Consider the following 40,423-nt stretch of genomic DNA (forward strand, 5'->3'; position numbering starts at 1 on the left):
TCTACAGCCGACCGCCCAGCTCAGCCCCGCGCCCCTCGCCTGACCAGCGACCCCGGCCCCGCGCGGGTTTCTGCACCCGACCAACAACCCCTATCCCGCGCGGGGTTGGTGCAGATACCCAGCGACCCCAGCCCGTGCGGGTTTTCCGCACCAGAGCACCCACCTCAGCCCCGAGCCCCGCACCCAACCAATAACCCCAGCCCGCGCGGGTTTGTGCACTGGCCCAACCACCCCAGCTCACACGGGGTTTCTCCACGTGCCCAACAAGCCCAGCCCGTTATGCGCGGCATAGCGCGACCTGAGGTGAGAACCACGCCTGCCGGTGTCGCGCCCGGCTCGCTGCGCGAGCCGGGCGCGACACCGGCAGGCGGTAGGTGGGCGGCAGATGGTAGGCGGTGGCGAGTGATAGGCGGCGGGCGGCGGCAGTGGGCAGCACCAGCAGGCAGCAAGTCGTCCCTAAATCCAGCCCATCTCCTGCGCCGTCCGCACCACCGCCACCCGGTTCGACTCCCCCAGCTTCGCCATCGCCGACGACAAGTAGTTCCGCACCGTGCCCTCCGACAGATGCAGCAACGACGCAATGCGCGCCGTCTCCGTCCCCGCCCCCAGCAGCCGCAGAATCTCCCGTTCCCGCTCAGTCAGCGGGTTGTCCCCTGCCGCCATAGCGCTGGCCGCCAGCTCAGCGTCCAAATACCTACCGCCCGCGTGCACTTTCCGAATCGCCGCCGCCAGCTCCTCCGTCGGCGCGTCCTTCGCGATGAACCCCCGCACCCCCGCCGCCATCGCACGACGCAGATAGCCCGGCCGCCCCAAGCTCGTCAGCATGCACACCGCGCAGCGCGCCCCCGCCTCGTTCAGCCGCTCAGCCACGGTCAGCCCATCAGCGCCCGGCATATCGATATCCAGCACAGCCACGTCCGGATCATGCTCGGCCACCGCCGCCGCCACCTCGTCGCCCCGGCCGACTTCGACGACCACCTCCAGATCCGGCTCCAGGCCAAGCAGCGCCGCCACCGCGCCACGGATCAGGTGCTCGTCATCGGCCAGCAAGATACGGATCACGTCGTGACCCCACTCGCCCCGCTCGCCTTGCTCGTCCCATCCGGATCGACGGTCTCGGCAGCCCCTGCGGTCCCAGCGGCCTCGGCAGCCCCAGCTACATCACCACGCGGCATCGGAACCACCGCACGCAGCAGGAACCCATCCCGCCCCTGCGGACCAGCCGCGAAGGTGCCCCCCACCACCTCGATCCGCTCGCTCAGCCCCGCCAACCCCGACCCAGGCCCGTCCGCCGCCGCCGACGCCGCCAGCCCCAACCCGTCCGCCTCCACCGACGCCACCCGCGCCCCGTCATTGCTCATCTCCAGCACCACGGACCCACCGTAGAGCGACAGCGTGATCTCGCAGCGCCGGGCCTCGCTGTGCTTGATGATGTTGGTCGCGCCCTCGCGGATCACCCACGCCAGCACCGCCCGCACGTCGGCGGGCAGGTCCGCCGGCGGCACCGTCGCCTCGCAGCGCACCCCCGCCGCCTCCAGCACCGCCCGCACCCCCGCCAGCTCCGCGTCCAGCTCCACCGCCCGGTACCCCCGCACCGCCGCCCGCACCTCGCGCAGCGAGTCGCGGGCCGCGCGCCGTACGTCGGCCATCTCCGCCTTCGCCCGCTCCGGGTCGGCGTCCGCCATCCGGATCGCCAGCTCGCTCTTCACCGCGATCAGCGACAGGCTGTGCCCCAGCAGGTCGTGCAGGTCCCGCGAGAACCGCATCCGCTCCTCGGTCACCGCGACGCGTGCCAGCGCCTCGCGCGCCGAGTGGGCCTGCTGGTGCAGCTCCCACATCCGCCGCTGGTAGCGGTTGACGAACACCACCGCCCCGGCGACGGCCGTCAGCACGACGATGAGCAGCACCCCCAGGTACCAGCGGAACGGCCTGTCCCCGTCGTACAGGTACCGCGCGGCCAAGGTCGCGAGGACGCCGGTGACGACACCGGTGCCCACGCTCAGCACCACCAGCCCGCGCCGCGTCATCGGCGACAGCGCCACCGCCGACGCCATCCCGATCGGCACCGCCGCCCAGACCGGATGCACGAACATCATCAGCGCGGCCGGCACGGTCGCCGCGCCCGCGAGCGCCAGCTCGCGGCGGGACGCCCCGCCGCCCAGCCCCGCCCGTACCAGCCGCACGTAGAACCAGAAGGCCAGCAGCGCCGCGCCGACCGCCGCCGGGACCGTCCACACCGCGTTGTTCTTGCCGTCGAAGTGCTCCACGATGGTGATGACCATCGCGGGCAGCAATATCCCAGCCCCCGCGAACACGAAGGAACGATCGGTGATCCGCTGGTAGTTCTCCAGCCGTCGGCTGTCGAGTTCTTCCAGCCCGGCGGTGGTGGCGACGTCCATGGGCAACAGGTCCCTCCTTCCGGTCAGCGTAGCGATCAGCCGCGCCGGGGCTCCCAGCGGAACCAGCGCCTGGCCAGCATGCGGCCGGCCACGAGCCACACCGCCAGCACCAGGAACGAGCGGGCGACCGTGCCCCACCCCTCGAAGAACCCGACACCAGGGTGCGCGCCGTGCGAGAAGTAGTCCTGCCCGAAGTACGCCGTACGGGTGATCTCCACGACGGGGCTGAGCGGCAACCAGCGCGTCGCCTCCTGCACGGCCGGGGGCAGCGCCTCCAGCGGGAACATCACGCCCGCCGCCGCCATGCACGCGAACAGGATCGGCAGCACGGTGAGCTGGGCCATGTCGGCGTTGGGCGTGACGCCCGAGACCGCGAACGCCAGCAGCGCGAACACCGCGCCGCCGCCCACCAGCCCGGCCAGCAACATCAGCGGGTCGGCCGGAAAGCGGCCGCCGAACGCCACGCCCAGCGCCACCAGCAGCGCGACCGCCTGCACCAGGTACATCCCGGCGGCGGTGACGGTGCTGCCCGCCAGGATCTGCGCGTCCGACAGGGCGGTGCCGCGCAGCCGCTTGAGGGTGAGGTCCTCGCGGCGGGCCGTGAACACGTTCACCAGGTTCATGAACACCGCGAAGATCAGGAAGAAGCCGAGATGGCCGGTGCCCTGGTAGAGAGCCAGGTTGACGCCGTCGTCCATCGTCTGGCCCCGCATCGGGACCAGCAGGCCGACGAACAACAACGGCAGCCCGGCGACGGTGAACAGCGCGGTCCGGTTGCGCCACAACAACGTCAGGTCGAGACGGGCGACGCGCAGCACCCCCGTGACGGCGGAGGGCGCACCCGCGACCTCGGCGGTCTCAGCAGGGGCAGTGGCAGTCCGCAAGCTCATCGGCCAACTCCTTCAGCAGTCCGCAGGAAAACGTCTTCGAGGGAAGCGCTGCGCGCCTGCAACCCCTCCAGCGCCAAACCGTGCTCGTCCGCCCACCGCAACAACGCGTACAAGCCCGCCTGAAGCCCGGTGTCCGGGACGGTGTAGGTCGCCACGGCCCGGCCGCCCTCCACCGCGATGTCGGCGACGTTCCCCGCCAGCGCGGGCAGCTCGGCAACCGGCACGCGGTCGGGCACCCGGAAGCTGATCCGGTCGCCGTGCCCCGCCAGCACCTCCGCGACCGTCCCCGTGACCTGGATGCGGCCCCGGTGCATGATGGCCAGCCGGTCCGCGAGGTGCTCGGCCTCCTCCAGGTAGTGCGTGGTCAGCAGCACGGTGGTGCCGTCCGCGACCAGGTCGCGCACCACCTTCCAGGTGGCGTGGCGCGCCTCGGGGTCCATGCCGGTGGTGGGCTCGTCCAGGAACAACACGGCGGGACGGCCCAGCAGCGCGAGCGCCAGGTCGAGCCGCCGCTTCTGGCCGCCCGACAGCTGCCGCGTGCGCACCCCCGCCTGCTCGGCCAGCCCGACCAGGTCGAGGACCTGCGCGGCCGGGCGCGGCGCGGGCGTGAAGCCGCGCCAGTGCGTCACGGTCTCGGCGACGGTGAGGTCACCGAAGAAGCCGCCCTCCTGCAACATGATCCCCATGCGCGGCCGGACGGCGGCGCGCTGCTGGTAAGGGTCGTGGCCCAGCACGCGGACGGTGCCCGAGTGGGCGCGGCGGTGGCCTTCGAGGGTCTCCAGCGTGGTGGTCTTGCCCGCGCCGTTGGTGCCGAGCAGGGCGTACAGCTCGCCCGCGCGGACCTCGAAGGAGATCCCGGCGACCGCCTCGTGGTCCCCGTAGCGCTGGCGCAGGTCCGTCACCTGGATATCGGGTGCGTCGATCATGGCTACAGCCTCGCCCGGCACGCCCCCGGGCCGGTAGAAGCGGCCGTCACCGCTTCCGGCGACGCCTGTCAGCCCCGCGACATGACAGACGTCATGCCGCGCCTCCCCGCGCCTCCCCCTGTGCCTCCCCATGTCTCCTCTTGCGTCTCCCCGTGTCTCCTCTTGCGTCTCCCCTTCTCTCCCCCACGCCTCCCGGAACCTCCCCAGGCACGTCCACCAAGGTCACGCCCAGTACCGCCTAGAGCGCATGGCGTGGCCCGTCTACGCCAGCGACGGGAGGCCCGGCGACGCCCCGCGGCCTAGCGTTGGGCCACCGTTCCCGCAGGACAGGGCGAGGAGGCCACACATGCCCGCACCGATCCCCAACAAGGTCAACGCCTGGCAGGAGCACTGGCGGTTCTGCCGGAACTGCTTCAGCCTCTTCTGGAACAACGAGCCCAACGGCAACAAGGGCTTCTGCGCCTCGCCGAACGCCCCCGCCAGCAAGGGCCACGTGGCCGCGGGCTGGGACTTCTACGTCGCCGCCGACACCACCAACCCGCCCGGCGGCGGCTGATCGTCTCGGGGTCGTCGCCGCGCGGGGCATCGGGCAGACTGGGCGCCATGCGCGTAGCCCTGTGCCAGATCGAGGTCGGCGACGACCCCAAGGAGAACCTGCGGCGGATCACCGACGCGATCGCCGAGGCCGCCGCGACGCCCGGCGGCGTCGATCTCGCGGTGCTCCCCGAGGCCGCGCAGCTCCGGTTCGGCAACGACCTGGCCGCCGTCGCCGAGCCGCTGGACGGCCCCTTCGTCACCGCGCTGCGCGACGCCGCCCGCGCGCACGGCACCGCCGTCGTCGCGGGCATGTTCGAGCCCGCCGACGAGGGCCGCGTCTTCAACACCGTCGTGGGCGTCGGCGCGGACGGCGAACTCGCCGGGTCCTACCGCAAGCTGCACCTCTACGACGCGTTCGGCGACCGGGAGTCGGCGATGGTCGCGCCCGGCGACCGCCCGGTCGTGCTCGACCTGGCCGGTACCCGGATCGGCATCGTGACCTGCTACGACGTCCGGTTCCCGGAGCTGGCGCGGGCGCTGGTGGACGGCGGCGCGCAGGTCCTGGTGATCCCGGCCGCCTGGGGCCAGGGCGTGTTCAAGGAGGAGCACTGGACGACCCTGGTCCGGGCCCGCGCGATCGAGAACACCACCTGGGTGGTGGCCGTGGACAAGGCCCCCGACCGCACCGCGCCGCCCAAGGGCCTGCCCGGCGGGGTCGGCCGCAGCCAGCTCATCGACCCGATGGGCGTGGTGCTGGCCGACCTCGGGCCGTTCCCCGGCGTCCGGGTGGTCGAGCTGGACCCCGACGCCGCCGCGCGGGTGCGCAAGGTGCTGCCGTCGCTGGAGCACCGCCGCCGCGACGTGCTCTGATCCCCAGGCCCGACGGGGCTCAGTCGGCCACCGATCAGTCGGCCACCGAGACGACGTGCCCGACCGAGGCGTCCTCGGCGAGCAGGTCCAGCAGCGCGGTGGCCAGGTCGGCGCGGGTGATGCGGAGGCCGCCGCGTACGTTGAGGTCGGTCGCGCGCCGGTAGGTCCCCTTGGCGGGCTTGTCGATGAGCTGCGGCGGCCGCACGATCGTCCAGTCCAGGCCGCCCGCGCGCACCCGCCGCTCGGCCTCGGTCATGTCGGCGAACGCGTGCTTCAGCAGCTTCTGCACGATCAGCGGCTTGACCACGTACCGGGTGAGCGGGCCGTCCCCGGCGTCGGTGGCGAGGCCGCTGGCGCTGACCATCAGCAACCGCCGCGTCCCGGCCGCCTCCATCGCCGCCATGATCGACCGCACGCTGTCGGCGCAGACGGTGGTGGGCCGGTTGCCCTCGCGGCTGCCCATCGCGGTGATGACGGCGTCGCGTCCCTTGACGGCGGGCTCGATCGCGGCGGGGTCCATGACGTCGGCCCGGACCACCTCGGCCAGTCCGCGCAGGTCGGCCGGGAGCCGGGCGGGGTCGCGCACCACGGCGGTGACGGTGTGCCCGGCCGCGAGCGCCTGCCGCAGGACGTGCAGTCCGGTGCCGCCCGTGGCGCCGAAGACGGTGAGTCGCATGAGTGCCTCCCGAGGGGGTGAGTAAATGTTCACTCACCCCTAGAATGCGGAGAGGCACCCGCACTGTCAAGGGAGACGGCGACCGCACCGATGACCGCACCCACGACCGGCAACGCCCGCGAACGCATCCTCGACGCGGCGGCCGAGACCATGCGCACCAGGGGCGTGGCGCACGCGACCACCAAGGAGATCGCCCGCGCCGCCGGCTGCTCCGAAGCCCTCCTCTACAAACACTTCCGCGACAAGGAGGAGCTGCTCAAGCACGTCATGCGCGAGCGGCTGCCCTCCTTCGAGGAGGGCATGGCCCCGGGCACCGGCACCGTGGCGGGCAACCTGACCACGATCGCGCATGGCGCGCTGCGCTTCTACCAGCGGTCGTTCCCCATGATGGCGTCGATGGTCGCGCAGCCCAGCCTGATGGAGGCGGCGCGCGACCGGATGAGCCGGTACGACGCCGGGCCGAAGCACCCGGTCCGCTTCCTCGCCGCCTACCTCAGCGGCGAGCGCGAGCTGGGCCGGATCGGGGCCGCCGCCGATCCGGAGGCGCTGGCGGCGCTGCTGATGGGGGCCTGCTTCCAGCAGGGCTTCCTGCACTACTTCACGGCCGGTCCCGACGGGCCGGACGTGCCCGAGTCGGTGGCCGCCGACCTGGTGGACGCGCTGCTGCCCGCGCTGCACCTGCCGTCGACGGGCTAGACGGCGGGGCGGCGCACCCGCTGGACCAGCAGGAACACCACGCCGAGCACCAGCCACACCAGCCCGACGACCTTGGCCAGCGGACTCGCCAGCACGATGATCCAGATCGCCACGGCCGCGCCCAGCACCGGCACGGCCAGGTGCCGCGACCACGCCCGGCTGCCCTTGCGCCGCACGAAGTAGCCGACCACCGAGGCGTGCAGCATGGTGAAGGCCGCCAGCGCGCCGATGTCCACGATCGACACCAGCACGTCCAGGCCGTCGTCGCGGCGCGCCGCCCACACCGACACCACCAGGGTGAGCGCGGCGGTGGTGAGCAGCGCGGTGCGCGGCACGCGCGAGCGTTCGTCCACCTTCGACAACGCGCCGGGCAGGCCCCGGTCGCGCGCCATGCCGTACAGCAGGCGGGAGGCGGCGGCCACGGCCGTCATCGCCGAGAACGCCGGGCCGATCCCCTTGACGACCGCGAACGCCTTGGAGAGCCACGGCCCGATCGCCGCGTCCGTCATCGTGTAGAACGCGGTGCCCTGGTTGGCGGGCCGGGCGGCCAGCTCCTGCGGCGTCATCGGCATGAGCAGCCCGGCCAGGTAGGTCTGCACCACGAACAGCAGGCCCGCCAGCACCAGGCAGAACAGGATCGCGCGCCCGACCTGCCGGGAGTCGCCCGCGTTCTCCTCGGCGAACGAGGCGATCGCGTCGAAGCCCAGGTAGGACAGCACCGCCACCGACACCGCGCCCATCACCAGCGTGAGCGAGGAGCCGCCCGTGCCGAGGAACGGCGCGTCCCACGGCCGCGCCGGGCCCTCCACCGCCAGCGCGACGAGCGAGGCGACCACGAACACCACCAGCAGCACGACCTCCACCACGATCACCACGAAGCCGACGCGCGCGGCGATCCGCACCCCGGCCAGGTTGACCGCCGTGGTGATCGCGAACGCGACCACGGTGAACACCCACGCCGGGACCGACGGCACCACCGAGTGCAGCGCGATCCCGCAGAACAGGTAGGCCACCGACGGGATCAGCAGGTAGTCCAGCATCGCCAGCCAGCCCGCCAGGAACCCGGCGGGACGGCCGAGCCCGGCGCTGGCGTAGGCGAACACCGACCCGGCGTGCGGGATCTCCCGCGACATCGCGGCGTAGGAGTAGGCGGTGAAGCCCATCGCGATGGTGGCAATGACGTAGACGGCCGCGACCGCGCCGACGCTCTTGGCGTCCAGCACGCCGTACACGCCGACCGGGGCCAGCGGCCCGATGAACAACAACCCGTAGACGATGAGGTCGCGCAGCGAGAGGCTGCGGCTCAACTCCCCGGTGCGTCCGTCGCCCCCGGACGGCCCGGCACCCGGCCGCCCGCCGCCCCCGGACGGCCCGCCGTCCGCTCCTCGCCCGGTGTTCCCGCTCCGCATGGCGTCCCCCAAGACCTGTCCGCGAGCACCTGACCCGCCCGCGGCGGAGCGGGCGGCGTCAAATAAGATCGTTACATACGGTGGCGCGACCGATACCGCACGGGTCCGATCATGGGCCGGTGAACGCCGTCCCCCGCGCGCCCGCGTTTCAGAACAGCGACGTTTGCCGTGGTAAGGACGTCATTTACCGGGAGTGGACATGTCCATTCTCCGGACCCGCCGATTCCCGCGCCATGACGGGCGTGCGCTTTAATGTCGGGGTTCCCTCACGGAAGGTTGACCATGGTTTCTGAGCTGTTCGACGCGGCGGCGTGGAAGGAAGTCGAGGGCTTCGACTTCACCGACATCACCTACCACCGGGCCATCGAGCACGGCACGGTGCGCATCGCCTTCAACCGGCCCGAGGTCCGCAACGCCTTCCGCCCCCACACCGTGGACGAGCTCTACCGCGCCCTCGACCACGCCCGCCTCACCGGCGACGTCGGCTGCGTCATCCTCACCGGCAACGGCCCCTCCCCCCGCGACGGCGGCTGGGCCTTCTGCTCCGGCGGCGACCAGCGCATCCGCGGCAAGGACGGCTACAAGTACGCCGAGGGCGAGACGGCCGAGACCATCGACCCCGCCCGCGCCGGACGCCTGCACATCCTGGAGGTGCAGCGCCTGATCCGCTTCATGGGCAAGGTCGTCATCTGCGTGGTGCCCGGCTGGGCCGCCGGTGGCGGGCACAGCCTGCACGTGGTCGCCGACCTCACGCTCGCCAGCCGCGAGCACGCCCGCTTCAAGCAGACCGACGCCGACGTGGCCAGCTTCGACGGCGGTTTCGGCTCGGCGTACCTGGCCCGCCAGGTGGGCCAGAAGTTCGCCCGCGAGATCTTCTTCCTCGGCGACACCTACAGCGCCGACGACGCCCACCGCATGGGCATGGTCAACGCCGTCGTCCCGCACGCCGAGCTGGAGGCCACCGCACTGGAGTGGGCCCGCAAGATCAACGGCAAGAGCCCCACCGCCCAGCGCATGCTCAAGTTCGCCTTCAACATGATCGACGACGGGCTGGTCGGCCAGCAGGTGTTCGCCGGGGAGACCACCCGCCTGGCCTACGGCACCGACGAGGCCGCCGAAGGGCGCGACTCCTTCCTGGAGAAGCGCGACCCGGACTGGTCGCCCTACCCCTGGTACTAGCGGTAAGGGAAAAGGGCGAAGGAATGGAAACGGCCGAACTCTCCGGCCATTTCCCCTAAGCTTTCCGGCCATGGCCGCTCTGCCCGTTCCGTCGTTCGGTGACTACCTCCGGCATCTGCGCGCGCACTCCCCCGCGAGTGAGGCGAAAGGCGGCCGCCTCAGCCGTACCGAGGTGGCCGCGGGCGCGTTTCTGAGCGTCGGTTATGTCATCAAGCTCGAACAGGGCACGGCGGAGAATCCGTCGCCGGAGGCGGTGGAGCGGCTCGCCGAGACGCTGGGCGTCAGCGCGGTGCAGCGCCGGCACCTGCACGACCTGGCGCTCTACCGGCCGTCGCAGCAGGCCGCCGCCGACCGCGCGGCGGGCACGCCCATCACGCCGGTGATGGAGGAGGCCGCCGACAACCTCCTGCCGCAGTTGTGCGGGTACATCGACGACCTGTGGAACGTCCTGTACTGCAACGACGAGTACGCCCGGATGTTCCGGCACATCACCAAGGCGGGCAACGTCCTGCGCTGGTTCTTCGAGGTCCCGGAGTCCCGCTCGATCATGGTCGAGTGGGACTCCGAGGCCCGGCTGACCGTCGCCTGGTTCCGGGCCCTGATGGTCCGCCGGGCCGGTGACGCGCGGTTCGGCGAGCTGCTGGAGGAGCTGTCGCGCAATCCCGAGTTCACCCGGATGTGGCTGGACCGCGACATCTTCATGGGGCGGCACTCGCCCTACATGTTGCTGCGCGACCTGGACCAGGGCCGGGACGTGCGGCTGCTCGCCCAGGTCTACGCGTGGCCGGACCCGACGCAGGCCGTCCAGATGTTCCTCGGCATCAGGACCGAGAGGCGGCCCTGAGCCCAGGCGGCGGCCTCAGGTCAGCTCGCCCGCCAGGAAGCGCGCCAGCAGGTCGTTGACCTCCTTGGGGTGGGTGATCGGCGGCGAGTGCGCGGCCCCCTCCACGATCTGGACGTCGGTGGCTCCGGGCAGTCCCTCGCGCAGCGCCCGCATGCGCTCCGCCGGGATCGACCGGTCCTCCGAGCCCCGCACCAGGAGCGCGGGGCAGGTGATCTCCGCCAACTGGCCGGTGACGTCGTCCCGCTCCAGCAGGCAGGCCACCGGCGTGCCGAGGGGCAGGTGCGGGGCCGCCTGCCACTTACGCACCCAGTCCGCGGCGGCCGGGTGGTCGCCGATGAGCTGCGCGGCCAGGCCGGTGACGAGCTCCTCGACCGGGCCGTTGGCGGCGAGCGCGTCGAACAGCCCCTGGTAGGCGACCTTGTCGCCGGGGTCGCAGGGGTGCGACTCGGTGTCGAACAGGACCAGCCGGTCGATGCGCTCGGGGGCCAGGAGCGCCGCCCGCAACGAGATGAAGCCGCCCTGCGAGACGCCGCCGACGGTCGCGGTCGCGATGTCCAGCGCGTCCATCAGCCCCAGCAGGTCCCGGGCGGAGTCCCAGTAGGTGAACGGGACGCCGTCGTCGGGGGTGCCGCCGTGCCCGCGGGCGTCCCAGGTGACCACCCGGTGGCCGGGGGCGAGGCCGTCCGCCTGGCCCTGGAACATGGTGCCGTCCAGGAAGTAACCGTGGGCGAGGACAATTGCGGGACCGTCGCCGCCGCTGTCCGAATAGGACAGGTCGCGGCCGTTGGCGCGAAGGATGGCCAAAATTTCCTCCAGGTCGTGGTGGCCCTCAGTATGGTGTACCTTTTCGGCCCGATTCAAGCGCGGGGTGAGATTCTCAGACCAATTCCGTCAGGTCGCCGAAGCCGCCGCCGGGGCCTCCGGCGGAGCCATGCTGAACTCAGCGATCGGCCGCTTTGCCTTCGACCCCGCTGACCTGGAACGCCTTGCCCGTAGGGCTTACCGGCGGGTGCTACTGCTGGGGGTACCCCTGCCAGTAGCACTTGTCGCCCCATTCGGGCGAGTGCAGAATGGGCCTTCCGTTTGCGGGGACGGCTGACACGCCGAGTCTTCCCAGTCAAGCCGTCCGGTAGGGGTGAGCCGATGGCCGAAGGTCGAGTCCGGTCCGGAATTGACACGTTGAAAGCCAGTCCGGCCCGGGTCTATGACTATCTCCTCGGCGGCAAGGACAATTTCGAGGCGGACCGCGCGCTGGTCGACAGGCTCGCCGCCGTCCTCCCCGACGTCCGGCGGGCGGCCCGCGCCAACCGCGCCTTCGTGGGCCGCGCCGTCGCGGAGGCGGCTGCTGCCGGCGTCACCCAGTTCCTCGATCTCGGGGCCGGCCTGCCCGTCAAGGAGAACGTGCACGAGATCGCGCGGCGGCGGCGTCCGGCGGCCTCGGTGGTCTACGTCGACCACGACCCCATGGTGGTCAGCCACGCCCGCGCCCTGTTACAGGCCGACGAGGGCGTCACCGTGATCGAGGCGGATCTGCGGCGGCCCGGCGCGCTCCTGTCCGACACCGAACTGGCGCGGCGCATCGACTTCGACCGCCCGGTCGCCGTCCTGCTGGCGGCCTGCCTGCACTTCGTGCCCGACGAGGACGACCCCGCCGGGATCGTCGCCGCCTTCACCCGGGATCTGGCCCCCGGCAGCCGCCTGGTGATCTCGCACTGGAGCGGCGGGCCCGACCCCGTCGCCGACGCGGCGGCCCGCAACGCCTACCGGCGCGCGGCGACGGCGCCGCTCGTCGATCGCGACCCGGCGTGGATCCGGGCCCTGTTCGCCGGGTTCGACCTGCTCGGTCCCGGGCTGGCGGACGTGCTGGACTGGCGGGCCGTGCCGTCCGGCGGCGGTGCGGGGTCGTCGTTCCGGCTGCTCGCGGGTGTCGGCCGCCGTCCGGGCTAGACGGCCAGCCGAAAACTAGGCGCGGTCGCGTTCCCGTACGAAGTCGATGTCCTCCGGAGCGCGGCCGGGCCACGACAGCCGGGTCGGCGCGGGCGGCGTCTCGGCGATCAGGCGGCCGTGCGCGACGACATGGCTGGGCCGGGTCTGGCGGCGGACGGCGTCGAACGGCGACGACGCGGGCAGCACCACGAACGACGCGGGCCGCCCCGGCTCGATCCCGTACCGGTCGCCCAGCGACAACACGCGGGCGGCGCGCTCGGTCACCATCGCGTACGCCTCGGCGATCTCGGCGGCCCCGGTGAGCTGCGCGGCGGCGATCCCGGTCAGCGCGACCTGGAGGGGGAAGGCGGTGCCGAGCGGGAACCAGGGGTCCATGACATCGTCGTGGCCGAACGCCACGTTGACGCCCGCGCCGAGCATCTCCTTGACCTGGGTGAGGCCGCGCCGCTTGGGGTAGTCGTCGAAGCGGCCCTGGAGGCACAGGTTGGCGAGGGGGTTGCACACCAGGTTGATGCCGGAGCGGGCCAGGACGCGCTGGAGCTTGTAGGAGTAGGCGCCGTTGTAGGAGCCCATCGCGGTGGTGTGGGAGGCGGTGGCGCGGGAGCCGAGGCCGCCGCGCCGGGCGAGGGTCGCCAGGACCTCCACGAAGCGGGACTGCTCGTCGTCGATCTCGTCGCAGTGCGTGTCCAGCAGCAGGCCGTGCCGCTGGGCGACGTCGAAGGCGATCTCCAGCGAGCGCACGCCGTCCTCACGGGTGTCCTCGAAGTGCGGGATCGCGCCGATGACGTCCACACCGCGCCGGGCGGCCTCCTCCAGCAGCTCCGGGCCGTTCTCGAAGGAGACGATCCCTTCCTGCGGGAAGGCGACGAGCTGGAGGTCGATGACGTCGCGGACCTGCTCGCGGACCTCGATCATCGCGTCCAGCGCGACCAGCCCGGGGTCGGTGACGTCCACGTGGCTGCGCACGTGCAGCACGCCGTTGGCGGCGTACCAGCGCAGCACCTCCGACGCGCGGGAGACCACGTCGTCGCGGGTCAGGGTCGCCTTGCGCTCGCTCCAGACCGCGATGCCCTCCCACAACGAGCCGGAGGCGTTCCAGCGCGGCTCCCCGGCGGTGAGGGTGGTGTCCAGGTGGACGTGCGGCTCCACGAACGGCGGGCTGACCAGCGCGTCCGCGGCGTCGAGGAAGGTCTCCCCCTTCCCCTGCCCGGCGGGCAGCACGCGCCCGAAGCGCGCGCCGTCGATCTCGACGTCGTGGACGCCCTCGCGGCCGTACAGGCGGGCGTTACGCAGCAGCTTCACGAGGGGTCCCCTTCCGGCGCGACAGCAGCAGGTACAGGCCCCCGGCGACCACCGACCCGGCCAGCCAGGACAGGTCGACGCCGCCGAGGGCGGAGGCGGCGGGGCCCTTGAGGGCGGCGGGCACGCCGTACTGGAAACACCAGGTGGCGAACGCGCCCAGCAGGAACGACACGAGCGCGTCCCAGCGGAAGTCGCCGAGCCGCGAGCGGCCGGGCGGGTCGTAGAGCGCGGCGATGTCCACGTCCTGCCGCTTGACGACGTAGAAGTGCACGGCCATCACCGCCGCCCACGGCACCACCCAGGTGACCAGGCCCGCCAGCCAGGCGTCCAGGGTGTGCGCGAAGTCCTCCTGGAAGATCAGCAGGATCGTGAACACGGTGGCGAACGCGCCGACGGCGTAGGAGACCGCGCGCCGCGACACCTTCCAGTCCAGCGTCTGGGCGCAGAGCGAGCAGGAGTAGACGTTCAGGATGTTGGTGGCGATCGGGCCGTGCACCACCAGCAGCAGCACCGGGATGGCCAGCGCGCCGAAGGAGTCCACGATGAGCTTGCCGGGGTCGGTGGTCCGGCTGACGGTGGCCAGCGACGCGCCGAGCACACCGAGCCACACCACCGGCAGGAACTGGCCGAGCACGCTGGCGGCGTAGAGCCGGGCGCGCGGCACCGAGCGCGGCACGAACCGCGAGTAGTCCGAGGCGTAGGCGAACCAGGTGATGCCCCAGCCGACGCCGATCGCGGTCATGACGGTCGTCATCGCCGACAGCCGCTTCGAGCCGGTCAACCCCTCGCCCGCGAAGTCCCAGCGCACGCCGGTCTTGGTCCAGGCGACGACGGTCATGGCGGCGAGCACGACCAGCGTGATCGGAACGGTCCACTTCTCGAACGCGGCGATCGCGCCGAAGCCGGAGGCGGCGATCCACACCTGCAACCCCATGATCACCAGCACCACGACGATCTTCACGCCGGTGCCGCCGTCGACGCCGAGCTGGCCCAGCAGCGCCATCACCAGGTCCAGCACGATCCAGGTGTTCACCGCGCACCAGCCCGCCGACATGACCCCCTGGAGGGCGGCCGGGAGGTAGGCGCCGCGGCGGCCGAACGCCGAGCGGGCCAGCACCATCTGGGTGACGGCGGTGCGCTGCCCCATCAGGACGAACAGCCCGAACACCGACATGCCGATCAGGTTGCCGAGCACCAGCACCGTGATCGTGTCGGCCAGGCTCAGCCCGAGCTTGATGCCGAGCGCGCCGAGCACCCAGTTGATGGGGGCGATGTTGGCGCCCGACCAGATCCAGAACTGGCTGAGGGCGCCGGAGCGGCGGGCGCCGTCGGGCACCGGCTCCAGGGAGTGCGCGGCGTCGCCGCCGGCGGGCGCGGCCGTGGGTGAGGTTGACATCGATCATCACGATAGCGGCCGACGCGTCCGGCACTTCCCCCGAGGTCGGCTATTTGCGCAGGTCGGCGCGGGGCGACGCGCGAGATAGGCGAATGGGGCCACGTTCCCGAACACCCTCGGTAGCCTCGGGGGAGCAGACGGGGAAGGGGGCCGCGGGCGATGAGGGCACACACCCGGGCGGGGAGCGCCGCCGGGGACGCCGCCGGGGACAGCGCCGGGGACGCCGTTCCCCCGCCCGGCACCCCGGCCCTGGAGTTCGGCGGCGACCTGACGGCGGTGTGCGAGTTCGTGGCGGCGCAGGCCGCCCGGCACGGCGTGTTCGGCAACCGGGCGGCGCTGCTGGTGGTGGCGGCCGGGGAGGTCGCCGCGCACCTGATGGGGCACGGGATGACGCGCTACGGCGCGGCGGTGCTGGTGTGGCCGCAGCAGGCGGCGCTGGTGTGCCGGCTGCACACCGCCGCCGAGGCGGCGGTGCCCGCGCGGATCGCCGCGCGGCTGCGCGGCCAGGTGGAGATCGTGGTGCGGGGCGCGGACGTCACCCTGCGGGTGCCGGTCCCGGTCGTGCCCCGGGAAGCCGGGTCTTGACGACCTTGCCCATGGCGTTGCGCGGCAGCTCCCCCACCAGGTGCACCGTGCGCGGCCGCTTGTGCGCCGACAGCCGGGCCGCGACGAAGTCGGTCAGCTCCGGGCCGGTCGCGCCCTCGGCCACCACGTAGGCGGTGACCTGCTCGCCGAGGTCGGCGTGCGGGGTGCCGACGACGGCGGCCTCGCGGACGGCCGGGTGCGCCAGCAGCGCGTCCTCCACCTCGCCCGCGCCGATCCGGTAGCCGCCGCTCTTGATGAGGTCGGTGGAGGCGCGGCCGACGATGCGGTGCCAGCCGTCGGGGGCGACGGTGGCGATGTCGCCGGTGCGGAACCAGCCGTCGGCGGTGAAGGCGGCGGCGGTGGCCTCGGGGCGGCCCAGGTAGCCGGAGAACACCATCGGCGCGCGCACGTGCAGCTCGCCGGGCGTCTCGCCGTCGGCGGGGACCGCGCCGCCGTCCTCGGCGACCAGCCGTGTTTCCACGCCCGGCAGCGGCAGGCCGACCTGTCCGGGGCGCCGGTCGCCGTCGGCGCGGGCGCTGACGGTGATGAGGGTCTCGGTCATGCCGTACCGCTCGACGGGGCGGTGCCCGGTCAGCGCGGCCAGCCGCTCGAACACCGGGACGGGCAGCGGCGCGCTGCCCGACACCAGCAGCCGCGTGCCGCGCAGCGCCTCGGCGGCGGCGGGGTCGGCGGCGATCCGCGACCAGACGGTGGGCACGCCGAAGTAGAGCGACCCGCCCGCCGCCGCGTACAGCTCGGGCTTGGGGCGGCCGGTGTGGACCAGCGGCGAGCCGACGCGCAGCGGGCCGAGCACGCCGAGGACCAGGCCGTGCACGTGGAACAGCGGCAGGCCGTGCACCAGCACGTCGCCGGGCGTCCAGGCCCACGCCTCGGCGAGCGCGTCGAGCCCGGCGGCGATGGCGGCGCGGGTGACCGGCACGCCCTTGGGCGCGCCGGTGGTGCCGCTGGTGTAGAGGATCAGCGCGGCGGCGTCGCCGGAGGGCGAGGCGGCGGTGGGCGTGTTTCCGCTGGTCAGGTCATCCACCGGCACGACGGGCGGTTCGCCGTCGGCCGCCTCGTACGCGCCGCGCGCGGCCAGCAGCAGGGCCGCGCCGGAGTCGCCGAGGATGTGGCCGCGCTCGTCAGGGCCGGAGTCGGGCGGCAGCGGGACGACCGGCACCCCGGCCAGCAGGCCGCCGACCACCGCGACGACCGTTTCGAGGGTCGCGGTGGCGTGCACCGCGACGGCGGGCGCGCCCGCGATCTCGGCGGCGACCGCGCCCGCCCGCGCCATCAGGTCGGCGCGCGACAGGGCGCGCCCGGCGACGCGCAGGGCGTCCCCCCGGTCGTCGGCCGTGGTGCCGAGCAGATCCATCACGCGTTCCCCTCCTGGTCGTCCAGCCACGCCAGCACGGCGTCGGTGTGCTCGCCGAGCAGCGGCGGGGCGGTGTGCTCGCGCGGGGGCTCGCCGTCGAAGCGCAGCGGCGGGCCGGGCAGCTCGATCCGGCCGAGCTGGGGGTGGTCCACCTCCACGACGAGCCCCTGCGAGCGGGTCTGCGCCCATTCGTACACCTCGTCGATGCGGCGGATCGACCCGGCGGGCACCCCGGCGGCGTCGAGCCGGGCCAGCCACTCGGCGCGGGTGCCGTCCGCCAGGGCCCGCTCGACGTCGGCGGTCAGCTCCGCCCGCCGCCGCGCCCGGTCGGGGATGGTGGCGTAGCGGGGGTCGTCGGGGTCCAGGCCGACCAGCGGCGCGAACCTCCGCCACAAACTCTGGTTGGCCACGCCGATCTGGATCTGCCCGTCGGCGCAGCGGAAGGTGCCGTAGGGCGCGATCGAGGGGTGGTCGTTGCCGACCGACTCCGGGACGTCCTTGGCGACGGTCCAGCGGGTGCCCTGGAACATGTGCGCGCCCACCACCGAGGCCAGCAGCGAGGTCCGCACCACGCGGCCCCGGCCGGTGCGGGTGCGCTCGTAGAGGGCGGCCAGCACCCCGGCGACGCCGTTCTGGGCGGCCAGGATGTCGGCGATGGACAACCCCACCTTGCTGGGCGTGCCGGGCGGCCCGGTGACGCTCATGATCCCGGCCTCGCCCTGCACGATCGCGTCGTAGCCGGGCCGCCCGCCCTCGGGCCCGTCGTGCCCGAACCCGGTGATCGACAACACCACCAGGCGCGGGTTGATCTCGTGCAGCCGCTCCACGCCGAGGCCGAGCCGGTCCATCACGCCGGTGCGGAAGTTCTCCACCAGCACGTCGGCGCGCTCCACCAGCCGGGCCAGCACCGCGCGGCCGTGCTCGGTCTTCAGGTCCAGCTCCACCGACTCCTTGCCGCGGTTGACCGACAGGTAGTAGGTGGAGACCTGCTCGGGCCCGGCGAACGGCGGGCCCCAGCCGCGCGTCTCGTCGCCGGTCCCCGGCCGTTCGATCTTGATGACGCGGGCGCCGAGGTCGGCCAGCGCCATCGTCGCGTGCGGGCCGGCCACCACCCGGCTGAGGTCGACCACCAGGACGTCGTCGAGCGGACCGGGCAAGGACATGCTCCTTAGCGGGCAGCGCCCGGCAAAGGCCGGGACCGGGAGGCGTTTCCTCCTGGAAGTATGCCTTCGGTGGCTTACCTGACGCTGACCCACCCGGCCCTCGCCGATCATGTGCGGGGCCTGCCGCCGTCCTGCGGGCCGGTGCGGGTGGTGGCGGTCGACGGGCCGAGCGCGGCGGGCAAGTCCACGTTCGCGCCCCGCCTGGCCGCCGCGCTGGGGGACGCGCCGCTGGTGCGCTCCGACGACTTCCGCGTGCCGTGGGACGCCGACCCGCTCACCTGGTGGGAGCCGCTGCGCGCCGCCGTGCTGGACCCGCTGGCCGCCGGGCGTCCGGGCCGGCTGCGCCGCTACGACTGGCGGGCCGACGCCTACGGCCCGCCCGAGGAGATCCCCATGGCCCCGGCGCCGGCCCCGGTGCTGGTCCTGGAGGGCGTCGGCGCGGCCTGGCGCGGGTCGCCGGCCGCCTACCGGATCTGGGTCGACGCGCCGCGCGCCGTGCGCCGCGCCCGCGCGCTGGCCCGCGACGGCGCGGACTGGGCCGGGGCCTGGGACGGATGGGCCGACCGCGAGGCCCGCCACTTCGCCGCCGACCGGACCGCCGAGCGGGCCGATCTCGTCGTGGACGGCACCACCGCCGAAGCCGACGGGTTCCGCGCGAGAATCCCCCACGCGGACGAGGCGGGCAGGCTACTGTGAGTGCGCACCCGATTCCGCCCTGCCCCTGCGGGTCGCTGGCAGCGGAGGTCTCCGCAGGTGTTCCCCTATAGCCGAGCCCATCGCAGGACGATGAGCGCGGACGTCGTGGCGGGCGCGTTGCGGTCCAGCGCGCGGGCGGCCGGGGTCACGGGCACCGGGCTGATCCTGCTCAACGGCGACGCCCCGCACGCCATCGGCGGCAGCGACGTGGACGCCGCGCGCCTGGAGCGCGCGCAGATCGCCCTGGGATCGGGTCCCGCCTTCCGCTGCATGGTCGGCGGCAAGCCGGTCGCGGTGTGCGACCTGCCCACCGGGTACCCCGACGGCCACCCCGAACTGGCCCCCTACACCGGGCCGGTGCACGCGGTGTTGTCGGTGCCGATCCGCGTCCGCGGCCTGGTCTCGGGCTCGCTGGACCTGTACGACCACCGGCCGCATCCCTGGTCGCGCCGCCAGATCGGCACCGCGCGCGGGCTCGCCGACGTCATGGCCGACATGCTCTTCCTGCTGGCGGCCCAGCGCGCCCCGGTGTCGGCCTCCCTTCCCGGGGTAACCCCCTGACGCTCGCGTTCCGGAAGCCCCCGACGACTCTCCGCCACGGCGATCAGGAAGGCCCCCATCATGCACATCGACCCGGAGGCGCTGGACGCCAGCCTCCGCGCGCTACGCCACGCGCCGCGCGAACCCGACCTGGAGCGCGCCCTCGGCACGGTCGTGCAGGCCGTTCAACGGATCTTCGGGTGCGACGGCGCGGGACTGATGTTCACCGACCCCTCCGGCGCGCTGCGCTACGTCACCGCCACCGACGAGCTGGGCCGCGGCCTGGAGGTCGTGCAGGCCGAGCTGGGCGAGGGGCCCTGCGTGGAGGCCTACCTGCGGGCCCGGGTGGTGAGCTGCGACGACCTGACCGGGGACCGGCGCTGGCCGGTGCTGGCGCGCCGGCTGAACGGCGCGGCCCGGGTGCGCGGGGTGCTGGCCGCGCCGGTGCGGCTGGCCGGCACGCCCGTCGGCTGCCTCAACCTGTACGCGACCGAGCCGCGGCCGTGGGACGGCGCCGACCGCCGCTCCCCCGGCCGGCACGACGCCGACCGGCACGCCCTGGCGGCCTACGCCGAGCTGATCGAGCAGACCATCGCGGCGTCGCTGGCCGCCGAGCACACCGGGGCGCTGGCCCGCCAGCTCGAACACGCGCTGCACAGCCGGGTCATGATCGAGCGGGCGATCGGCTTCCTGATGGCCGACCGGGGCGTGGACGCCGGGGAGGCGTTCGAGCGCTTGCGCCGCGAGGCGCGCAGCGGCCGCCGCCGCGTCGCGCACGTCGCGGCCGAGCTGCTGGGCGAGCCGATCACCGACGCCTGATCGACGATCTTGGCCGCCTGACCGGCGAAGATCCCGGAATCGGCCCGCATCAGATGCCCTCCCGGCGGGTACCTTGCCACCAACATCATCTAGCTCGGCGGGCCTCGGGTCCCGGGCTTCTCGCAGGGTGGGCACAGTGCGCGGTAGCGATCGTCGGTACGCCGTCGGAGTCCTGCTGGCGGTCGGGTTGACCGCCACGGCCTGCACGGGCGACTCCTCCAACAAGGCCGGTGGTGGTGACGCGCCCGCCCCGGTACCGCCCGCGCAGGTCGCGATCACACCGGCCCAGAACGCCACGAAGGTGCGGCCGGACAAGGGCGTCGTCGTGAAGGCGGCGGGCGGCACGCTCGACACCGTGCGCGTCACCGCCAAGGGCAAGGAGATCGTGGGCGCGTTCAACGCCCAGCGCACCGAGTGGCGGTCCAAGTGGACGCTCGCGCCGTCGACCGAGTACCAGGTGAACGCCACCGCCAAGAACCCCTCCGGCACCCCGGCGCAGGCGGCCAGCACCTTCAAGACGCTCAAGCCGGAGGAGACCGTCCAGGCGTCGCTGGACTGGATCCTGGAGGGCAACCAGGGCAGGAAGTACGGGGTCGGGACGCCGATCGTCCTCAACTTCGACCGCGAGGTGCGCAACAAGGAGCAGGTCGAGAAGGCGCTGGAGGTGAAGGCGGCCAAGCCCGTCGAGGGGGCCTGGCGCTGGGTCGACGACCAGCAGGTCGTCTACCGCACCAAGTCGTACTGGCCCGCCCACCAGAAGGTCACGCTCACCGCGCACCTGGCCGGGGTGCGGGCCGCCAAGGACGTGTACGGGACCAAGGACCTCACGCGCTCCTTCCAGATCGGCGCGTCCCGGATCTCCACCATCGACCTCAAGAAGCACAGGATGACGGTGAAGGTGGACGGCCGCCAGGTGCGCAAGGTCCCGGTCAGCGGCGGCAACGGCAGCACGCGGGAGTTCACCACCACCAGCGGCGTGCACCTGGCGATGGAGAAGGACAACCCCACCCGGATGATCTCGCCGGGCCGCAAGAAGGGCGACCCTGGCTACTACGACCTGCTGATCAACTACGCGGTGCGGTTCTCCAACAGCGGCGAGTACCTGCACCAGACCAGCGGCGAGGAGTACTGCCTCGGCAAGGACAACTGCAGCCACGGCTGCGTGCGGCAGCCCGCCTCCGACGCCCGCTGGTTCTACCGGACGGTGCAGCCCGGCGACGTCATCGTGGTGAAGGGCACCCGCCGCGACGTGGAATGGAACAACGGCTGGTCGTTCTGGGAGATGCCCTGGAACAAGTGGAAGCAGGACAGCTCGGCGGTGTAGTCGTGTAGTCCTCAAGCCGACGTTCATGGCGCGTTCCAAAAACCGGGAGGCAACTCTCAGGGACGCCCCAAGGAACGTCCAGCCCCGGAGCGCACGCTCGTGGTGACGACCGGTGCCGAGCCGGTCACCCACCGGGGGATCTCATGGGGAGAGTCCACGACAGCGAGCAGACCGGGGAGTTCCACCCGATCGGGCCCGACGGCCCAGGACGACGGCCGCCGCCGCGGCAACGCGGCCTGATCCTGCTGGCGGCGCTGGGCGCGGTGCTGCTGGTGGCCGTTCCGGCCGCCGTCACGTTCGTCGACTGGGGCGCGCCCGCCCGCAACGCCGCGCCGGGTTCGGCGCGCAGCGGGCCCGTCGTCGGCGGCGGGGGCGCCACGGCCGCCTGGCCCTCGTGGGGCATGACCCACACCCAGAACACGGTGCCGCCCGACGGCGACGCCGCTCCGCAGCGCGCGGCGCTGGCCGGGCAGCCCATCGCGCAGAACCAGGCCGTCATGGGGTGGGGCGCGTCCAACCCCGAGCCCTCCCCCGGCCGCTTCGACTTCCGGTCGCTGGACCAGCGCGTCCAGCTGATCCGCGACACCAAGGGCACGCCGGTCATCACGTTGTGCTGCGCGCCCGACTGGATGAAGGGCGGCACGGCCGGGCAGACCGACTGGACGTCCATCGAGACCGCGCCGACCGCCGCCCACTACGACGACTTCGCGGCGCTGGCGGGCCGGGTCGCCGCCCGCTATCCGGACGTGCGGCACTTCCTGGTCTGGAACGAGTTCAAGGGGTTCTGGAACCAGCGCGCCAACGCCTGGGACCACGTCGCCTACACCAGCCTCTACAACAAGGTGTACGCGGCGGTGAAGAAGGCCAACCCGAAGGCCCGCGTCGGCGGTCCCTACCTGCCGATGGACAGCAACCCGCCTGGTCAGGGGCCGCCCAGCGAGCTGACGGGGACGTGGGGCAGCGTCGATCCGCGCGTGCTCGCCTCCATGCGGTACTGGCTGAAGAACAAGGCGGGCGCGGACTTCCTGGTCGTGGACGGCGCGTCGCTGCCCGGCGAGCCCGGCGACCCGGGCGCGCCCGACGCCGCCGTGAACCCGGTGACGGCCCTGGCGAAGTTCTCGGCGGTCACCAAATGGTTGCGCGCCCAGAGCGGCGACGACCTGCCGGTGTGGTGGGCCGAGTGGTACATCCAGCCCAAGGGCGTCACCTGGTCCGACGAGCGGCTCGGCGCGATGCAGACCGCCGTGATGATCGAGTTCGTGCGGGGCGGGGCCTCGGCGGCGTTCTACTGGAGCCCGCAGACCACGACCACCCGCGACTGCGTCGGCTGCCTGTGGTCGGGGACGGCGGCGGGCAACCGCGGCACCCCGACGCTGGCGATGTTGCAGAACTTCACCCGCTGGTTCCCGCCCGGCACGCCGCTGGCGGCGGTGACCTCCTCGAACCCGGCGGTGCACGTGCTGGCGCAGCCTCGGCAGATGGTCGCGGTCAACACCGGCGGCAAGCCCGCCAGGTCGACCATCAACGGGCGCGCCCTCGACCTCGGCCCCTACGAGATCCGCTGGGTTCCCTGGTGAGGGCCGTCCCCCATCACGCCGGGTTCGAGGAGGTTTCAGGTGTCGGTCTCGGCGGCGGCCCGGCCGCCTGACAGGCGCGGGTAGCCGGGGCCGCGGTCGAAGAAGGGGGCGGGGCCGCGTTCGGTGCGCAGGCGTTCGCGTAGTGCCTCGGTGGCCGCTTCGTCCACCTCGGGCAGGTCGTTCACCTCGGACGCGCCGCCCGCGCCGCCCGCGCCGGACGCGTCAGGTACGCCGTTCGGGCCGTTCGACGTGTTCGCCAGCACCACGCCGTAGTCGTCGCGGGCGCCGCGTGCGGTCACCTTGCCGTCGCGCACGTCGGCCGCCACCCGCGCCGGGTCGCGGTCGAACGGGTCGCCCCAGCCCCCTCCCCCGGTGGTGCGGATGCGGATGACCTGGCCCGCGCGCACCGGGTGGCCGTCCACCAGGCCGTCCATCTCCGCGCCGTCGATGTCCACGCGGAACGGGCGTCCGGCGCGGCCGCCGTTCACGCCCCAGCACGACAGGATCGACCGGTCGGCGATCGACATGTAGCGGGCGTCGCGCAACATGCGGACGTGCTTGTCGTAGCCGAGGCCGCCCCGGTGCTCCCCCGGGCCGCCCGAGTCGGCGGCGAGGCCCAGCCGCTCCACGATCAGCGGCCAGCGCGCCTCGGCGAACTCGGCGGGGATGTTGCGGGAGTCGGGCACCACGTGGACGGTGTCCTCGCCGTCGGCGTGGTAGCGGCCGCCGGAGCCGCCGCCCAGCACCTCGCGCATCAGGTAGGGGCCGCGGTCGTCCTCGCCGTACACGCCGGTGTAGCAGATGGTCTCCTGGTCGGCGGGCATCCGGCCGCCGGTGGCCTTGGCCAGTACCCCGGCGAGCACGCCGAGCAGGCGCAGGATGACGAACGTGCGCGCGTTGGTCGGGGCGGGGAACACCGGCGTGAGCAGGGTGCCCTTCGCGGGGAACCGCATCCCGATCAGCGGCACCACGCCCTCGTTGACGTCCAGCTCGGCGGCGCGTTCGGGGGTGTCGGCGAGGTTGCGCAGGATCGGGGCGAGCCACTTCTTCAGGAAGACGCCGTCGGCGTAGTCGCCCGCGTGGTTGATGGGTCCCCTGGCCTGCGGCGAGGTGCCGGTGAAGTCGATGAGCAGCGGCGGGTCGGCGGCCTTGTCCACCGTGAGCGTGATGCGCTGGGCGTGCAGGCGGGGCGGGTCCACGCCGTCGTGCTCGGCGTAGTCCTCCCACACGAACGTCCCGTCGGGGATCTTGGCGAGCAGCTCGCGGCGGAAGGTGCGGGTGGTGTTGTCGATGATCGCGTCGAAGCACGCCTCGACGGCGGCGCGGCCGTAGCGGTCGAACAGGCCGCCGAGCCGCCGCGCGCCCATCAGGCAGGCCGCGCACTCGGCGTCCAGGTCCCCGGCGAGCGAGTCGGGCATCCGGGAGTTGCGGGTCATGATGCGCAGCGCGGCCCGGTTGGGCACGCCCTGGTCCCAGAGCTTGATGGGCGGCACCATCAGGCCCTCCTCGAAGGCGCTGCGCGCGTGGCTCGGCATGGAGCCGGGCACGGTGCCGCCGATGTCGTCGTGGTGGCCGAACGCCTGCACGAACGCGACCACCTCGCCGTCGCAGAACACCGGGACGGTGACGCACAGGTCGGGCAGGTGGCCGATGCCGCCCTCGGACAGGTAGACGTCGTTGTGGAAGAACACGTCGCCCGGCCGCATGGTGTCGAGCGGGAAGTCGCGGACGACCGGCTGCACCAGCGCCGAGTAGGAGCGGCCGGTCAGCTTGCGCATCCGCCGGTCGTGGACGCCCGCGCGGAAGTCGTGCGCGTCGCGGATCATCGGGGAGCGGGCGGTGCGCGCGATGGCGGTCTCCACCTCGCGCTCCACCGAGGCGAGCGTGCCCTCGACGATCTCCACCAGGACGGGGTCCGCGCCGTTCATGACCGTTCCTCCTTGGCCGCCGTCACCACCAGGTTGCCGTGGCCGTCCACGCGGGCCCGGAAGCCCGGGTGCAGCGGCAACGTCGAGCCGTACTCCTCGATCACGGCGGGGCCTTCCAGCACGTCGCCGGGGGCGAGCTTCTCGCGGCGGTAGATCGGCGTCTCGGTCCAGTCGTCGAAGTAGACGTCGCGCGAGCCGGTGCGGGCGCGCGACGGGTCGCCGTCCCCGGGCGGGCGTTCACGCGGGGCCGGGCGGGTGATGGGGCCGACGCCGGTGACGCGCAGGTTGACCCACTCGACGGGGTGACGGCCGGGATCGTCGCGGTGGCAGTAGCCGTAGAGGGCCTCGTGCGCGTCGTGGAAGCGCCGCACGGTCTCGGCGCGGAAGTCCGGGCCGTCCGGCACCGGGACCCGCACCTCGAACGCCTGCCCGTGGTAGCGCAGGTCGGCGCTGCGCTCGAAGCGGCGCGACCCGGCGGGGAAGCCCTCGCGGTCGAGCGCGTCGGCGGCCTGCGCGGTCAGCTCGGCGAAGACCGCGTCCATGGCGGCGGGGGCGTCGTCGCCGTCGCGCACGATGCGGGTGCGCACGTGGTCGTCGCGCACGTCCACCGTCAGCAGGCCGAACGCCGACAGGTTGCCGGGATTGTCGGGGACGATGGCGGCGGGCAGGTCGAGCACGTCCAGCAGGCGGCAGGCCAGCAGCGGCCCGGACCCGCCGAACGCGACCAGCGGCAGGTCGCGCACGTCCAGGCCCCGCCCGACGGTGACCTGGCGGATTGCGTTGGCCTGGTTCCACGCGGAGATCTCCAGCACCCCGGCGGCGGCGCGCTCGGCCGCCATGCCCAGCCTGCGCGCCAGGCCCTCCACGCCGAGGTGCGCGGCCAGCACGTCCAGGGGCACCCGGCCGCCCAGCAGGTAGGGCGGGATGCGGCCGAGGACCGCGTGCGCGTCGGTGACGGTGACCTCGACGCCGTCGCGGCCGTAGCAGATCGGCCCCGGGTCGGCCCCGGCGCTGCGCGGCCCCACCTTCGGCGTGCCTTCCGGTGACAACCAGGCGACCGAGCCGCCGCCCGCGCCGACCGTCACGATGTCGATCATCGGGACGCGCACCGGGTGCCGCCCGACCGCGCCCTCGGTGGTCGGCGCGGGCGCGCCGTCCCGCACCACCGCCACGTCGGTGGAGGTGCCGCCGCCGTCCAGCGTGACGACCGAGCGGTGGCCCGCGCACCCGGCCACGAACGCCGCGCCCAGCGCCCCGGCGGCCGGGCCCGACAGCACGGTGGTGATCGGCCGGCGCGCCGCCTCCCTCGCCGACACGACGCCGCCGTTGCTCTTCATCACCAGCAGCGGCGCGCCCGTCCCGGCCGACGCGGCGGCGACGCGCGCCAGGTAGCGGCCCACGGCGGGCTTGACGGCCGCGTCCACCAGCGTGGTGACCGCCCGCTCGTACTCGCGGTACTCGCGCAGCACCTCGCACGACAACGACACCGCCGCGCCGGGGTGCTCGCGCCGCAACACCTCGCGCATCGCCAGCTCGTGCGCCGGGTCGGCGTAGGAGTGCAGGAAGCACACCCCGATGGCGTCGATCCCGCGCTCGCGGAACCAGCGGGCCGCCGCCACCGCCCCGGCCTCGTCGAAGGGCCGCAGCTCCGCGCCGGTGTGGTCGAGCCGCCCGCCGACCGTGCGCACCCGGCGCACCGGCACGAGGCGGGGCGGTTTCCCCCAGAAGTAGCTGTTGCCGTAGCCGTCGGGCACGCTCTGCCGGGCGATCTCCAGCAGGTCCCCGAACCCCTCGGTGGTGATCAGGCCCAGGTCGCCGACGCGGTCCTCCAGCAGCCGGTTGGTGGCCACGGTGGTGCCGTGCGCGAGCATGGCGACGCCGGGCTCCCCGGCCCCGTCCGCCAGACGGGCGAGGGTCTCCTCCAGGACGGCCGCGAACGCGCGGGCCGGGTCGTGGGGGGTGGAGGGCACCTTGGAGGTGGTGATCTCGCCGGTGTCCTCGTCCAGCGCCACCACGTCGGTGAAGGTCCCGCCGGTGTCGATGCCGATCCGCAACCGCCGCGCCATGCCCTCCGGTCTACCCGCGCCCGGCCGCCGTGGGAACCCCCGCGTCCCGGCAACGGGCCGGTTCGTGCTCGGGCGGCCCCGCGCGGCGGCTACGCTGAGCGGCGTCCGACAACCCTGACGACCTGCTGGAGCCCGGCAATGGCGCTTGAACGGCCCGAGATCGACTTCCCCGAGGGACAGCCCCCCGCCTACCTCGACATCACCGACATCACGGTGGGCGACGGCGCGGAGGCCACCAAGGGCTCCACCGTCTCGATGCACTACGTGGGCGTGTCCTTCTCCACCGGCGAGGAGTTCGACGCCTCCTGGAACCGCGGCCAGACCTTCGACTTCCGCATCGGCGAGGGCCGCGTGATCAAGGGCTGGGACATGGGGATCCCCGGCATGAGGGTCGGCGGCCGGCGCAAGCTGGTCATCCCGGCGCACCTCGCCTACGGCGACCGCAGCCCGAGCCCGCGCATCAAGGCGGGCGAGACGCTGATCTTCGTGGTGGACCTCGTCGACGTGAAGTAGACCCAGCGTGAGGTAGACCCCCCGCGCGCCCTCGCGGCGCGCGTGAACGGCGGGCAATCGGGAGGGAAAGTCTTCTCCCGGTCGCCCGCCGCCGCCGTTTTGGGACCGGCGGTGTTCGGTATCGAACCCCACATGATCGAGGCGCGCGGGCTCACCAAGCGGTACGGGGACAAGACGGCCGTCGACCACGCCGACTTCACCGTCCGCCCCGGCCGGGTCACCGGGTTCCTCGGCCCCAACGGGGCGGGCAAGTCCACCACGATGCGCATGATCCTCGGCCTGGACCGGCCCACCGGCGGGCACGTCACCGTCAACGGCCGGGACTACCGCCGCCTGCGCGCGCCGCTGCGCGAGGTCGGGGCGCTGCTGGACGCCAAGGCCGTGCACGGCGGTCGCAGCGCCTACCACCACCTGCTGTGCCTGGCCCAGAGCAACGGCATCCCCGCCGCGCGCGTGGACGAGGTCATCGGCCTGGTCGGGTTGCAGAGCGTGGCCGGCAAGCCGTTCCGGGGCTTCTCGCTGGGCATGGGCCAGCGGCTGGGCATCGCCGCGGCGCTGCTGGGCGACCCCGGCACCCTGATGTTCGACGAGCCGGTCAACGGGCTGGACCCCGAGGGCATCCTGTGGATCCGCAACCTGATGCGGCGGCTGGCCGACGAGGGCCGCACGGTCTTCGTCTCCAGCCACCTGATGAGCGAGATGGCGCTGACCGCCGACCACCTGGTGGTGATCGGCCGGGGCCGCATCCTCGCCGAGACCGGGGTGCGCGAGTTCATCGACGCCAACGCCACCAGCCACGTGCGGGTGCGCTCGCCGCGGCTCGACCGCCTCGCGCCGCTGCTGGCCGAGCGGGGCTGGCGGGTGGAGGCCGGGGACGGGGACGGGCTGCGCGTGTTCGGCGCCGGGCCCGCGCCGATCGGCGACCTGGCCGCCGCGAACGGGCTGGCGCTGCACGAGCTGGCGCTGGTCCAGCCGTCGCTGGAGGAGGCGTTCATGCAGCTCACCGGCGACACCGTCGAGTACCACGCGGGCGTTCCGGGCGCGGCGGCACCCGCCGTCCCGCCCGGCGGACAACCCGCCGTCCCGCCCGGGGGCCCGCCGGGCGGCGCGCCCGGCCCGGCCGTCCCGCCCAGCCAGCCGCCCAACCCCGAAGGACGCCCATGAGCCACGCGAGCCCGCCGACCACCGCCTCCGACGCGCCCCGGCACGGCACCTTCGGCCAGACGCTGACCGCGGAGTGGACCAAGATCCGCACGGTGCGGTCCACCTTCTGGACCCTGCTGGCCGGGGCCGTGGTGGTGATCGGCTTCTCGGCGCTCTGGGCGCTGCTGTTCACCGCCTCCTACGACCAGCTCTCCCCAGCCGACCGGGCAAGCCTCGGGCCGACCACGCCGATGCAGATCGCCTTCTACTTCGGCATGGTGATCTTCGGGGTGCTGGGCGTGCTGGTCATCACCGGCGAGTACGCCACCGGGATGATCCGCACCGCGCTGACCGCCGTGCCCAACCGCGCCCGCTACCTGGCCGCCAAGGCGGTGGTGCTGGCGCTGGTGGTGCTGGTGGCGGGCATGGTGGTGTCGTTCGCGTCGTTCTTCGTCGGCCAGGCGATCCTGTCCACCAAGGACCTCGGCGGCTCGCTGGGCGACCCGGGGGTGTTGCGCGCGGTCGCCGGGGGCGGCGTCTTCCTGATGCTCATCGCGCTGATGGCGCTGGGCGTCGGGGTGATCCTGCGGCACACCGCCGGGTCGGTGGTGGTGGTGTTCGTGCTGCTGTTCGTGCTCGGCATCGTGGGCGGGTTCCTGCCCGGCGAGTGGGGCGCGACGGTGGCCAAGTACCTGCCGTCCAACGCCGGGAGCGCCATCCTGGAGCCGCAGCCGGGCGACAGCGTGCTGCCGCCCTGGACGGGCCTGGCCGTGTTCGCCCTCTACACCGCCGTCGCGCTGGCCGCCGCGCTGGTGCTGTTCCAGGAGAGGGACGCCTGACGCCGAGGCGGGATCAGTGAGGGAAGCCGGTGGCCGCCGGGCCGAAGAGGTCGGCGGCGTGCTTCTCGTACAACTCCCGGTTGCGTTCGGCCAGGTGGTCGAAGGAGTGCGGCACCGACGAGCCGGGCGTGAGCGCCGCCATCGCCGCGTCCGGGTCGAGCCGCGCGGCGGCCCAGCCCTCGTGGGTGGCGGCCCGCGCGACGACCTCGGCGACCGGCGACACGATCATCGAGTTGCCGAAGTAGAGCGTGCCGCCGGGGTCGGCGCCGACCGCGTTGGCCCCGACGACGTAGACGTGGTTGTCGTAGGCGCGGGCCCGGCACGTCAGCTCCCAGATGTCGGCCGACCGCAGCAGCGCCGAGGGGCGGCAGACGATCTGCGCGCCGCGCACGGCCTGGATGCGCCACAACTCGGGGAAGTCGCCGTCGAAGCAGATCGCCATGCCGATGCGGCCGAGCGCGGTCTCCACGACGCACACCTCGCCGCCGGGGGTGGTCCAGCCGCCCTCACGGGCGTCCTCGCCCCGGAACGGGTGGGTCTTGCGGTAGACGCCCAGCACGTCGCCGCGCGGTCCGACCAGCACCGCCGCGTTGTGGACCCGCCCGTCCGCGCCGCGCTCGTAGGTGCCGAAGCAGAGGTGGACGCCCAGGTCGCGGGCGGTCTCCTGGAGCGGTTCGGTGACGGGTCCGGGGATGGCCGAGACGAGGTTCCACAGCTCGGCCGCCGGGACGCCGGGGGTGAAGCCGGTGGTGCACGACTCGGGCAGCACGATCAGCTCCGCGCCCGCGCCTTCGGCGCAGCGCCGCGTCCACCGTTCGGCCGCGTCGAGGTTGGCGCGCACCGACGCGGCGGTGAGCGGTCCGGGGGCGGGCGCGAACTGCACGGCCGCCGCGACGAAGGCCCTCACCGCCGCCTCCCCAGCGCGTAGCCGAGCACGACGCCCGCGAGCGCCGTCGCCGCACCCGCCGCGAACGCGCTGAGAGGCGCGCGTTGGGCGGGAAACGGCGGCATGTGCGGAGGCGCTATGCGCCCTTTCGGAGGCAGCACGTCGGCGGCGAGCCGGAGCCCGGGGCCGGGCGCGGGCACGGATTCAGGCACGGGGGCGCGCCCGGTCAGTTCCCGCTCGACGGCGGCGAAGAACTCCCCCGCCGTCTTCTTCGCCACCCCGGCGAGCAGCCGCTGCCCGACGCCGCCGACCATGCCGCCCACCACCGCTTCGGCCGTGTAGTCCACGCGCGTGCCGTCGCCCTCCTCGGTGAGCTCGACCCGGACGACGGCGTCCACCGAGCCCGGCACGCCCTGCCCGCGCGCCCGCAGCGTGAACGCCTGGGGCGGGTCGAGGTCGCTCAGGTCGACCGTTCCGCTGTAGGTGCCCTTGATGGACGCGACGCCCGCCGACACGAGCACGGCGTAGGAGTCGGGGCCCGTCGCGTTCATGGACCGGCAGCCCGGGATCGTCCGGGCGAGCACGCCCGGGTCCTGCAACGCGTCCCAGACCCGGGGACGGGACGCGGCCACCTCGGCACTGCCGGTCACCTTCATGAACCGACCCTAAGCCGCCGCAAGCGCCGATCGAAGGGCAACTCCTGCCGAGCGGGCGCGCCGGATTGGGGAGTTGTGCCCGCCATGGTCTACACATGATCAGGCATGTGGGGGAAAGTCTCCCTCGGGGGTTCCGAACCCGGATGCCCCGCGACGCGTCAACCGTTGCGACACGATCGACTCATGAGACGGGGGAAGCACACCGATGCGAGGGAAGATGCCGGTGATCGCCACGGTGGCGGCCGGGCTGGTCGGCGTGACCGCGGGCGCGTGGCCCTCCGTGCGGGACGCGCCCGCCGCCGAGACCGGGCCCTCGATGCGGACGCAGCTCAGCGCCGTGCTGGGCGACAAGCAGTGGGCCACCCCGAAGCCCGGTAGCTGGACGCCCGACAAGCCGGAGGCCAGCGGCCTGCCGCCGATCGTGCGGTCCGTCAACACCCAGGAGAAGGTGGTCTTCCTGACCATCGACGACGGCTACGAGTACGACGCCGAGTTCGTCAACCTGGTGCGCCGCGAGAAGGTGCCGATCCTGACCTTCCTGACCACGCAGTACGTGCGGGGCCAGGGGCAGTACTTCCTGGCGATGCGGAACGCCGGGTCGCAGATGGAGAACCACACCGTCAGCCACAAGAACATGGCGATCCAGGCCCCCGAGACGCAGCGCCGCGAGATCTGCGACGCGCAGGAGACCATCACCAAGCAGTACGGCCGCCGCCCGCAGATCTTCCGCCCGCCCTTCGGCAGCTACAACGAGACCACCCGCAAGATGGCCAAGGAGTGCGGCATCAAGTCGATCATGTTGTGGTCGGCGGAGTTCTACAACGGCACCTCCGGTCCCGGCGTCGGCTTCAACGGCTTCGCGCGCGGCGACGGCGCGGGCAAGGGCTTCAAGCCGGGCGACATCATCCTGATGCACTACCGCAAGGGCTTGGCGCAGCAGTTCCAGACGATCCTGGGCTGGATCCGCGAGCAGGGCTTCCGTCCTGCGGCGGTGGAGAACTACCTGCCCACGTCGCTGGGCGGCAACGCGCCCGGCTGAGTCCGGCGGAGGCGGAACAGGGCGTCGGGGGACAGGGGCATCGCGGTGATCGCGATGCCCTCGGCGTCCTCCACGGCGGCGGCGATCACCGCGGACACCGGGATCACCCCCGCCTCGCCCGCGCCCTTGATGCCGAGCGGGTTCAGCGGCGACGGCGTCTCCAGGTGGTCGGTCTCGACGCGGGGGACCTCGGTCGCGTAGGGCATCAGGAAGTCCATGAACGAGGCGTTGAGGAGTTGACCGGACTCGTCGTAGGCCATGCGCTCGTACAGCGCGCCGCCGATGCCCTGCGCCACTCCCCCATGGATCTGGCCCTCCACGACCAGCGGGTTGATGAGACGGCCGCAGTCGTGCACGACCGCGTAGCGCAGCACGCGGATCTCGGCGGTGTCCGGGTCGGTCTCCACGATCGCGGCGTGCATCCCGGCGGCGAACGTCGAGCGCACCGGCGAATAGTAGTCGCGGCCCTCCAGCCCGGGTTCCTCGCCGTGCGGCACCGGCGGTTCGGTGTCGGGGCCGCCGACCGCGAACTGGGTCGCGAGCGCGGTCTGCTCGTCGAAGGCGTAGCGCAGCGGGTTGGACAACACCGAGACCGTGCGCAGCGGGATGCCCGAGGACCGGTCGCCGCGCACGTGCACGACGCCGTCGGTGATGTCCAGGTCGGACGGGTCGGCCTCCAGCGCCTCCCCCGCGATGCGCAGCGCCTTCGCGCGCACGCGACGGCACGCCAGCGCGATCGCGTTGCCGCTCATCACCGCCGCGCGCGACGCGAACGTGCCCACCGCGTAGCCGAAGCGCCGGGTGTCGCCGGTGACGACGTGCACGTCCTCGACCGGGACGCCCAGTTCGGCGGCGGCGATCTGCGCGAAGACCGTCTGGTGGCCCTGGCCCTGCGAGGTCAGGCCGGTCGCGACGTGCACCCGGCCGGAAGAGTCGATCTCCACGTGGCCGCCCTCGTACGGGCCGACGCCGGTGCCCTCCACGTAGCAGGCGAGGCCGATCCCGATCCGGCGGCCCTCGGCGGCAGCCGCCTCCTTCAGGGCGGGGAACCCGTCCCAGCCGATGAGGTCGGTCACCTTGGCCAGCAGCGCCGGGTAGTCGCCCGAGTCGTAGATGAGGGGGCGGCCGTCCTGGAAGGTCAGGCCCTGGTCGTAGGGGAACTCGTCGGGGCCGATGAGGTTGGCGGCGCGGACCCCGGCGCGGTCGCGGCCCAGGTGGGCGGCGATCCGGTCCATGGTGCGCTCCATGCAGAACACGCCCTGCGGGCGGCCCGCGCCCCGGTAGGGGGTGACGATCAGGGTGGTGGTGTAGAGGCTGACCACCTCGGCCCGGTACACGCCGATCTTGTAGGGGCCCAGGAGCTGCGTGGAGGTGACGATCGGGATGATGACGCCGTAGGGGGTGTAGGCGCCGTGGTCGTGCAGGATGCGCACGTCCAGCGCCAGCACGCGGCCCGCGCCGTCGAAGCCGACCCGCACGTGCTGCACCTGGGCGCGCTCGTGGGCGGCGGCCACGAAGTGCTCGCGCCGGTCCTCGGTCCACTTGACCTCGCGTCCCAGCAGCCGCGCCGCCCAGGGGACGAGGACCTCCTCGGGCCACGGGTGCACGATCTTCACGCCGAAACCGCCGCCGACGTCGGGCGCGACCACCTCGACCTTGCCCTGCGGCAGGCCGAGCTTGACGGCGATGGCGGCGCGCACGCTGGTGGCCGTCTGGGTGGAGGAGTGCACGCGCAACGATCCGTCGTCGGCGTCCCAGCGGGCGTGGACGCCGCGTCCCTCCAGCGGCGTGGCCGCGCTGCGCTCGATGTCGAGCCGGAACTCCAGCACGTGCGGCGCGGCGGCGAGGGCCGCCTCCACGTCGCCGGTCTCCTGCCGCAGGACCGCGCCGACGTTGCCGGGCACGTCGTCGTGCACCAGGTGCTCGGCGCGCTCGGCGGCCTCGACGCCGACGACGGGCGGCAGCGTCTCGTACTCGACGCGGACGCGCTCGGCGGCGTCCTCGGCCAGGTAGCGGTCGCGGGCGACCACCATCACGACCGGCTCGCCCACGTGCCGGACGGTGTCGCGGGCCAGCGCGTACCCGGTGCGGCCGTGGGTGAGGGCCGGGTGCGGGATCAGCAGCGGCAGCGGCTCGGCGACGCGGCCGGGCAGGTCCTCCCAGGTGTAGACGGCGACCAGGCCCTCGACGTCCAGCGCGCCGGTCACGTCGATGTCGATGATGCGGGCGTGCGCGTGCGGGGAGCGGACGAACGCGGCGGCGAGCGCGTCGCGGCCCAGGTCGTCCAGGTAGCGGCCTTGGCCGGTCAGCAGCCGGGGGTCCTCGCGCCGCGCGATGCCCTCGCCGAAGATCCGGGTGCTCACCGGGCCTCCTCGGCGATCAGGGCGGCGGCGCGGTGCACGGCTTTCACGATGTTCTGGTAGCCGGTGCAGCGGCACAGATTGCCCGAGATGCCCTCGATCACCTCTTCTTCGGTGGGGTGCGGGGTGTCGCGCAGCAGCGCCGTCACCGTGCAGAGGAAGCCCGGGGTGCAGAAGCCGCACTGGAGCGCGTGGCACTTCTGGAACGCCCGCTGTACCGGCGACATCGTGCCGTCGGGCGCGGCCAGCCCCTCCACGGTGGTGACGGCGCGGCCGGTCACGGTCACCGCGAACGTCAGGCACGACCGCACCGGCTCACCGTCCAGCAGGACGGTGCAGCAGCCGCACACGCCGTGCTCGCAGCCGACGTGGGTGCCGGTCAGGCCGAGGTCGTGGCGCAGGAAGTCCGACAGCAGCCGCCGGGCGGGCGCGTCGGCGACGTGGAGGGTGCCGTTGACGGTCAGCTCGATGCGGTGGGCCTGCTCGGTCACGGGGCCTCCCGGGCGAGGGCGTCGGCGGTGGCTTTGGCGAGGGCGCGTTGGGCCAGCACGCCCGCCAGGTGGCGGCGGTAGTCGGCGCTCGCGTGGATGTCGGACTCGGGGTCGATCCGTTCGCGGACGTGCTCGGCGAGCCGTCCGGACGCGGCGGCCTCGGTCAGGTCCAGCACCAGCGGCACTTCGGCGACGCCCAGGAACGCGGCGCGCACGGCCTCGGCCTGCCCGTCGCCGTCCACGGTGACGGTGGCGGCGACCCCGGCCAGCGCGAAGTCGCCGTGCCGCCGGGCGATCTCGGCGAAGGCGGTGCCGGTGCGCGGCGGCGCGGCCGGGAAGAAGGCCGCGACCGCCAGCTCGTCGTCGGCCAGCGCGGTCTCCAGCGGCCCGACGAACAGGTCGCGGGCGGCGACGACGCGCCGCCCGCGCACCGAGACGGCCTCCACGTGGCCGCCCAGCAGCGCCAGCACGGCGGGCAGCTCGGCGGCCGGGTCGGCGTGCGCGAGGCTGCCGACGACGGTGCCCCGGTTGCGGATCACCGGGTGCGCGACGTGCCGCAGCGCGCGGCGCAGCAGCGGCTGGACGCGGGCGGCGGTGGCCGAGCGCTCCACCCGCGCGTGCCGGGCGAGCGCGCCGACCCGCACGCCCGCCCCGTCGGCCTCCAGGGTGTCCAGCTCCGCGACGTGGTTGACGTCGATCAGCTCGGCGGGGGCGGCCAGCCGCATGTTCAGCAGCGGGACGAGGCTCTGGCCGCCCGCCAGGACCTTCCCCCCGTCGGCGTCGGCGAGCGCCGTCACGGCCTCGTCGAGGGTGCGGGGCGCGCGGTAGCCGAAGGGGGGAGGTTTCATGGAGCGTCAGTCACCGCCGGTGGTGGGCGGGCGGACCGGGCCGCCGATCTCGCGCTCGCCGGGCGCGATCACGCCGCCGCCGCTGCCCTCGGGACCTCGCCGCGTCCGGCTGGCGGCGTTCAGCGCGTGGTAGCCGAGCAGCACCGCGATCGTGCCGAGCGCGATGCCCTGGAGCGGGAAGTCGCCCGTGATGTCCAGCGTGACGTTGCCGATCGCCAGGATGATCGCGGCGGCGACCGGCACCAGGTTGACCGGATCGCCGAAGTCGATCCGGTTCTCCACCCAGATCTTCGCGCCGAGCAGGCCGATCATCCCGTACAGCACGACGGTGATGCCGCCGAGCACGCCGCCGGGGGTGGCGGCCACCAGCGCGCCGAACTTGGGGCACAACCCGAACGCCACCGCGACGATCGCCGCCACGTAGTAGGCGGCTGTGGAGTAGACACGGGTCGCGGCCATGACGCCGATGTTCTCGGCGTAGGTGGTGGTGGGCGAGCCGCCGACGCCGGTGGCCAGCACGGTGCCGACGCCGTCGGCGGCGATGGCGCGGCCGAGCACCGGGTCCAGGTCCTTGCCGGTCATCGCGGCCACGGCCTTGACGTGCCCGGTGTTCTCGGCGATCAGCGCGATCACCGGCGGCAGCGCCAGCAGGATCGCCGAGGTCTTGAAGTCGGGCGCGTGCAGGTCGGGGAAGCCGAACCAGGCGGCCTCCTTCACCGCCGACAGGTTCACGCGGTCGTGCGGGAACGCCGTCGCGACGCAGTAGGGGCCCTCGGCGGCGCACGGCTGGCCGGTCGCGCCCAGGAGGTTCTGGCCGGGCAGCACCGAGGTGATCTTCCCTGCGGTGGTGTCGAGCAGCCACGACAGCGCGAAGCCGAACACCAGCGCCAGCAGGATCGAGATCCGCGACCAGAAGCCGCGCAGCAGCACCGAGGCGAGCACGGCGAACACCAGCGTGGCGAGCGCCGTCCACTGGTCCTGCGGCCAGTACACCGTGGCCACCACCGGCGCGAGGTTGAAGCCGATCAGCATCACCACCGCGCCGGTCACCACCGGCGGGAACAGCCGGTGGATCACCTCGCCGCCCAGCACGTGGATCGCCACCCCGACCGCGACCAGCACCAGCCCGGCCACCAGGATCGCGCCGGTGACGGTGGCGCTGTCGCCCCCGGCCGCGCGGATCGCCGCGACCGCGCCGACGAACGAGGCGCTGGAGCCGAGGTAGCTCGGCACCTGGCCGCCCACGATCAGCAGGAACAGGATCGTGGCGACCCCAGACATCATGATCGACAGGTTGGGGTCCAGCCCCATCACGACCGGGAACACGAACGTGGCGCCGAACATCGCCACCACGTGCTGGGCCCCGATCCCGGCGGTGCGGGGCCAGCTGAGCCGTTCGTCGGGTCCGACGACCTCACCGGGCGGCGGGGTCCTCCCGTCGCCGTGCAGCTTCCAACCGATGGCCATCGGCGCTCTCCTCAAGACGTTCAGCTCATGCGGGCAAGGTAGATCTACCCTGGTGAGCGGGCATCGGCGACATCTGCCAAAGCCCGGGGCGCCGTTTGGGAGCCGGAAGTGGCCCAGATCACACGTTCTGCGTCAGTTCTGCGTCAGATCCCCCGCATCCGCAACACGTGCAGGGCGAGGGTCAGGTTGAGGCGCAGGTGCGCGTCCTCGGTGAACGGACCGAGCATCCGCTCCAGCTTCCCGATGCGGTACCTCAGAGTGTTGTAGTGGAAGTGGAGCCGCCGGGCGGTTTCGGCCACGTTGAGATTCGTCTCCAGCAGCACGTGCAGCGTCCGCCGCAGGTCGGCCAGCTCCGGCTCGTCGTCGGCGGCCAGCTCGCCCAGCGTCTCGCGCACGAACGCGTGCAGCTCGGCCGGGTCCGACACCAGGCTCAGCAGCCGGTAGACGCCGAGCTGGTCGAAGTGCGCGCGGGCCCCGTCGCCGTGCAGCTGGCGGCCCACCCGCACCGCCTTGACGGCCTGCTCGTACGCCTCCGGCAGCGCGGCGGTCGAGGCGACGGTGCGGCTCACGCCGGTGGAGAAGGTGCGGCGCACGCCGTGGTGCTCGGCGAACATCGCGGCGGCCTCCTTGACCATCGTCTGGAGCGGCCCGGCGTCCAGGGCGGCCGCGTCGTCGCCGGTCGCCCCGATCACCGCGACGACCTCGTGCGCGAAGCTCGCCACCGCCGCGTTGCGGTCGTGGCGGCGCACCGCGGCCGTCCACGCGGCGGCCAGCCGCTCCTGGGCCGAGCGCTCCTCGGCCCCGCGCGCCCGGCCGTCGCCGTCGCCGCGCGGGCGGCCGTCCAGCTCGGCGACCACCACCATCGCGGGCCGGTCCAGGTCCCAGCCGAACCCGGCGCAGTGCGCGACCACGCGGTCGTCGTCGCCGGCGCGCCCGGCCAGCACGTCGCGCAGGAAGTCGGCGCGGTACTTGCTCTCCACCGCCGCCACGGCCTGCTGCTTGGTCACCACCAGCGCGGCCACGGTCGCGGCCCGCTCCAGGATGCCGAGGTCGGTCTCGTGCAGCGCGCCGCTCGGGCTGTAGGCGACGATGCGGCCGTGGTCGAAGCCCCCGGCCATCACCGGGACCACCAGGTGGTCGCCGCGCGCGGCGCGCCGGTCGGCGCGCTGGTGGGCGGCGTCCAGCTCGCGCACCGCGCGCAGCTGCTCGTCGGTGCCCGCGCCCGCGACCACGCGCTGCTCGCCGTCCACGACCAGGACCGCGACCTCCAGCAGCGCGGCGACCTCGTCCACCACCTCCTGGAGCCCGCCGCCGCACAGCACGATCTGCACCAGCGCCCGGTGCACCTCCTCGGTGCGGGCGAGCACGGCGGCCTGGCGGTTCAGGATGTCGGTGAGCACCTGGTTGAGGATGTCGTCGAAGCCGACGTCGTCGGGCAGCAGGATCAGCGGGAAGCCGAGCCGGTCGGCCTGCTCGATCATCTCCGGCGGCAGCGCCTCCAGGTAGCGGCCGGGCTTGATCGCCAGGGCCGCGAGGCCCCGCTCGTCCAGGTCGGCGACCAGCCGGTCCAGCGGTTGCGGGGTGCCGCGCAGCGGGTAGCCGGTGGTCAGCAGCAGCTCGTGCGGCTTGACCCAGGCCAGGATGTCGGGCACCTCCATGACGTTGAGGCGCTGCACGACGCGGCCGAGGCCCGAGCGCCCGGCGATGAGCCGCGCTCCGGCCAGGGTGGACACGCCGAGGACCTCGCCGACCGGCAGGCCGCGGGTCAGTGTTCCGGTGCTCGCGAGCCGCAGGGCCGGTGGGCCCGGGTCCGCGGCGGGGGTGTAGCTCATGCCAGGGGTCACCTCGCCTTTTGGTGCGTACATCGCCCGATACGGCGTGATCGCTACCGCTTCCTGATCAACCCTGACAACAAAGACGAACGATGACAACCAGTCTTGGCAGCTTTCTCCATACGTCGCCCGCCGGGGGCCGGTCTACGGTCCCCGGAGGAGGCCGCGCCGCCCGCCGGGAGCGGGGTGCGCGTCCTCCGGCGGCCGATCGGCACCGTCGCCGTCGCGCCGTCGCCACCGGCCCCGGGAGGATCTGTGACCACCCTCGTGCGCGACCCGGTCCCGCTGTCCGGCCGGTGCCCCCCGGCCGGGGCGGCGAGCCTCGCGCTGCGGTCCGCGCTGGAGGCCCCGCGCCGTCCCGCCCGCGTGCTGGCGGTGTTCCCCACCGCGGTCTACCTGGAGGTGCGCGGCCCGGCGCGGCGGCGCGCCGAGCCCCGCGTGCTGGCGGTGGTCGGCGCGGACGCGGTGCGGCTGCCGAACGCGATCGTGCTGGCGGCGACCGGCCGCGAGCGCCCGTTCCGCGCGGTGCGCGAGGGCGGCGAGGCGGTGGTGGGCGACGGCGTGGTGGAGGCCGAGGGGCTGCGCGTGCGGGTGCGCCGCTGGTGGGACCCCGCGCCCGCGCTCGGGGCCGTCCAGCCCGCCGCGCTGGTTCGGGGCACCCGCGCTCTGGAGGCCGCGCTCGACGGCGCGGCGGGCGGTCTGGCCGGGCATCCTGACCCGCCGATCCTGGCGGAGCGTTGCGCGGACGGAGACCTGGCGGGCGCGGTGGAGGCGGCGGAGCGCATCGTCGGCCTGGGGCCGGGCCTGACGCCCAGCGGCGACGACATCCTGGCCGGGCTGCTGGTGACGTTGCGGCTGTTCGGCGCGGCCGTCCCCGCCGGGGGCCGCGCGGTCTGGCTGGCGGACTGGCTGGGCGCGGCGGTGACCGCCGACGCCGAGACCCGCACCACGGCGCTGGCGGCGACGCTGCTGCACTGCGCGGCGGCGGGCGCGGCGGGCGCGGAGGTCGGCGCGGCGCTGCGCGCGGTGGCCGGGCAGGAGGCCCCGGGACCGGCCGCGCGGCGGCTGCTGGCGGCGGGCCACACCTCGGGCGCGGACCTGGCGTGGGGCGTGGTGGCGGGCTGCCGGGCGGTGTCGTCGCTGGCGGTCTCGGCGGCGGAGAAGGCCAGCGCATGAGGGCCACGGCATGAGCGGGTTTCCGGGGT

37 protein-coding genes are annotated in these 40,423 nt (G+C 73.6%); 17 read left to right on the plus strand and 20 right to left on the minus strand.

Translation table 11 applies throughout. The features are described 5' to 3' along the window. Positions 1–456: 456 nt before the first annotated feature. Genes AH6_RS11230 through AH6_RS11245 form a run of 4 tightly spaced genes read right to left on the minus strand, consistent with a single transcriptional unit; the run spans position 457 to position 4,215 of the window. Positions 457–1,062 (minus strand): response regulator transcription factor, encoded by a 606-nt coding sequence (locus AH6_RS11230; protein ID WP_067477994.1) that lies wholly within the window; start codon positions 1,060–1,062, stop codon positions 457–459. Further along, positions 1,059–2,399, minus strand: a complete 1,341-nt coding sequence (locus tag AH6_RS46575) for a sensor histidine kinase (RefSeq protein WP_067477997.1) — start codon at positions 2,397–2,399, stop codon at positions 1,059–1,061. Before AH6_RS46575 ends, AH6_RS11230 begins: the two co-directional genes overlap by 4 nt. A gap of 35 nt (positions 2,400–2,434) precedes the next feature. Next, positions 2,435–3,289 carry an ABC transporter permease gene (locus AH6_RS11240; protein ID WP_067478000.1) on the minus strand — a complete coding sequence of 285 codons (855 nt, stop codon included), beginning with the start codon at positions 3,287–3,289 and terminating at the stop codon, positions 2,435–2,437. After that, on the minus strand, positions 3,286–4,215 hold the full coding sequence (locus AH6_RS11245) for an ABC transporter ATP-binding protein (protein WP_067478003.1): 930 nt from the start codon (positions 4,213–4,215) through the stop codon (positions 3,286–3,288). Before AH6_RS11245 ends, AH6_RS11240 begins: the two co-directional genes overlap by 4 nt. 346 nt (positions 4,216–4,561) lie before the next feature. Here AH6_RS11245 and AH6_RS11250 point away from each other — a divergent pair, with 346 nt between their 5' ends. Both AH6_RS11250 and AH6_RS11255 read left to right on the plus strand, forming a co-directional pair. Beyond that, entirely contained in the window at positions 4,562–4,771 is a 210-nt protein-coding gene (locus AH6_RS11250) for a hypothetical protein (RefSeq protein ID WP_067478006.1), read from the plus strand. Positions 4,772–4,818: 47 nt separating this feature from the next. Further along, positions 4,819–5,622: a carbon-nitrogen hydrolase family protein gene (locus tag AH6_RS11255; RefSeq protein WP_067478008.1), complete on the plus strand. Its 804-nt coding sequence runs from the start codon at positions 4,819–4,821 to the stop codon at positions 5,620–5,622. A gap of 34 nt (positions 5,623–5,656) precedes the next feature. Here AH6_RS11255 and AH6_RS11260 read toward each other — a convergent pair whose 3' ends face one another. Further along, on the minus strand, positions 5,657–6,298 hold the full coding sequence (locus AH6_RS11260; protein WP_067478010.1) for an NAD(P)-dependent oxidoreductase: 642 nt from the start codon (positions 6,296–6,298) through the stop codon (positions 5,657–5,659). A gap of 90 nt (positions 6,299–6,388) precedes the next feature. Here AH6_RS11260 and AH6_RS11265 point away from each other — a divergent pair, with 90 nt between their 5' ends. After that, positions 6,389–6,994, plus strand: a complete 606-nt coding sequence (locus AH6_RS11265; protein WP_067478015.1) for a TetR/AcrR family transcriptional regulator — start codon at positions 6,389–6,391, stop codon at positions 6,992–6,994. Here AH6_RS11265 and AH6_RS11270 read toward each other — a convergent pair. Next, positions 6,991–8,301: an APC family permease gene (locus AH6_RS11270; RefSeq protein ID WP_067478018.1), complete on the minus strand. Its 1,311-nt coding sequence runs from the start codon at positions 8,299–8,301 to the stop codon at positions 6,991–6,993. The genes AH6_RS11265 and AH6_RS11270 overlap by 4 nt on opposite strands. A gap of 384 nt (positions 8,302–8,685) precedes the next feature. On the opposite strand from AH6_RS11270, the gene AH6_RS11275 reads away from it, so the two are divergent. Together AH6_RS11275 and AH6_RS11280 are read left to right on the plus strand one after the other, a co-directional pair. Next, positions 8,686–9,582, plus strand: a complete 897-nt coding sequence (locus AH6_RS11275) for a 1,4-dihydroxy-2-naphthoyl-CoA synthase (protein WP_067478020.1) — start codon at positions 8,686–8,688, stop codon at positions 9,580–9,582. A gap of 70 nt (positions 9,583–9,652) precedes the next feature. Continuing rightward, complete coding sequence (locus AH6_RS11280) at positions 9,653–10,426, plus strand: helix-turn-helix transcriptional regulator (protein WP_067478025.1); 774 nt, start codon at positions 9,653–9,655, stop codon at positions 10,424–10,426. Positions 10,427–10,441: 15 nt separating this feature from the next. Here the strand turns inward: AH6_RS11280 and AH6_RS11285 are convergent, their stop codons facing one another. Further along, a complete protein-coding gene (locus tag AH6_RS11285) occupies positions 10,442–11,230 on the minus strand; it encodes an alpha/beta fold hydrolase (RefSeq protein WP_067478026.1) in 789 nt (262 codons plus the stop codon). Positions 11,231–11,569: 339 nt separating this feature from the next. Here AH6_RS11285 and AH6_RS11290 point away from each other — a divergent pair, with 339 nt between their 5' ends. Then, positions 11,570–12,373: an SAM-dependent methyltransferase gene (locus AH6_RS11290; protein ID WP_067478030.1), complete on the plus strand. Its 804-nt coding sequence runs from the start codon at positions 11,570–11,572 to the stop codon at positions 12,371–12,373. Positions 12,374–12,388: 15 nt separating this feature from the next. Here AH6_RS11290 and codA read toward each other — a convergent pair whose 3' ends face one another. Both codA and AH6_RS11300 read right to left on the minus strand, forming a co-directional pair. Continuing rightward, a complete protein-coding gene (gene codA, locus AH6_RS11295) occupies positions 12,389–13,675 on the minus strand; it encodes a cytosine deaminase (RefSeq protein ID WP_067478031.1) in 1,287 nt (428 codons plus the stop codon). Further along, the gene (locus AH6_RS11300; RefSeq protein WP_067478033.1) at positions 13,659–15,071 is read right to left on the minus strand and encodes a purine-cytosine permease family protein; all 1,413 of its coding nucleotides are present in this window, start codon (positions 15,069–15,071) and stop codon (positions 13,659–13,661) included. Before AH6_RS11300 ends, codA begins: the two co-directional genes overlap by 17 nt. 159 nt (positions 15,072–15,230) lie before the next feature. Between AH6_RS11300 and AH6_RS11305 the strand changes: the two genes are divergently transcribed. Beyond that, positions 15,231–15,656 (plus strand): sensor histidine kinase family protein, encoded by a 426-nt coding sequence (locus tag AH6_RS11305; RefSeq protein WP_067478036.1) that lies wholly within the window; start codon positions 15,231–15,233, stop codon positions 15,654–15,656. Here AH6_RS11305 and AH6_RS11310 read toward each other — a convergent pair. Continuing rightward, positions 15,607–17,031 carry an acyl-CoA synthetase gene (locus AH6_RS11310; protein ID WP_067478038.1) on the minus strand — a complete coding sequence of 475 codons (1,425 nt, stop codon included), beginning with the start codon at positions 17,029–17,031 and terminating at the stop codon, positions 15,607–15,609. The genes AH6_RS11305 and AH6_RS11310 overlap by 50 nt on opposite strands. Continuing rightward, positions 17,031–18,194: a CaiB/BaiF CoA transferase family protein gene (locus AH6_RS11315; protein ID WP_067478040.1), complete on the minus strand. Its 1,164-nt coding sequence runs from the start codon at positions 18,192–18,194 to the stop codon at positions 17,031–17,033. The genes AH6_RS11310 and AH6_RS11315 overlap by 1 nt, the downstream gene beginning before the upstream one ends. A gap of 60 nt (positions 18,195–18,254) precedes the next feature. Between AH6_RS11315 and AH6_RS11320 the strand changes: the two genes are divergently transcribed. The 5 genes from AH6_RS11320 to AH6_RS11340 all read left to right on the plus strand — a co-directional run bounded on the left by AH6_RS11320 (position 18,255) and on the right by AH6_RS11340 (position 23,150). Continuing rightward, entirely contained in the window at positions 18,255–18,890 is a 636-nt protein-coding gene (locus tag AH6_RS11320; protein ID WP_083982629.1) for a uridine kinase family protein, read from the plus strand. Between the two features lie 90 nt (positions 18,891–18,980). Continuing rightward, positions 18,981–19,451, plus strand: coding sequence for a GAF domain-containing protein (locus AH6_RS11325; protein WP_067478042.1), 471 nt, complete (start codon positions 18,981–18,983; stop codon positions 19,449–19,451). 60 nt (positions 19,452–19,511) lie between these two features. Then, positions 19,512–20,249 carry a GAF and ANTAR domain-containing protein gene (locus tag AH6_RS11330; RefSeq protein ID WP_067478045.1) on the plus strand — a complete coding sequence of 246 codons (738 nt, stop codon included), beginning with the start codon at positions 19,512–19,514 and terminating at the stop codon, positions 20,247–20,249. A 136-nt stretch (positions 20,250–20,385) separates the two neighbouring features. Continuing rightward, on the plus strand, positions 20,386–21,573 hold the full coding sequence (locus AH6_RS11335) for a L,D-transpeptidase (RefSeq protein WP_067478047.1): 1,188 nt from the start codon (positions 20,386–20,388) through the stop codon (positions 21,571–21,573). A 143-nt stretch (positions 21,574–21,716) separates the two neighbouring features. Further along, a complete protein-coding gene (locus AH6_RS11340) occupies positions 21,717–23,150 on the plus strand; it encodes a glycoside hydrolase family protein (protein ID WP_157431409.1) in 1,434 nt (477 codons plus the stop codon). Positions 23,151–23,185: 35 nt separating this feature from the next. Here the strand turns inward: AH6_RS11340 and AH6_RS11345 are convergent, their stop codons facing one another. Together AH6_RS11345 and AH6_RS11350 are read right to left on the minus strand one after the other, a co-directional pair. Then, on the minus strand, positions 23,186–25,078 hold the full coding sequence (locus tag AH6_RS11345; RefSeq protein WP_067478049.1) for a hydantoinase B/oxoprolinase family protein: 1,893 nt from the start codon (positions 25,076–25,078) through the stop codon (positions 23,186–23,188). Then, on the minus strand, positions 25,075–27,144 hold the full coding sequence (locus tag AH6_RS11350; protein WP_067478052.1) for a hydantoinase/oxoprolinase family protein: 2,070 nt from the start codon (positions 27,142–27,144) through the stop codon (positions 25,075–25,077). Before AH6_RS11350 ends, AH6_RS11345 begins: the two co-directional genes overlap by 4 nt. 138 nt (positions 27,145–27,282) lie before the next feature. Between AH6_RS11350 and AH6_RS11355 the strand changes: the two genes are divergently transcribed. The 3 genes from AH6_RS11355 (at position 27,283) to AH6_RS11365 (ending at position 29,639) form a co-directional block, all read left to right on the plus strand. Further along, the gene (locus AH6_RS11355; protein WP_067478055.1) at positions 27,283–27,657 is read left to right on the plus strand and encodes an FKBP-type peptidyl-prolyl cis-trans isomerase; all 375 of its coding nucleotides are present in this window, start codon (positions 27,283–27,285) and stop codon (positions 27,655–27,657) included. A 132-nt stretch (positions 27,658–27,789) separates the two neighbouring features. Next, positions 27,790–28,821, plus strand: a complete 1,032-nt coding sequence (locus AH6_RS11360) for an ABC transporter ATP-binding protein (RefSeq protein WP_067478058.1) — start codon at positions 27,790–27,792, stop codon at positions 28,819–28,821. Then, on the plus strand, positions 28,818–29,639 hold the full coding sequence (locus tag AH6_RS11365; RefSeq protein ID WP_067478060.1) for an ABC transporter permease: 822 nt from the start codon (positions 28,818–28,820) through the stop codon (positions 29,637–29,639). Before AH6_RS11360 ends, AH6_RS11365 begins: the two co-directional genes overlap by 4 nt. 13 nt (positions 29,640–29,652) lie before the next feature. Here AH6_RS11365 and AH6_RS11370 read toward each other — a convergent pair whose 3' ends face one another. Together AH6_RS11370 and AH6_RS11375 are read right to left on the minus strand one after the other, a co-directional pair. Next, entirely contained in the window at positions 29,653–30,546 is an 894-nt protein-coding gene (locus AH6_RS11370; RefSeq protein ID WP_067478065.1) for a carbon-nitrogen hydrolase family protein, read from the minus strand. Continuing rightward, positions 30,543–31,181 carry an SRPBCC family protein gene (locus tag AH6_RS11375; RefSeq protein WP_067478066.1) on the minus strand — a complete coding sequence of 213 codons (639 nt, stop codon included), beginning with the start codon at positions 31,179–31,181 and terminating at the stop codon, positions 30,543–30,545. The genes AH6_RS11370 and AH6_RS11375 overlap by 4 nt, the downstream gene beginning before the upstream one ends. Positions 31,182–31,386: 205 nt before the next feature. On the opposite strand from AH6_RS11375, the gene AH6_RS11380 reads away from it, so the two are divergent. Next, positions 31,387–32,220, plus strand: coding sequence for a polysaccharide deacetylase family protein (locus AH6_RS11380; RefSeq protein WP_067478069.1), 834 nt, complete (start codon positions 31,387–31,389; stop codon positions 32,218–32,220). Here AH6_RS11380 and cutA read toward each other — a convergent pair. The 5 genes from cutA to AH6_RS11405 form a co-directional block, all read right to left on the minus strand. Beyond that, complete coding sequence (cutA, locus tag AH6_RS11385; RefSeq protein WP_067478073.1) at positions 32,181–34,583, minus strand: aerobic carbon-monoxide dehydrogenase large subunit; 2,403 nt, start codon at positions 34,581–34,583, stop codon at positions 32,181–32,183. The two genes, AH6_RS11380 and cutA, sit on opposite strands and share 40 nt — an antisense overlap. After that, the gene (locus AH6_RS11390) at positions 34,580–35,071 is read right to left on the minus strand and encodes a (2Fe-2S)-binding protein (protein WP_067478076.1); all 492 of its coding nucleotides are present in this window, start codon (positions 35,069–35,071) and stop codon (positions 34,580–34,582) included. The genes cutA and AH6_RS11390 overlap by 4 nt, the downstream gene beginning before the upstream one ends. Beyond that, positions 35,068–35,919 carry an FAD binding domain-containing protein gene (locus AH6_RS11395; protein WP_067478082.1) on the minus strand — a complete coding sequence of 284 codons (852 nt, stop codon included), beginning with the start codon at positions 35,917–35,919 and terminating at the stop codon, positions 35,068–35,070. Before AH6_RS11395 ends, AH6_RS11390 begins: the two co-directional genes overlap by 4 nt. A 6-nt stretch (positions 35,920–35,925) precedes the next feature. Beyond that, positions 35,926–37,386, minus strand: a complete 1,461-nt coding sequence (locus AH6_RS11400; RefSeq protein ID WP_067478085.1) for a uracil-xanthine permease family protein — start codon at positions 37,384–37,386, stop codon at positions 35,926–35,928. A gap of 143 nt (positions 37,387–37,529) precedes the next feature. After that, positions 37,530–39,218 carry a PucR family transcriptional regulator gene (locus AH6_RS11405; protein ID WP_067478087.1) on the minus strand — a complete coding sequence of 563 codons (1,689 nt, stop codon included), beginning with the start codon at positions 39,216–39,218 and terminating at the stop codon, positions 37,530–37,532. 255 nt (positions 39,219–39,473) lie between these two features. Here AH6_RS11405 and AH6_RS11410 point away from each other — a divergent pair, with 255 nt between their 5' ends. Continuing rightward, positions 39,474–40,394 carry an oxamate carbamoyltransferase subunit AllH family protein gene (locus AH6_RS11410; protein ID WP_067478090.1) on the plus strand — a complete coding sequence of 307 codons (921 nt, stop codon included), beginning with the start codon at positions 39,474–39,476 and terminating at the stop codon, positions 40,392–40,394. The last annotated feature ends 29 nt before the right edge of the window (positions 40,395–40,423 follow it).

This window comes from Actinomadura hibisca NBRC 15177, from assembly GCF_001552635.1.
GTDB classification, from domain to species: domain Bacteria; phylum Actinomycetota; class Actinomycetes; order Streptosporangiales; family Streptosporangiaceae; genus Spirillospora; species Spirillospora hibisca.

Excerpts from the sequence above, each read along its gene's own strand:
- AH6_RS11275 (WP_067478020.1), top strand. The coding sequence starts at position 8,686 with ATGGTTTCTGAGCTGTTCGACGCGGCGGCGTGGAAGGAAGTCGAGGGC.
- AH6_RS11240 (WP_067478000.1), bottom strand. The coding sequence starts at position 3,289 with ATGAGCTTGCGGACTGCCACTGCCCCTGCTGAGACCGCCGAGGTCGCG.
- AH6_RS11290 (WP_067478030.1), top strand. The coding sequence starts at position 11,570 with ATGGCCGAAGGTCGAGTCCGGTCCGGAATTGACACGTTGAAAGCCAGT.
- AH6_RS11250 (WP_067478006.1), top strand. The coding sequence starts at position 4,562 with ATGCCCGCACCGATCCCCAACAAGGTCAACGCCTGGCAGGAGCACTGG.
- AH6_RS11405 (WP_067478087.1), bottom strand. The coding sequence starts at position 39,218 with ATGAGCTACACCCCCGCCGCGGACCCGGGCCCACCGGCCCTGCGGCTC.
- AH6_RS46575 (WP_067477997.1), bottom strand. The coding sequence starts at position 2,399 with ATGGACGTCGCCACCACCGCCGGGCTGGAAGAACTCGACAGCCGACGG.
- AH6_RS11380 (WP_067478069.1), top strand. The coding sequence starts at position 31,387 with ATGCGAGGGAAGATGCCGGTGATCGCCACGGTGGCGGCCGGGCTGGTC.
- AH6_RS11325 (WP_067478042.1), top strand. The coding sequence starts at position 18,981 with ATGAGCGCGGACGTCGTGGCGGGCGCGTTGCGGTCCAGCGCGCGGGCG.
- AH6_RS11280 (WP_067478025.1), top strand. The coding sequence starts at position 9,653 with ATGGCCGCTCTGCCCGTTCCGTCGTTCGGTGACTACCTCCGGCATCTG.
- AH6_RS11320 (WP_083982629.1), top strand. The coding sequence starts at position 18,255 with ATGCCTTCGGTGGCTTACCTGACGCTGACCCACCCGGCCCTCGCCGAT.
- AH6_RS11265 (WP_067478015.1), top strand. The coding sequence starts at position 6,389 with ATGACCGCACCCACGACCGGCAACGCCCGCGAACGCATCCTCGACGCG.
- AH6_RS11315 (WP_067478040.1), bottom strand. The coding sequence starts at position 18,194 with ATGTCCTTGCCCGGTCCGCTCGACGACGTCCTGGTGGTCGACCTCAGC.
- AH6_RS11260 (WP_067478010.1), bottom strand. The coding sequence starts at position 6,298 with ATGCGACTCACCGTCTTCGGCGCCACGGGCGGCACCGGACTGCACGTC.
- AH6_RS11350 (WP_067478052.1), bottom strand. The coding sequence starts at position 27,144 with ATGGCGCGGCGGTTGCGGATCGGCATCGACACCGGCGGGACCTTCACC.
- AH6_RS11400 (WP_067478085.1), bottom strand. The coding sequence starts at position 37,386 with ATGGCCATCGGTTGGAAGCTGCACGGCGACGGGAGGACCCCGCCGCCC.
- AH6_RS11375 (WP_067478066.1), bottom strand. The coding sequence starts at position 31,181 with ATGAAGGTGACCGGCAGTGCCGAGGTGGCCGCGTCCCGTCCCCGGGTC.
- AH6_RS11360 (WP_067478058.1), top strand. The coding sequence starts at position 27,790 with ATGATCGAGGCGCGCGGGCTCACCAAGCGGTACGGGGACAAGACGGCC.
- AH6_RS11310 (WP_067478038.1), bottom strand. The coding sequence starts at position 17,031 with ATGGATCTGCTCGGCACCACGGCCGACGACCGGGGGGACGCCCTGCGC.
- AH6_RS11245 (WP_067478003.1), bottom strand. The coding sequence starts at position 4,215 with ATGATCGACGCACCCGATATCCAGGTGACGGACCTGCGCCAGCGCTAC.
- AH6_RS11345 (WP_067478049.1), bottom strand. The coding sequence starts at position 25,078 with ATGAACGGCGCGGACCCCGTCCTGGTGGAGATCGTCGAGGGCACGCTC.
- AH6_RS11395 (WP_067478082.1), bottom strand. The coding sequence starts at position 35,919 with ATGAAACCTCCCCCCTTCGGCTACCGCGCGCCCCGCACCCTCGACGAG.
- AH6_RS11330 (WP_067478045.1), top strand. The coding sequence starts at position 19,512 with ATGCACATCGACCCGGAGGCGCTGGACGCCAGCCTCCGCGCGCTACGC.
- AH6_RS11305 (WP_067478036.1), top strand. The coding sequence starts at position 15,231 with ATGAGGGCACACACCCGGGCGGGGAGCGCCGCCGGGGACGCCGCCGGG.
- AH6_RS11365 (WP_067478060.1), top strand. The coding sequence starts at position 28,818 with ATGAGCCACGCGAGCCCGCCGACCACCGCCTCCGACGCGCCCCGGCAC.
- AH6_RS11340 (WP_157431409.1), top strand. The coding sequence starts at position 21,717 with ATGGGGAGAGTCCACGACAGCGAGCAGACCGGGGAGTTCCACCCGATC.
- AH6_RS11300 (WP_067478033.1), bottom strand. The coding sequence starts at position 15,071 with ATGTCAACCTCACCCACGGCCGCGCCCGCCGGCGGCGACGCCGCGCAC.
- AH6_RS11255 (WP_067478008.1), top strand. The coding sequence starts at position 4,819 with ATGCGCGTAGCCCTGTGCCAGATCGAGGTCGGCGACGACCCCAAGGAG.
- AH6_RS11355 (WP_067478055.1), top strand. The coding sequence starts at position 27,283 with ATGGCGCTTGAACGGCCCGAGATCGACTTCCCCGAGGGACAGCCCCCC.